This is a genomic window from Nostoc sp. (genome assembly GCF_036919675.1).
Classification (GTDB): Bacteria; Cyanobacteriota; Cyanobacteriia; order Cyanobacteriales; family Nostocaceae; genus Nostoc.
This window is the reverse complement of sequence record NZ_JBALCP010000030.1, coordinates 57672-115342: the sequence shown is the minus strand read 5'-3', so window position 1 is coordinate 115342 and position 57671 is coordinate 57672. Positions and strand designations below refer to the sequence as shown.

General features: G+C 42.3%; 47 protein-coding genes, 1 other RNA gene and 3 pseudogenes. 27 read left to right on the top strand and 24 right to left on the bottom strand.

Annotation, left to right across the window (positions count from 1 at the left end; all coding sequences use genetic code 11):
* Positions 1–394: 394 nt before the first annotated feature.
* Both V7K49_RS04915 and V7K49_RS04910 read left to right on the top strand, forming a co-directional pair.
* On the top strand, positions 395–1303 hold the full coding sequence (locus V7K49_RS04915) for a polysaccharide deacetylase family protein (protein WP_334864774.1): 909 nt from the start codon (positions 395–397) through the stop codon (positions 1301–1303).
* Positions 1304–1436: 133 nt separating this feature from the next.
* Positions 1437–1643, top strand: a complete 207-nt coding sequence (locus tag V7K49_RS04910) for a hypothetical protein (RefSeq protein WP_335204728.1) — start codon at positions 1437–1439, stop codon at positions 1641–1643.
* An 820-nt stretch (positions 1644–2463) separates the two neighbouring features.
* Here the strand turns inward: V7K49_RS04910 and V7K49_RS04905 are convergent.
* On the bottom strand, positions 2464–3321 hold the full coding sequence (locus V7K49_RS04905) for a fasciclin domain-containing protein (RefSeq protein ID WP_335204727.1): 858 nt from the start codon (positions 3319–3321) through the stop codon (positions 2464–2466).
* Between the two features lie 998 nt (positions 3322–4319).
* Here V7K49_RS04905 and V7K49_RS04900 point away from each other — a divergent pair.
* From V7K49_RS04900 to V7K49_RS04885, 4 genes are all read left to right on the top strand, one after another.
* On the top strand, positions 4320–5114 hold the full coding sequence (locus tag V7K49_RS04900; RefSeq protein ID WP_273769465.1) for a glutathione S-transferase family protein: 795 nt from the start codon (positions 4320–4322) through the stop codon (positions 5112–5114).
* Between the two features lie 276 nt (positions 5115–5390).
* Positions 5391–7121, top strand: a complete 1731-nt coding sequence (locus tag V7K49_RS04895) for an ATP-binding protein (protein WP_335204726.1) — start codon at positions 5391–5393, stop codon at positions 7119–7121.
* Between the two features lie 630 nt (positions 7122–7751).
* Positions 7752–8735 carry an RNA polymerase sigma factor, RpoD/SigA family gene (locus V7K49_RS04890; RefSeq protein ID WP_334864783.1) on the top strand — a complete coding sequence of 328 codons (984 nt, stop codon included), beginning with the start codon at positions 7752–7754 and terminating at the stop codon, positions 8733–8735.
* A 279-nt stretch (positions 8736–9014) separates the two neighbouring features.
* The gene (locus tag V7K49_RS04885) at positions 9015–9716 is read left to right on the top strand and encodes a hypothetical protein (protein ID WP_335204725.1); all 702 of its coding nucleotides are present in this window, start codon (positions 9015–9017) and stop codon (positions 9714–9716) included.
* An 8-nt stretch (positions 9717–9724) separates the two neighbouring features.
* On the opposite strand, the gene cobO is transcribed toward V7K49_RS04885, so the two are convergent.
* Both cobO and V7K49_RS04875 read right to left on the bottom strand, forming a co-directional pair.
* Positions 9725–10402 (bottom strand): cob(I)yrinic acid a,c-diamide adenosyltransferase, encoded by a 678-nt coding sequence (gene cobO / locus V7K49_RS04880; RefSeq protein WP_335204724.1) that lies wholly within the window; start codon positions 10400–10402, stop codon positions 9725–9727.
* 360 nt (positions 10403–10762) lie between these two features.
* Positions 10763–11218, bottom strand: coding sequence for a GFA family protein (locus V7K49_RS04875; protein WP_334864788.1), 456 nt, complete (start codon positions 11216–11218; stop codon positions 10763–10765).
* A 322-nt stretch (positions 11219–11540) separates the two neighbouring features.
* Here V7K49_RS04875 and V7K49_RS04870 point away from each other — a divergent pair, with 322 nt between their 5' ends.
* Positions 11541–12077: a nucleotidyltransferase family protein gene (locus V7K49_RS04870; protein WP_335204723.1), complete on the top strand. Its 537-nt coding sequence runs from the start codon at positions 11541–11543 to the stop codon at positions 12075–12077.
* A gap of 100 nt (positions 12078–12177) precedes the next feature.
* On the opposite strand, the gene V7K49_RS04865 is transcribed toward V7K49_RS04870, so the two are convergent.
* The 3 genes from V7K49_RS04865 to V7K49_RS04855 all read right to left on the bottom strand — a co-directional run bounded on the left by V7K49_RS04865 (position 12178) and on the right by V7K49_RS04855 (position 15163).
* Positions 12178–12597: a (2Fe-2S) ferredoxin domain-containing protein gene (locus V7K49_RS04865; RefSeq protein WP_335204722.1), complete on the bottom strand. Its 420-nt coding sequence runs from the start codon at positions 12595–12597 to the stop codon at positions 12178–12180.
* A gap of 347 nt (positions 12598–12944) precedes the next feature.
* Positions 12945–14423 carry an alpha-amylase gene (locus V7K49_RS04860; protein ID WP_335204721.1) on the bottom strand — a complete coding sequence of 493 codons (1479 nt, stop codon included), beginning with the start codon at positions 14421–14423 and terminating at the stop codon, positions 12945–12947.
* Between the two features lie 113 nt (positions 14424–14536).
* Positions 14537–15163: a DUF1003 domain-containing protein gene (locus V7K49_RS04855; RefSeq protein WP_335204720.1), complete on the bottom strand. Its 627-nt coding sequence runs from the start codon at positions 15161–15163 to the stop codon at positions 14537–14539.
* On the opposite strand from V7K49_RS04855, the gene V7K49_RS04850 reads away from it, so the two are divergent.
* Positions 15155–15391, top strand: coding sequence for a hypothetical protein (locus V7K49_RS04850; protein WP_335204719.1), 237 nt, complete (start codon positions 15155–15157; stop codon positions 15389–15391). The two genes, V7K49_RS04855 and V7K49_RS04850, sit on opposite strands and share 9 nt — an antisense overlap.
* 90 nt (positions 15392–15481) lie before the next feature.
* Here V7K49_RS04850 and V7K49_RS04845 read toward each other — a convergent pair whose 3' ends face one another.
* Positions 15482–15835: a cupin domain-containing protein gene (locus V7K49_RS04845; protein ID WP_335204718.1), complete on the bottom strand. Its 354-nt coding sequence runs from the start codon at positions 15833–15835 to the stop codon at positions 15482–15484.
* A gap of 81 nt (positions 15836–15916) precedes the next feature.
* Between V7K49_RS04845 and V7K49_RS04840 the strand changes: the two genes are divergently transcribed.
* Positions 15917–16753: a class I SAM-dependent methyltransferase gene (locus tag V7K49_RS04840; protein ID WP_335204717.1), complete on the top strand. Its 837-nt coding sequence runs from the start codon at positions 15917–15919 to the stop codon at positions 16751–16753.
* Positions 16754–17378: 625 nt separating this feature from the next.
* Here V7K49_RS04840 and V7K49_RS04835 read toward each other — a convergent pair.
* A complete protein-coding gene (locus V7K49_RS04835) occupies positions 17379–17657 on the bottom strand; it encodes a hypothetical protein (RefSeq protein WP_335204716.1) in 279 nt (92 codons plus the stop codon).
* A 309-nt stretch (positions 17658–17966) separates the two neighbouring features.
* Positions 17967–18137, bottom strand: coding sequence for a hypothetical protein (locus tag V7K49_RS04830; RefSeq protein ID WP_334864803.1), 171 nt, complete (start codon positions 18135–18137; stop codon positions 17967–17969).
* A gap of 250 nt (positions 18138–18387) precedes the next feature.
* On the opposite strand from V7K49_RS04830, the gene V7K49_RS04825 reads away from it, so the two are divergent.
* Together V7K49_RS04825 and V7K49_RS04820 are read left to right on the top strand one after the other, a co-directional pair.
* Positions 18388–18816 carry a KTSC domain-containing protein gene (locus tag V7K49_RS04825; protein ID WP_334972211.1) on the top strand — a complete coding sequence of 143 codons (429 nt, stop codon included), beginning with the start codon at positions 18388–18390 and terminating at the stop codon, positions 18814–18816.
* A gap of 262 nt (positions 18817–19078) precedes the next feature.
* Complete coding sequence (locus V7K49_RS04820) at positions 19079–19564, top strand: molybdenum cofactor biosynthesis protein MoaE (RefSeq protein WP_334864807.1); 486 nt, start codon at positions 19079–19081, stop codon at positions 19562–19564.
* A 1125-nt stretch (positions 19565–20689) separates the two neighbouring features.
* On the opposite strand, the gene V7K49_RS04815 is transcribed toward V7K49_RS04820, so the two are convergent.
* Entirely contained in the window at positions 20690–21967 is a 1278-nt protein-coding gene (locus V7K49_RS04815) for a sensor histidine kinase (RefSeq protein WP_335204715.1), read from the bottom strand.
* Positions 21968–22006: 39 nt separating this feature from the next.
* Positions 22007–22687 (bottom strand): response regulator transcription factor, encoded by a 681-nt coding sequence (locus V7K49_RS04810; RefSeq protein WP_335204714.1) that lies wholly within the window; start codon positions 22685–22687, stop codon positions 22007–22009.
* A 118-nt stretch (positions 22688–22805) separates the two neighbouring features.
* Between V7K49_RS04810 and V7K49_RS04805 the strand changes: the two genes are divergently transcribed.
* Positions 22806–23192 (top strand): hypothetical protein, encoded by a 387-nt coding sequence (locus V7K49_RS04805; RefSeq protein ID WP_334972205.1) that lies wholly within the window; start codon positions 22806–22808, stop codon positions 23190–23192.
* 414 nt (positions 23193–23606) lie between these two features.
* Here the strand turns inward: V7K49_RS04805 and V7K49_RS04800 are convergent.
* Positions 23607–24407 (bottom strand): annotated as a pseudogene (locus V7K49_RS04800) (FAD-binding oxidoreductase); the annotation flags it as partial.
* Between the two features lie 34 nt (positions 24408–24441).
* Here V7K49_RS04800 and V7K49_RS04795 point away from each other — a divergent pair.
* The 3 genes and pseudogenes from V7K49_RS04795 to V7K49_RS04785 all read left to right on the top strand — a co-directional run bounded on the left by V7K49_RS04795 (position 24442) and on the right by V7K49_RS04785 (position 28391).
* The gene (locus V7K49_RS04795; protein ID WP_335204713.1) at positions 24442–24759 is read left to right on the top strand and encodes a hypothetical protein; all 318 of its coding nucleotides are present in this window, start codon (positions 24442–24444) and stop codon (positions 24757–24759) included.
* Between the two features lie 43 nt (positions 24760–24802).
* Positions 24803–27561, top strand: a pseudogene (locus V7K49_RS04790) (cation-translocating P-type ATPase).
* 509 nt (positions 27562–28070) lie between these two features.
* Positions 28071–28391 carry a hypothetical protein gene (locus V7K49_RS04785; protein WP_334796549.1) on the top strand — a complete coding sequence of 107 codons (321 nt, stop codon included), beginning with the start codon at positions 28071–28073 and terminating at the stop codon, positions 28389–28391.
* A 257-nt stretch (positions 28392–28648) separates the two neighbouring features.
* Here V7K49_RS04785 and V7K49_RS04780 read toward each other — a convergent pair whose 3' ends face one another.
* The 5 genes from V7K49_RS04780 to V7K49_RS04760 all read right to left on the bottom strand — a co-directional run bounded on the left by V7K49_RS04780 (position 28649) and on the right by V7K49_RS04760 (position 32931).
* The gene (locus V7K49_RS04780; protein ID WP_298907535.1) at positions 28649–28972 is read right to left on the bottom strand and encodes a DUF2103 domain-containing protein; all 324 of its coding nucleotides are present in this window, start codon (positions 28970–28972) and stop codon (positions 28649–28651) included.
* A 6-nt stretch (positions 28973–28978) separates the two neighbouring features.
* Entirely contained in the window at positions 28979–29305 is a 327-nt protein-coding gene (gene clpS, locus V7K49_RS04775) for an ATP-dependent Clp protease adapter ClpS (protein WP_335204712.1), read from the bottom strand.
* A gap of 350 nt (positions 29306–29655) precedes the next feature.
* Positions 29656–31686, bottom strand: coding sequence for an FAD-dependent oxidoreductase (locus V7K49_RS04770; protein ID WP_335204711.1), 2031 nt, complete (start codon positions 31684–31686; stop codon positions 29656–29658).
* Between the two features lie 212 nt (positions 31687–31898).
* Positions 31899–32558: an RNaseH domain-containing protein gene (locus V7K49_RS04765; RefSeq protein ID WP_335204710.1), complete on the bottom strand. Its 660-nt coding sequence runs from the start codon at positions 32556–32558 to the stop codon at positions 31899–31901.
* Positions 32509–32931, bottom strand: coding sequence for a hypothetical protein (locus tag V7K49_RS04760; protein ID WP_335204709.1), 423 nt, complete (start codon positions 32929–32931; stop codon positions 32509–32511). Before V7K49_RS04760 ends, V7K49_RS04765 begins: the two co-directional genes overlap by 50 nt.
* Positions 32932–33301: 370 nt before the next feature.
* On the opposite strand from V7K49_RS04760, the gene V7K49_RS04755 reads away from it, so the two are divergent.
* On the top strand, positions 33302–33583 hold the full coding sequence (locus V7K49_RS04755; protein WP_335204708.1) for a hypothetical protein: 282 nt from the start codon (positions 33302–33304) through the stop codon (positions 33581–33583).
* A 214-nt stretch (positions 33584–33797) separates the two neighbouring features.
* Complete coding sequence (locus tag V7K49_RS04750) at positions 33798–34343, top strand: ImmA/IrrE family metallo-endopeptidase (protein ID WP_334864840.1); 546 nt, start codon at positions 33798–33800, stop codon at positions 34341–34343.
* A 321-nt stretch (positions 34344–34664) separates the two neighbouring features.
* Here V7K49_RS04750 and V7K49_RS04745 read toward each other — a convergent pair whose 3' ends face one another.
* On the bottom strand, positions 34665–34988 hold the full coding sequence (locus V7K49_RS04745) for a hypothetical protein (protein WP_335204707.1): 324 nt from the start codon (positions 34986–34988) through the stop codon (positions 34665–34667).
* 742 nt (positions 34989–35730) lie between these two features.
* On the opposite strand from V7K49_RS04745, the gene V7K49_RS04740 reads away from it, so the two are divergent.
* The 8 genes and pseudogenes from V7K49_RS04740 (at position 35731) to V7K49_RS04700 (ending at position 48407) form a co-directional block, all read left to right on the top strand.
* Positions 35731–36222 carry a pentapeptide repeat-containing protein gene (locus V7K49_RS04740; protein ID WP_334865044.1) on the top strand — a complete coding sequence of 164 codons (492 nt, stop codon included), beginning with the start codon at positions 35731–35733 and terminating at the stop codon, positions 36220–36222.
* Complete coding sequence (locus V7K49_RS04735; RefSeq protein WP_335204733.1) at positions 36219–37385, top strand: 5-(carboxyamino)imidazole ribonucleotide synthase; 1167 nt, start codon at positions 36219–36221, stop codon at positions 37383–37385. The genes V7K49_RS04740 and V7K49_RS04735 overlap by 4 nt, the downstream gene beginning before the upstream one ends.
* A 59-nt stretch (positions 37386–37444) precedes the next feature.
* Positions 37445–37628: non-coding RNA, 6S RNA (ssrS, locus tag V7K49_RS04730), on the top strand.
* 148 nt (positions 37629–37776) lie between these two features.
* Positions 37777–43201 (top strand): annotated as a pseudogene (locus V7K49_RS04720) (trifunctional serine/threonine-protein kinase/ATP-binding protein/sensor histidine kinase).
* 372 nt (positions 43202–43573) lie between these two features.
* Positions 43574–44839 (top strand): M16 family metallopeptidase, encoded by a 1266-nt coding sequence (locus V7K49_RS04715; RefSeq protein WP_335204704.1) that lies wholly within the window; start codon positions 43574–43576, stop codon positions 44837–44839.
* Between the two features lie 80 nt (positions 44840–44919).
* A complete protein-coding gene (locus tag V7K49_RS04710) occupies positions 44920–46191 on the top strand; it encodes a M16 family metallopeptidase (RefSeq protein WP_335204703.1) in 1272 nt (423 codons plus the stop codon).
* 100 nt (positions 46192–46291) lie between these two features.
* A complete protein-coding gene (locus tag V7K49_RS04705; protein ID WP_442948635.1) occupies positions 46292–47272 on the top strand; it encodes a peptidoglycan-binding protein in 981 nt (326 codons plus the stop codon).
* 781 nt (positions 47273–48053) lie between these two features.
* Positions 48054–48407, top strand: coding sequence for a phage holin family protein (locus V7K49_RS04700; protein ID WP_163927521.1), 354 nt, complete (start codon positions 48054–48056; stop codon positions 48405–48407).
* A 167-nt stretch (positions 48408–48574) separates the two neighbouring features.
* Here V7K49_RS04700 and V7K49_RS04695 read toward each other — a convergent pair whose 3' ends face one another.
* The 3 genes from V7K49_RS04695 to argS all read right to left on the bottom strand — a co-directional run bounded on the left by V7K49_RS04695 (position 48575) and on the right by argS (position 51612).
* Positions 48575–49081 (bottom strand): cobalamin biosynthesis protein, encoded by a 507-nt coding sequence (locus V7K49_RS04695; RefSeq protein WP_335204701.1) that lies wholly within the window; start codon positions 49079–49081, stop codon positions 48575–48577.
* Between the two features lie 8 nt (positions 49082–49089).
* The gene (locus V7K49_RS04690; protein WP_335204700.1) at positions 49090–49653 is read right to left on the bottom strand and encodes a Uma2 family endonuclease; all 564 of its coding nucleotides are present in this window, start codon (positions 49651–49653) and stop codon (positions 49090–49092) included.
* Between the two features lie 147 nt (positions 49654–49800).
* Complete coding sequence (gene argS, locus V7K49_RS04685; RefSeq protein WP_335204699.1) at positions 49801–51612, bottom strand: arginine--tRNA ligase; 1812 nt, start codon at positions 51610–51612, stop codon at positions 49801–49803.
* Positions 51613–52080: 468 nt separating this feature from the next.
* On the opposite strand from argS, the gene V7K49_RS04680 reads away from it, so the two are divergent.
* Complete coding sequence (locus V7K49_RS04680) at positions 52081–52260, top strand: type II toxin-antitoxin system HicA family toxin (RefSeq protein ID WP_335204732.1); 180 nt, start codon at positions 52081–52083, stop codon at positions 52258–52260.
* A gap of 26 nt (positions 52261–52286) precedes the next feature.
* Complete coding sequence (locus tag V7K49_RS04675) at positions 52287–52511, top strand: type II toxin-antitoxin system HicB family antitoxin (RefSeq protein WP_335204698.1); 225 nt, start codon at positions 52287–52289, stop codon at positions 52509–52511.
* 76 nt (positions 52512–52587) lie between these two features.
* On the opposite strand, the gene V7K49_RS04670 is transcribed toward V7K49_RS04675, so the two are convergent.
* From V7K49_RS04670 to glyS, 3 genes are all read right to left on the bottom strand, one after another.
* Complete coding sequence (locus tag V7K49_RS04670; protein WP_335204697.1) at positions 52588–53001, bottom strand: PAN domain-containing protein; 414 nt, start codon at positions 52999–53001, stop codon at positions 52588–52590.
* 329 nt (positions 53002–53330) lie between these two features.
* Positions 53331–54854 carry a UDP-N-acetylmuramoyl-L-alanine--D-glutamate ligase gene (gene murD, locus V7K49_RS04665; protein WP_335204695.1) on the bottom strand — a complete coding sequence of 508 codons (1524 nt, stop codon included), beginning with the start codon at positions 54852–54854 and terminating at the stop codon, positions 53331–53333.
* Positions 54855–54936: 82 nt separating this feature from the next.
* Complete coding sequence (gene glyS, locus V7K49_RS04660; RefSeq protein WP_335204694.1) at positions 54937–57090, bottom strand: glycine--tRNA ligase subunit beta; 2154 nt, start codon at positions 57088–57090, stop codon at positions 54937–54939.
* Between the last annotated feature and the right edge of the window lie 581 nt (positions 57091–57671).

The following is a 57671-nucleotide window of genomic DNA, read 5'->3' as shown; positions in this document are numbered from 1 at the left end:
TGCCCTGTGCCGTCATCACTCAAGTAAGGTCATATCTTCGTCATAATTTCGCAATGGCTTTGTCAATACGGTATGCAATATTAAACCTACATAAGTATATTCATGTTAACAAGGCAGGATTAATTGCCTTTTACAGTTCTTGAAATTCCCCTCATACCCCATAGTCTACAAAAATTAACGCGTAAGAAGGCTCTTACTTTTATGGTAAGGGTTTTGCTTATAAATACTTAGATTATCCGTAGAGTAAGGCATTTTTTCAGAGTCAGGGTTGAAGCTAACTTTAAAAAATATACCAATTATGCTGTAGCTTGCATGGCAAGGCTTACCAGAGGATAAAAAACTGCCAGAAGTATTGTAAAAAAAAAGATGGTTCGACCCTTGAAGGAGCTATGAAGTGGAGGAAAATAAGTCATTTTTTGGTCTGCAAAAAATCTTAATTACGTTGCTTGTCTTGAGTGCTGGTTTGAGTGCTGGCACGATGATGCTTATCAAATCAAGCTCCTCTGAGGCTGAAAGTACAAAGAATATAAATGTAAACAATCTACCAGTCAAGGTTGGAACTCAGCAGCAGATTGAAGAACTAAAAGCGACGATGCTTAACAGTTGGCAGCAATTAGTACAAATAAAGGGTTTCTCCTATGCTGTGCCACAACGCTTTCAAGGAGCAATAGTTGACTCGGCAAAACTTACTCCCGAACAGAAAGTAATTGCTCTCACCTTTGATGATGGGCCATGGCCTGAGAGTACCGCGCAAGTACTGGATATTCTCAAAAAAAATCAGATCAAAGGGACATTTTTCCTCATTGGGCAAAACGTGAAGAATTATCCAGGCTTAGTAAAGCAGGAGATTGCTGAAGGTCACGTAATTGGCAACCATACTTGGCATCATTGGTATCAATTCTTGAATCCACAAGCAGCTGCATATGAAATTGTCCACACAGCAGACCTGATTTATCAAGTGACAGGGATTAAAACAAATTTGTTTCGACCACCAGGGGGAATCATGCACAATGGGGTGGCTGATTACGCTAGAAATAGCAAATATGCCATCATTCTCTGGTCATCTGACTCTGTAGACTACTCACGTCCTGCTGTACCAAAATTAATTAATAATGTATTCAGGAAGGCCAAACCAGGTGGGATTGTGCTGATGCATGATGGTGGTGGTAATCGCTCTAAAACTGTGCAAGCTTTACCAGAAATTATTGCAAACTTTCGGAAACAGGGCTATAGGTTTGTTACTATCCCTGAACTTTTAGAAATGCAAGATAAAGATCAAAGGCTGATTGCAAACAAAAAGTAATTGTTATTTCGATAGAAATCAGTGGCTCTATCAATCGCCACTTGGCAACTAAAAACAAGTTTAATTTTTCTGGCGATTTGTAGGTTTTTTGTCTAAACTCAACTAATAATAAGGTCTACCACTCAGGGAAATCATGAATAAAATTGTCATGTCTTTGCTTTGCGGCTCAAGCTTTTTGGCTTTAACATTACTAACTGTCAATCCAGCTTTTGCTAAGAAGCTTTCTCCTCAAGATTTAGCCAATCCTACCTTAACGCCCACTGACACACAGACTGTTGCTGCACCTATTTCACAAGAATATCCCCAATACCCATCAATACGTGTTAATGAAAGAGTATAAACAGCTTGCCATGCAGATGTTTGGCTGTGCCTGCGCCAGCTGTCAAGCTAGGGCAAGTCAGATGATACTACAAGGTAGTCTGCCTATACCTCAGTGATTTAGATTCGGGACTCAGCCAATTGTAGTCACTTGCTGCTTTGAGGTTTTAACTGGCTAAGAACCTAGCTGAACGATAAACTATTATCTGGTTTCGTTAAAATTCCTTGTGTGGGACTAAAAAACTTACCTTTGAAAGCCTTTTTTAAGGGAAAAGTAGGGGGTATCAAATCTTATCCGAACTATATTCTATATTGCACGAACTTGTAGGCGGGGCTGACTTTTCACGGCATGGAGAAAAACCAACGATAAACCTAACCCCCTAAGCCCTTTCCCTACAAGCAGGGCTGTTTCATTCCCCAAAAACTCTGATTTACAAGCGTCTAAGTCAAAAAATCAGGTGATTAAAAAATCTGATTGGACAATAGAATGGCGATGCCAACGATATAAGATGCTTCTCTACCACAGGCTACGCCAACGCCAACGCACTTAAATTTGCTTGTTGAGACGGTAATTTATCTTTTTGCTACTTCCCTAAATTTCTCGCCGATGCTGTTGACAAAATCCCTACCTTCTCAAATGAAACAGCCCTGCTTCTCTACAAGGTGAGAGGAATGGAAGTGAGGTTTTCTATATCCCGTGAAAAGTTAGGTAGGCGGGGTTATTAATTTAACTCACCTTTCTTACAAAAAAACCGTTCAAAATTAACATCTGAACGGAATTTTTACGTATTAATACTTGATGCTAGCCTAGTTCTGTTACTGGCTGTACTTGTACTTAAAAATTACAAGTCAGGAGGCAAAATCACCTGATCAATTGCGTGGATTACACCGTTAGTGCCTGTGATATCTGCCTGTGTCACTTTAGCATCATTGACAGTTACACCGGTAGCAGGATCAACCTTAACGTTGATTATGCCGCCTTCAAGGCTTTTAACTTCGCCAGACTTTAAATCAGCGGACAATATCTTACCAGGTACTACATGGTAAGTTAAAATCTTCATCAATACTTCTTTGTTACCTGGCTTTAACAATTCTTGCAAGGCATCTGGTGGCAACTTAGCAAAAGCTGCATCAGTGGGTGCAAAAATAGTTAAGTTATCTTTGCCTTGCAAAGCTCCGGTCAATCCTGCTGCTTTCAAAGCCTTGGTTAAGGTCGTAAAAGAAGCGTTTGACTCTGCCAACGCTAACAAGTTTTTGCCTTGATTGTCACTTGCCCCTGGTCCTGGTGGAGTTGGAGTAGGTGTCTCAGTAGATGGTACTTGTGTTGGTGGTGTGGTAGGTTGAGTTTCTGGGATAGTGCGCGGGGTGCGGGGTGTAGGTTCACTAGGTGTAGCGTTACCACCACGGTTATAGGGAGGCTCGTTGAAAATACTTGGTTTGGGATTTGTTACACCACTTGTCTGCGCTACTTGTTTGCGTTTGGTATTGCCTTTCTCTGTTTCGGAAGCAGCCTCAGCAGGTGTGTATTGAGCGTTTACTTGAAGGCGTTGACCCTGGTTATATTGGGCTTCGTTGAAAATACTAGGGTTAGGATTTAGCGCCAATTTCGCATCAGATGGTAAAGTAATAAGAAGGCTGAAACTAGTGAATCCTGCTATGCCTGTCAACGCGGTCAGCAATTTGCTGTAATTCGTCTTCATAAATTTTGTTTGTCTTTTTTGTCTATACATTACATAAAGATTTATAACATTTTGCTATGCACAAAATCTAACTTGAGAGGGAAGTAAGATTTTTCTGCAGGAGAGGTTGTGTTGATTAGGTTAAATATCCAACCTCGACTCACGCTTGACAAGTACTAAATATACTTACCATATATTTCATGTAGATTGAGCAGATTTTCTGCATTACACCAAAAGGAGTTAAAAAGCCTTACTTGGTGTAGCGTAAACTCTAAGAACGTGGAAAAATATCATATTTACAAGTTATGAGTTACAACATCCTCTGAGAAATAGTCTCCTTAAAAGCAAATTTATATACAAAGTTGTACGCAATTTAATAGTTGATTCAAAAATCCGGAACTCTTTATCGGATAAGGCTATAATGTCGAAATTAATCATTGATTACTCAGCAAAAGTAGAGAAATTAAGTACCTAGTACAGCTTGGCTCAAATTCAGTTACCATCTCAATTAACAAGACTTGGGGCAAAATCCCTTGTTAAAGCTAGGCAAACTGACGCCATAGCCATAGTGTACTAGATATTTTAACGTAGGCTAAAAGTGACGGAAATTAAAGTAACTGCTGAAGACTCATACTAATTCTTTGTGAGCTTGTACAGAATATCAAACTATAAAATCTTTGTAGAGCAGGAGTTGTGAGTATGGATCTCCTATGCATCTTCACATGAAATTGGGATCACGACTGAGCGGTTAGGTTGATTTATGTATGCCGAATTAAATTATTTAATTATTTGATGTTTTAATCATTCAGAAAATAATATTTTTTAAATCGATAATCTTGCCAAAAATCAGGTAAATAGTAGTACAAAATTAAATATACATTTAATTTCACCCGCAATCACATAAATAATTTTGCGTAACCACTTATAAGTTCAATCCTAATGTCAAGAAAAATTACTTTAACTAAAGATACAATTACAATTGTAAAGTTAAAAAGTTGACCAGTTACAAGGTATACAATATGCTTGAATTATACCAATGGGAACTCTCTCAATACTCAGAGAAAGTGCGCCTAATTCTAGATTTTAAAGGACTAGATTACCGCAAAATAGAGGTTACACCTGGAATTGGACAAGTAGAACTGTTCCGGCTGACTGGTCAGAAACAAGTCCCAGTATTAAAGGATCGCAATAAATATATTGCGGATTCTACAAAAATAGCTAAGTATTTAGACTTAGAATATCCCGATCGCCCAATAATACCGCAAGATCCCAAAAAACGGGGTTTAACTTTATTAATAGAAGAATGGGCTGATGAGTCCATAGGTATCAAAGGTCGCAAAGCACTATTTGCTGCATTAAGTCAAGATCAAAATTTCCGCAAGTCTTTATTACCAACCTCAACACCAGATATATTTAAAAGTCTGGTTCAAGGAGTACCTAGTGACTTCCTGACACTGTTGGGTGTTGGGGTAGGTTATAGCCCAGATGTAATCCAGTCAGCGATCGCATCCTTAAAACAAGACTTGGAAGCGGTAACGTTATTATTGGCAGATAGTCCTTATTTAACAGGAGATGAGCCGACTTTAGCTGACTTGGCAGTAGCTAGCTTATCAATATTGCTCAAGTTCCCCTCTGGACCCTATCTGGATTTACCAGCTTCTATTAGAGGTAAAGGATTGCCAATCTTTGCAGAGAATATAGATTATCAACCATTCTTCACCTGGCGCGATCGCCTTTATGCCCAATTCCGCAAACCATTAATCATTACCACTCCACCAACGGGAAGCGCGCCAACTTCGATTCAGATTGATTAAGTAATTGGGCATTGGGCATTAGTTATTCCCTCACACTCAGCACTCCAAACTCTGCCAATTTTAGATTTTAGGTCGCACCTTTGGTGCGCTAGAAGCGCAACTTGGATTTTGGTGAAGCAGCGCAGTCTTCCCCCATGAGTGACTGCACCAAGCCGAAGGGATTGAAGAAAAAATCTAAAATCTAAAATTGAATGAGTCCTAATTTATTCGCAACTTTTGCCCTATGCAATTAAAATTCAACATAAGATAGCGCACCACAATCATGTAATTAACTAGATGAATTCGGTACAGCCATTAGGTTCGGTTATTCAAGGTTCTCTAACTGAAGGTTTAGAAGTACGATTGCATCCTGACATTTCTGTGGAAGATATGCGGGTGGGTAAGTTTCTTGTTGTGCAAGGGATGCGATCGCGCTTTTTTTGTATGCTGACAGATGTAGCGTTGGGAGCTGCTAATGCACGAATTATTGCTAATCCGCCCAATTGGGAAGACACTTTTTTACGAGATGTTTTAGCCGGAAGTGGTACATACGGTACTATTAACCTGGCGCCGATGTTGATGTTCACTCCCGAAACTGAAGAATCTTTCTCCCCCACAAATGGCAAATCAGTAAATCCCTTTCTTCCATCGGTGACGGGTTTGGCTTCATTTGTGCCACAAACCAGTACTACTATGGAATTGTTGCCTGTTAAAACTATTCCTAGCCACTTTAGTCAAGTTTACGAAGCAAGTATTGACGATTTTCGCCGGGTATTTGGTTGGGAAGATGACCCCCAAAGGCGCAATTTTTCCATCGGGAAACCTTTGGATATGGATGTGCCAGTTTGCATCGATTTGAATCGCTTTGTGGAACGCAGTAATGGGGTTTTTGGGAAATCTGGTACTGGTAAATCCTTTTTAACACGGCTACTTTTAGCTGGTGTTATCCGTAAAAGTGCGGCAGTAAACTTGATTTTTGATATGCACTCTGAGTATGGCTGGGAAGCCGTTGCAGAAGGTAAGAACGTAAATACTGTTAAGGGTCTAAAGCAACTTTTTCCCAGTCAGGTGGAAGTTTACACCCTCGATCCGGAATCGACAAAGCGTCGGGGTGTGCGTGATGCTCAAGAACTTTATTTGAGCTATGAGCAAATAGAAGTTGAAGATATTAAGTTATGTAGTCGAGATTTAGGACTCTCTGATGCAGCCCTGGATAACGCCAATATTCTATATAGCGAGTTTGGCAAGTCCTGGATTGTCCAGTTGCTGAATATGACTAACGAAGAAATTGAGATGTTCTGCGACGAGAAGCGCGGACACAAAGGCTCGATTATGGCATTGCAGCGCAAACTCTTGCGGATGGATAGTTTGAAGTATATGCGAGCGGTTTGCCCTCAGAATTATATTAGTAAAATTGTGCAATGCCTGGAATCTGGGAAGAATGTTGTGATAGAATTTGGTTCCCAGTCAAATATGCTCTCTTATATGTTGGTGACGAATATGATCACCAGACGGATTCACGAGCATTACGTCAAAAAAGCAGATAAATTCCTGCAAAGCAAAAATCCTTGCGATCGCCCGACGCCATTGATGATTACCATTGAAGAGGCGCATCGTTTCCTTGACCCAGGAGTGGTACAAAGCACGATTTTTGGAACCATCGCCCGTGAACTACGGAAGTATTTTGTCACACTTTTGGTAGTTGATCAACGCCCATCAGGAATAGATAATGAAGTTATGTCCCAGATTGGGACTCGCATTACTGCTTTGCTTAATGATGAAAAAGACATTGACGCAATTTTTACAGGTGTGTCTGGTGGTAGTGGGCTGCGATCGGTGTTGGCAAAGTTAGACTCTAAGCAACAAGCCTTAATTTTGGGTCATGCCGTTCCGATGCCGGTAGTAGTGCGTACCCGTCCTTACGACGCAACTTTTTACGAAGAAATTGGTGAGCCAGCCTGGGAAGAAAAACCTGACGCAGAAGTCTTTGCCGCTGCTGAACTAGCCAAAGCTGACCTGGGATTCTAGATAGTTATTTGCCATTGCTCATTGGTCATTAGTCTTGAGTTATTCTCTTCCAATGCCCAATACTTCTCTACGAGAGGCTGCGCCAACGACGCCGGCTCCATCGAGCGAAGTCGAGATGCTCAGTACAAGTGCTCCAATTCGTAACATCCCTCCATCCTCACAGCCAATTAAGTTCGGTTATCCGGCTACTGTTTGGCAACAGAAGAGGGGTTTTTGGCGTCACTATAGATATAGTAAGTAATTTCAAGGAACTTTAAAATTTATTTTCGCAAACGACTGCTTTTGAATTATAATTAGACGCTTTATCTTAAGATACTTTACTATTCGCCTGATTTATCGTATTATAAAGGTAAGTAAAACTCATACCGACTTCGGATTTTCCAGTTCCTGTCAGTAACTGCCCAAAAGAAGAATTCTCAAAAACGACTAGCGTGCTTATTATAAGAGATTGAAAATTTAGGGGAGGTAGGGGAACCTATCATTGGGGGCTTGCCGTCTTAACAACGGCTGTATCGATTGATAATTGCTTTTGGTAGCTCCCGATATTTCGTGATAGATGTACTACCTTTCTCCAGTCAATTTTAGTAAAAAAACATACATTGTGTTTACGGAGTAGAGGATAACACACGAATGCCTACTGTCAACACCCAAACGGAAAATCTTAACACCAAATTCACGGCTGATATGGTGCGAACCTATCTGCGGGAAATTGGGCGTGTACCACTGCTAACCCGTGAACAAGAAATTGTCTATGGGAAGCAGGTGCAACAAATGATGAAGTTGATCGACGCCAAGGAAGCTTTGGCGAAGAAGCTGCACCGGGAACCGAATATGTCAGAGTGGGCTGACCAGGTTCAAGAATCGGAAACTGAGGTACAACAAACGGTGGCGCAAGGTAAGCGGGCAAAGCAAAAAATGATCGAAGCGAATTTGCGCTTGGTCGTTGCTATTGCCAAGAAGTACCAAAAGCGGAATATGGAGTTTCTGGATTTAATTCAGGAAGGAACACTAGGATTAGAGAGGGGTGTAGAGAAATTTGACCCAATGAGGGGTTATAAGTTCTCGACTTACGCTTACTGGTGGATTCGCCAAGCGATTACCCGGGCGATCGCTCAACAAGGTCGCACCATTCGGTTACCGATCCACATTACCGAGAAACTGAATAAAATCAAGAAAGTACAGCGTGAGTTGGCTCAAACCTTGGGGCGATCGCCTACTCCAGCCGAAATTGCCAAAGAATTGGAACTAGAACCTGCTCAGATCCGTGAGTATCTGAACATGGCCCGTCAACCAGTGTCTTTGGATGTTAAAGTTGGCGATAACCAGGATACTGAGTTGCAAGAAATGCTCGAAGATGGCGGCCCATCGCCAGAGTATTACACCAACCAGGAATTCTTACGCCAAGACTTGAACAACCTGCTAGCAGAACTAACCCCGCAACAGCGAGAAGTTTTAGCCCTACGCTTTGGTTTAGAAGATGGTAATGAAATGTCATTGGCGAAAGTGGGTGAGAGATTGAATCTCAGCCGTGAACGTGTCCGCCAGTTAGAGCATCAGGCTTTGGCTCATCTGCGTCGCCGTCGGGCCAATGTCCAAGAATACGTTGCTAGCTAGAACTAGAGACGCGGGATTTCGCGTCTCTACACCACCTTGGTGACGCGCCTCTTGAATTCAGGGGGCGATTTTTTTATGCTGACAACCAGGAAAATATTTGGATTTGACGCGGTAGGGGCACAGTTAATTAAATAAAAACTTTCGTTTTTGACAGTTTTATTTTTTGGACAATAGACAATAGTAATATAAGTCGTTAACAAAGTCTTTGACAATTAAAACTTGGTTATGATTTAAGTAAGTTATAGAGAACTTAGTTAGTTTTTTAACAGGAGAAGTAGGGTGCTTAACAACCTTTATCAGTTCTTATCTCCCCGTCAGTGGGGAATTTCCCTAGCAGGCTTAGGCTTACTTCTCGGTTTGGGCTTTATAGGCAAGCAGACTCAACTAGTACCGATTAGAGATTCGCCATTATCATCGGCTCAGATTCAGAAAAGCTCCCAAACCTCTCTATTGTCGCAACTAAGAATAGTTAGAGAGCAGAGAAGTCAACTAAAAGGGGCTGCTGGAGAGAGAGATTTTTTTATGCATAAGAGCGGAAAAACCTTCCCCACAACCACAGCATTGGTTCCAGGTTCTCAGGAAGCGACAAAAGGCGCAGAAGTTTTACCAAAAGCGAATTTTCCTGTAAAAGATGGGATTTATCTCTATGGCCAATCCCCAAAACCAAACCAGCTTGGTCAAGGTTACATCATATTTGAAAAGCAGCAGGGCAAGGTAACTGGTGCATTGTATATGCCCGACTCAGAGTTTAATTGTTTTCAGGGTACACTCAACCAGTCAGGAGAGTTGGCGATGACGGTTAATGGTTCGTCAAATGAAGCCAGTTCTACTCAGTCGAATCAGGTAGCTGCAAGCAGTAAACTGCCTCAAGTCAGTGAAGATGAGTTCAGCAATTATCCTTACTCGGTGGCTCTGCAAGACTTTTATCAGTTAAATTCCATCACAGCTAGCGATCGCCGCACATTACAAATGTGTAAATAATCTCCAACTTAATACTCAATTCCTGGTTGCGCCTTAACGCCTTGATCGCGGAAAGGGTGCTTAACTAGGGTCATTTCGGTTACCAGGTCAGCACGCTCAATTAAACCAGCTGGTGCGCCTCTACCTGTGAGAATAACGTGCTTGTTAGCTGGTTTTTCTGCCAAACCCGCTAAAACGTCCTCTAATGGTAAATAAGCCATTTTGAGGGCAATATTAATTTCATCTAACAACACCAAATGGAAGTCTGGGCTGCGAATATATTCTAATGATTTTTGCCAAGCGGCGCTAGCTTTATCGAGGTCGCGATCGCGGTCTTGAGTTTCCCAGGTAAAGCCTTCGCCCATTGCATGAAATTCTAACTGGTCTTCCCAATAACTGAAAACCCTTTTTTCAGAAGGTTCCCAGCTTCCCTTAAGAAATTGGACGATCGCTACTTTATACCCGTGACCAAGCGATCGTAACACCATCCCCAAAGCCGCAGTAGTTTTACCCTTACCGTTACCAGTATTTACAATAATTAACCCTTTTTCTGGTACAGCTTGTGCTATCCGCTGATCCTGCACTTCCTTACGCCGCTGCATCTTTTTGCGGTACTGTTCATCAGTCAGAGATGAAGACATTACCTGATCAATCAAGCGCCCAATTTCTGGGTCTTGGTTTAATTCTTGTGGTGTATCGTTTTTCATCAACCTTGTTTAGAAATAACTGTTAAAACTTTTGACAATGATCCGAAATTCTGTTTAAAATTTGATTCTAAGTAAATCACATAATTGAATATGTCCAGTAAGATTTTATAGAAAAATATTGAGCCTGTGTTAGCTTTTCAATATTATTTGCCGACAAGTATGTAAAACTAATGATATACAAACTGAACTTATAATTCGAGTTAAATATTACTGTTTTAAATAATTTCATATGTTCATTAAAGCACTTTCTCAGTAGAATTTTGTTATTCTCTCCTTTGATACAGTCATCAGTTAGACTACGAACTGAGCGCGTTAGCTTAACTATCAGGGGTATGATGTCTGATGTCGGGAATTGTGCGTTTATGGATGCTGTTGTGTCCATTTTTCCCATAAAGGGCGCACATCCTCTGGTTGTCCATCATAGTTGAGCAATTGGTCTGAAATTATCACCCATGATTGGGCACTCCGTGTCCAGATGTTACCCACTGGGCGTAACCAACTTGTATCATCTAACGTTCCAGCTTTGACGTTGATAGTATTTGAGTTGTAAGTCCGTTCATGGAACAATCGCGTTCCGCAGTCGCCACAGAACAAGTTATTTACTTCACGTCCGCTATCATTTTTCCGAGTCCAAGCTTTCGGTTTTCCCTGAACAATCACAACAGCATCTCGTGAAACAGTAAGAGACATTCCAAAGGCACTAGAGGATTGTTTCTGACACTCCTTACAGTGGCATAGATAAAGGGTTAACGGTTGGGCATGAATTTCGTAACGAATCTGCCCACATTGACAACCTCCAGTATATGGAAGACTCATAGGTTTTATCTCCTTACAATTGATATTGCTTGATTGTAGCGAAAACTATCTCAATCTTGAAACTGGTTGTAGGAAATACAATCAACTCATAAGTTTATCCAATGTCGTTTGCCGAATGAGTCTTGATGCTCACCCAAAATTTCGTTATTTCCCCAAATCAACCAGGCTTCTAATAAGTTGAAATAGCGTTCTGTTAGGTTGAGATTTCACCATGATTCTAAGGTGGCTGCGTCTAATATTAAAACCTGCTTCTTACCTTGGGATCTAATTTTGGCTATCCCAGAACTGCGTAATAACAGATGTAGTCCATTAATATAGGGGTATGAATAGTAACACTCGTCTACAGATGATTTTAGCTGATACACCTATTGATACAGTATTAAGAGCGATCGCTCAACTAAATCTACCTAACTGGTGGTTAGCCGGAGGTGCAGTCAGAAACACTGTTTGGGCTTCAATTTTTGGCAATGGCTGTGGGTTAGGTATTAAAGATTTTGATATTGCATTCTTTGATATAGAAGGGAATCGTTCCCAAGAACTAGCAGCAAAGGCGACTCTTACAGAACAATTTCCTAATCGCGAGTTTGATGTCAAAAATCAAGCTAGTTTTGCTCGTTGGCGTCTTGGTAGCAGACCCTACACTAGTACAGAGGATGGCATCACAAATTGGCTGCACACTGCTACTGCTGTGGGAGTTCGACTAGATGCACAAGGTCAATGGCAATTTTTCACTCCTTACGGCTTAGATGACCTGTTTGACGGCATTATTCGACCGACGCCAGCACATACGCATAACCTAGAGGCTGATAACAAGGCATCTGGGTTTTTACAAAAGTGTCCTTATCTGCGGTTGGCGTAAAAGTTACAGTTGGGTTATAGCCAAATACACCTCGCTTAAAGTAGTAATCGCTCAGACATGAATTTTCAAACAACCTCTAAGCGTTAGCAAAGCTGTAAAATCATTCTTTATTCTGTTTGATGCGTGAGTAAAGAAGTTCGCGATCGCTCTGAGGATTTACAATTAAGCATGGACTATTACCGACACTTCCATTACTAACAATAACGACAGTAATACCCATCCGGGGACAAACACCTAAACAACTGGTGCTAACAACCCGAAATTCACCCCATAATCCCTCAAACTTTAAACGAGATTTTAACCAATTCTCTAATTCTTCGGAAGCCGTTGAGCCTGACTGCTCGTTTGCACATTGTGAACACACAAGCACCAAACCAAACTCCCATCGCGGAGAAACACTCTTGATAGATGTGTCTAACGGGCGAGAATTTATTAGGCGCGATGGTTGCTCAGAATTGGATGAAAACCTCTTGAGAATACGTTGGAGTAATGCTTTAATCCGCTGGATCAGTTTGTTCATGGATGACCCTACCTATTTATCTGAATAACGTGAACTGAATCAAAAAACCTCTAAGAGGTTTTACTACGCAAATCCGTTCCTCTGTGAGTCCTAAAGGGAGAGACTTGAAATAAAGTTCCAGGCAGGGAGGAGTTCGTCGAACTCACGTTGAACAGGATAGTGTAAATTTCCCCTTTAGTCTGTTCTGGTAGATCATCTAGTTTCAGCAAGAATCAGCGCTTCTGAGCAATTTGCTGCAAGTATGCAATTAGCTGTTTTCCGGCGGTGTCAAAGCCAAGCACCATTCATCCCACGCTCCCCTTGCGGGTGAGGCGTGGGATGAATGTCGGATTAAGCTAAAACCCCGACTACGACTGTGGAACCCACACAGAAACGGAACCAGCAGTGCATCGAAAATCAGCCCAGCCCTCATCATTCGTTGTCACGGATTCGCTGATATGTTCAGTGATGTCAATGTAAGTGCTGTTGGGTTGCCCAACTTCCATCCACTTAGTCCCCTCTTCCCCATTACTCAGAACAACCGCCATACCGCCTGGATGTTCTTCATCTCCTAAGCGTGTCCAGCCAATTGTATTAGGGTGATCGAAATAATCGTATTGGTCGCCATAGGCATAGGTTTGACGAGCGTGCAAAAATTTATCAATTATCCATTGATGACTATCGAGCCAAATCTCATACTCATTCCCATCTGGGCCCTTATCCTTGTAATTAGCACCATAGTAATCCGCATAGAAGATACAGGGATAACCCTCACTTCGCAGTAGGATCAACGCATAAGCCAACGGTTTAAACCAGCTTTCTACTACAGACTCCAACGACTGCAAGGGTTGAGAATCATGATTTTCTACTAAGGTGACTGCTAAAGTAGGTTGCTGTTGCACCAAGGTATTATCAAATATCTGCCGCATGTCGTAGTCATTGCCTTGTGTGCTGGCAGCGCTAAAGTTATAGTGCAATGGCGCATCAAACAACATGACATTACCATTGGTAATGTTAAGGAAATGGTGGAGCGCTTCAACTTCATAAGACCAATATTCACCAACGGCAAACAGATCGCGACCTGCCTTTTGGCGACAGTGAATCAGCCATTCTGGGAAAAAGCCAGCTCTAACGTGTTTAACGGCATCAAAACGAAAACCATCTATATTAGTGGTTTCCACAAACCACTCACCCCAGCGATTCAACTCTTCACGAACTTCTGGACTTTCCATATCCAGATCGCATCCCATGAGATAGTCGAAAGCGCCTTTTTCCAGGTCAACGTTGTCGTCAAAGTGTTTATCTTTGAACAGATAAACTGCATTCTCACCTTCGTTGTAAACGTTGTAATCAACTGCGTCGAAGTGCCACCAGTGCCATTCCATATCGGAGTATTTGCCCTGGCGACCTGGGAAGGTAAAGTGAGTCCACACTTTAATCTTTTGCATTTCACCGATCGCCTGGTTGCGATCGTCTGGACTATAGGGCGTTGCTTCCACCTCTTCTTCTTGGTCTGCACCTAACTTGTGGTTGAGGACAACATCAGCATATACTCGAATACCAGCATCTTTTGCAGCCTTGACAGCAGCGATATACTCGTCTTTTGTGCCATACTTTGTCCGAACCGAGCCTTTCTGGTCAAACTCGCCTAGATCATACATATCGTAGACCCCGTAGCCGACATCGTAGCCACCCCCTGTTCCTTTGTAAGCTGGGGGTAACCAAACAGATGTAACACCTGCATCAGCTAACTCTTTGACTTTCTCTTTAAACTCATTCCAAAGATTGCCATCTGGAGGGATATACCAATGGAAGTACTGCATCATTACACCATTCAATTGAGCCATTTGTATCCCTCTAGTCAAATATACGATGGATCTTGATTGTAGCCAAAAAAACTATACTTTAAGTTGTGTTTGATGTTTCTAAAGAGAAACAAAAGTCTACTAAAAAACTGCGATCAACTTATATTGTTTTCTTCTGTGGATGATAGCTCTTCAGCTAGGTTTTTCTGGAGTGCTTCCAATACTGCGATCGGGTCAGCAGCTTGCCGCATCAATTCAGCTTCCGAATCATGGCGATTGATCACATTAGGCAAATCGCTACGGAGTTCTTCTAATAGAGCAATAATCTTGGCAATTTTTTGCTCAGAGAGCAGGTTAAGCTGTAGCATCAGTTGCGCCCGCTGTTCGGCAAAGTTTTCTTGGCGAGTTTGTCGGACCAGCACTCCGGTTGAAATCACCAATGCAGCTGCGTCTAAGCCTTGATCTGACCAGCTAAACGCGGGCAGGTTGAATGGCAAAAAGCCATCAAAAAAACTGCCAAAAATCCAGAGAGCCAGCATGACTAGCAAACTATACATAAATATCGCTCGCCCAAAGAATGTAGCGATCGCTTCTAGTATCCGCTGGTGGGCGGGAATATCTCGAACTTCCTGGCTATGAAGTAAACTAATCGCTTCAATATTTTTTGCAATGGCGTCTGGTAATGGAGCCGTGATCACTTGATTTCGAGAAGCTTTCTCTTTGAGTTCCTTAGCACCTAAAGATAAGTGTTTGTTGGCTGTGTCGTATGCCTTGTGCGTCATGCTGCAACTCCTGAATCTGGATGTTATTCGATTATTACTTATCTTCTGATGCTGTTAGCAAATGGTAAATTGTTTTACAACCAAAATAGTGTTGCTACTGCTTTGGGCAGTGGATCACAATTCACAACAATAAATTTAGCATCATCTCTAGATGCCAATGTGTCGGCCGCATTGTTAATGCGTCGGCTTGCATTAAAAACGCTACGCTTTGACGCAAAACTGTACTAAGCGCAAAGTCCACTGAGGGGATACTCTCCTCGGTGAACTTTGTAAGAATAATTTTCAGACATCAAATCAGCAACGCCTCGCTTTTTACAACTAAAGCGGATCTGCGACTGATGATTCAAACACGCCCATTGGCCCAAGCCGAACCGTGAGTATTTCCACATCAGTGATGGCTATGTGGGGCCCTTGTTGGATGTGGGCTGGCGTGAACCAAAAAATTCCAGCCGAACAACTCTTTCCCCCAGTTTCTACAACTCCTTTCATTACATAAACATACTCATCACAAGGATGAGTATGAATAGGAATCATTGTACCCGCCTTCATTGTTAGCAGGTGTATTGAACCCTGCGATCCAGGCTCGGCTAGGGAGAAAAACTTAGCACCAGGAAATTGCTCAATATCTAGCGATCGCTCAAGGTCAGCTTGAATAAAGGTCTGTTGTGACATGTTATTTACCTCTTTGAATACTAAATTAGTTTTCTAGCATTATGTAAATGTAAGACAAAAAACACTGTGTGGAAGATAATTATGAATCAACAACTTGATCTAAATGAATACAAGCAACAAATTGCGGATTTATACAGTTGCAGAGGTCAAACTTATGATCAGGGCGATTGGCATCCTCGAATTGCTCATCGTCTGGTTGAACATGCACAGATTTGCCAAGGACAGCATGTTTTAGACATTGCAACAGGGACAGGGATGGTGGCGATTAAAGCAGCACAGCTTATCGGTTTTGCAGGTCGAGTTGTTGGAGTGGACATTTCAACTGGGATGCTTGAACAGGCAAAACGCAAGATTGAGGCGTTGGGGCTGAATAATATTGAGCTTGTACTCGCGGATGCTGAGAAACTGAACTTTCCAGCCAACAGTTTTGATGTTATCCTATGTTCCTCAGCCCTGATTTGGATGGTTGACGTTCCTGCGGCATTATGCCTTTGGCATCAATTGCTCAAACCTGGTGGGCTAATTGGCTTTCATGCATTTGCAGACACCGCTTTTGTGGGAGGGGTAACTATGCAAAAAGTCGCCCAAAAGTATGGCGTTTCACTCGCATTCAGTAAACCGACAGGCACCATTGAAAAGTGCCATGACCTACTAAAAACAGCAGGTTTTGAGGCGATTGAAATTAAGTCTGAGCAAGACGGTAGTTATATTAGCCTACAACAGGCAAAGCAGATGTGGTCTGGAGGTTCTCATCCAGCACCTGGACAATTTCCACATCCCATGAAGCAACTCTCATCTGGGCAGTTGGAGAAACTTGAGGCGGAATTTGAAGCAGAATTGGCAGTATTAGTGACGCAAGAAGGCATTTGGAACGATATCACAACTTTTTATACCTTTGGTCGCAAGCCAATAGACTAATACAACGTGAGTTCGATAAACCTCTCCCTGATTTGCACTAAACAGGACTTACGCAAAAAGGTAGTGAAAGCCTTGATTTCCCGTAGGGGCAATTCATGTAGACGCAAAGCGGTGAAGCAGCGCGGTCTTCTCCCAAAGGGAGAGGCTAGCGCCTGCCGTAGGATGCCCGTTCGCGTAGCGTCTCCTTTAGGAGATAGGGCTGTAGGGGGTTTCCCCCATGAGCGACTGCTGTTAGCGCAGCGGTAGCGTTAGCGAAGCGGTAGCGTTCGCGCAGCGTCTCGTAGAGAGGAACGAGCGTCCGTAGGAGCTTCACCCGCAGGGCTTCCCGCAGGGTATTGCCTCTACATTTCGTACTTGATGCCTAAGTCCTACTAACTGGAGTTTAGACTAATTGGATAACGAATTCTACGAGTGCGAGTTTGACTTTCTGGGCATCTAGGGGACTTTCCACGGGGTTTGGGAAGAACAGTCGATGTCCCAATTGCGGCGAAAACTTCTCCCATCCCTTGAGCGCTTTTGAGTAGGGGTACGCTATCGGTGTCGCAGATGTATTTTGCAATGTAGCATTTATGGACTCACACTTAAAAAACCAAGGTGTAGCCTTCTAAGTAAAAGTGATTGCTATCTACGCACTCGTCGAAGTATTTTTACTCAAAGCTTCTACCTTCATCTTTGCATTTACTTTGGAATATTTGCTGAGGGTAGGAGTGGCTAAATCTATGTTTTCCGAAGAAGATGTTGAAATAGACTCATTAGAGCTAATCTCCTCTGGTTGTGAATTTAAGGGTGTTTTTCCTGACCATGAGTAATTGCATATTTGAGTATGAAGTAGTGTACCAAAGGTGACATTAATTACAAAGGCAAAAGAATCTACGAAGATGAAGTCTATAACCCGATTAATCATGAGTTCCTCTTGAACTGATAAAAGTATCAAGTGATGTTTTCATTTGAATTTAACTACACAAGGCATAATGCTTATTCCAAAAATGTTCCGAAATATTTGTAACTTAGGTTTGGTAGCCTGATTACATATATAAAAGGTATTGTGATGATTAGGGATTAGCTTCTGCTAATGTCTAGCACTTTGGGTTTAAAATTTCAATATCACTTTGATTTTATACAACTATTGTATAAATCTCTTACACAATAACTTATGAAAAAAGTCATGAACCTGACCATGACTTTAGCCACAAATTATCGGTTTAGCCAGTTACTAAGGATTGATAAACTCTGGACAATTCTCATCATCCCACCCCAAGGGATATATACCACAAACTATCAAATTGCTGCTTGTACCAACCCTGTGATAGTTAGAGCAACCGATGCAAGCGACTGGTGCAGGTTCTTTGTCATCTAACTCATATTCATCTTCATCAAAATCCACAATTAACGCGCAGTTACAATTTGGATAGTGGTCTATTTCCCTTGAATTGTATTTACTGATAAACCTAGTAGAGGCGCAAAATTCCACTTTGTACCGCAATCTTTCGCGTCTCTACACACCTAAAATTCTCGCTTGGTGAAAAAAACTTGACAGTGAAGTGCTTCAATAGTATATTTGTACTATTAAAGCACTTAAGTGTTGCATAAAACTTTAACACTCCCGACTACGCCAACAGGACAACACAAAATAAATGAAGCTATCTAAGGTAGACTTGAGCAGTTTAATAGCGATCGCTCACTCTGATGGATATTTGCAGTTGTTGCTTGATCGAGGCGACGAACTGGAGTTTTTAGAAATTCCGGCACCGATACAAGCTTATGAAGGATTGCAAGAACTGAACGAAGCTATCACTGAAACGACTGCACTACCCTTTGAAGAAGAACCAATTGTCATGCTACCAGTTGTCTCCTCAATGGCTATGGCTGTAGGCTACGATCGCAACGAACACATTTTGCAAGTTGAGTTTCAAAGTGGATCTGTTTATCAGTACTTAGGCGTAGACGAGGATACTTGGGAAGATTTACATTCCTCTGACTCAGTTGGTAGCTTTTTCAATCAAGAGATTAAAGGTAGATATGACTGCGATCGTCTAGATAATGCAGATTATACTATTGACTAATAATTGGATATAGGGTTTTCAATAATTCTTGTGTTGTCTAGGCTTTAGGTAAAAAGGCTTGGAATTCATTAAGTAGAGCAATTGGCGTTGGGCATTGCCACCAATATCTCAAATGTGCATCACATAGGCTTTTGTGGGTAATACCTACCTGACGATTTGTGGTCTAATCTATTTGAAAAGCATTAGCAAGAGCAACTAAATATACACCAGTAGCGTTTCGTTCAGAGACAATAGAAAAAGCCTACATAGTATCAACGCAGTTATGACGACTACACTTGCCTCTGCTGTTAAACCAAGAGCCGAAGATAGTTTTGCCATTAGCTTTGCACCATTGTCTCTTGAAGAAATCTATGCCAAGTCTGACGATCCAGCCAACGGTGCTGTGGTTATGATGAGTGGCGTGGTTCGCAATCAAACCGATGGTAAACCTGTGGTTGCTCTAGAGTATCAAGCTTACGAACCGATGGCATTGCGGGTATTTTATCAAATTGCTGCTGATATTCGCTTATCTACGTCTGATGTGAATCGCGTAGTGATTCATCATCGCACCGGACGTTTGCAAGTTGGAGAAATTAGCGTTTTAGTAGCAGTGGGTTGTCCTCATCGGAGGGAGGCCTTTGAAGCTTGCCAGTATGCTATTGATACTCTTAAACACAATGCACCCATTTGGAAAAAAGAGCATTGGGAAGATGGTTCTAGCAGCTGGGTGAGTATTGGTGCTTGTGAAACATCAGCAGAAAATTGTTAAGATTTCTGAGCTATTGTCTTCAAACAAGTGCAATCTCTTGAACACGCAGCAATTCATCCAGCAATTAGCGAAGCATGATCTGTGCTGCGCTAGTTGCTGGATGACCTTCTTTAACCTACGTTTATAGGAGATGCCCCATTCGTAGATCCATTTGCAGATAAAAGCTGGGCAGAATCGCTTGGCTTAGGATTGGTGAGTGTTAAATTGTCCGTTAAGCGTCGCCTATTGTTGTTCTTGCGCCGCGCACCACCCGCCATCTCGTATTAAATGCATTTATAAGCTTAATGCAATGATTGCTGCACTGATTTAAGCAATACTTATAGATGGCAGAGCATTTGTTGGAAAGTATGAAGCATCTGGAGCAATTACTTATACAATTGCTGCAAACGCTTAAATATTTATTATGAATGATCTTGCATTAGCTGCAAACTATGAAGCATTCATTATGAATGATCTTGCATTAGCTGCAAAGTATGAAGCATTTGGAGCAATTACTTATACAATTGCTGCAAACGCTTAAACATTCATTATGAATGATCTCGCATTAGCTGCAAATGTTCAAATTTTGACAACCAGCGTTTGAATTTTAGCAATAACTGTTTGGTTTTAGCAATCCTAAATGAGTCGTGAAAATCTCCGATTCCTCTCTCTGCGTCTCTTTAGCCTCTGCGGTTAATTTATTTTTACAAATGATTTAGGACTACTATAGTAGTTAGTGCTCATAGGTTGAAAAAATTAAATGTGAAGCAATTTTGTGCAGCATTCTGGCAGAGATGACATTGCGATCGCCACTACTATTCAATGTGAGAATCTTGTCAGCGATCGGAGATTCTCTTTTAGAGATAGTACTCTTGAGGATTACCCATAGTTACAGCTATTTTCAGGTAAATAGACCACCCGGTAGGGGCGCAAGGCCTTGCGCCCCTACGACAGATGTGGTTCAAATAGATGAAAACTGCTGTAAGTGGCGGCAAATGATCGCCTCGCTGATCTCACCCCTTAAGTTATATCTTGCACCTGCCCCATATCCCGCCGGGAGCAACGCGAAAAAGTGAGATCATCGTGAAATGAGTAGGGAAAAGTAGTGGAAGAAAAAAATATGATAATCGTCGGTGAAAAGGTGATTTAAGAATGGCTCCTAAGCGGTAATTTTATCTGGAACGTCGAGCCTTTACCTTGATTGCTCATTACATAGATGTGACCGCCATGAGCCTGGACAATTTGTTGAGCGATCGCTAATCCTAACCCAAATCCGCCGTTTTCTCGTGCCCGTTCTGTATCAACTCGGTAGAAGCGATCAAAAATGTAAGGTAAATCTGCCTCTGGAATACCAATTCCGGTATCGATGACCTGAATCACGACTCGATCTGAGTGAGGTTCTAAGCGTAACCAAACTGTTCCCCCAGACGGAGTATATTTGCAGGCGTTGTTGAGCAAGTTTTCGACTGCTTGGCGCAGCAAATCGGGGTCAGCCCACAACTCAATTTGTTGTTCTGGTAAATGGCTGATCAACTTAAGCGACTCTTTTGCAGCAACAGTAGTGTAATGAACAGCTAAATTCTCCAGTAAGCTATTCAGATTTACCTTTTTGAGAGATTCTGGAGTTAATTGTCCTTGATGCCGAGCCAACAGCAGTAGGTTATTAACTAAGGTACTCATCAACTTTGCGCTATCGATGATATTTTCCAGTGAGGGATGGATCTGGGGACGGTCTACCGCCATTAGTAGCCCAACTTGGGCATTGGTTAAAATCGCAGACAGGGGCGATCGCAACTCATGAGAAGCATCTGATGTAAAGCGTTGCAGTTGTTTATAGGCTTGCTGAACAGGCTGCATGGCTATGCCACCTAGTACCCAACCTGTAAGCCCAATTAACCCCAGCGCTACAGGTACAGCTAGCGTCAACATTAACTGAAATTGTCTGAGATCGTTTTGAGTTTCTGTCAGCGGGATAGCAACTTGCAGATAACCGATGACTGAATTCCCTCCTTGAACAGGCAGCGTGACTTGACGCAGCCAAAGCAGTTTGTCTGTTGGATCAACGGACTTAATCGTGAGAAACCCAGATGCCGTTTGTAACTGTTCTGGAGGTGGACTACCAAAAAAGCGCTTGAGTTTGCCATTTGGGTCATACCAGCGAATATAAACTAGTTCAATATCAGCGGGATGAGAACCACTACCCAATAGTGGTATATTGCTCAGATCGACTTGTTTGTGTCCTTGGTATAGTCGATACTGTGAACTGGCTGCCATTAACTCTGCTCTTTTATAAAGCAGTTGATCTAATGCTTTGAGCTTGTCTTTTACCTCAACGTGATAAATTACCCCAGCAAAGAGAATCAGAATGCACCCCATTGAAAGGGTAAACCAACGAGCTAAGTTACGACGACTGCGGTTAAACACAACTCAAAGAAGAATTCTCCAAGCCAGAATTGTTAAATCTCAAGATGGTTCTGAAGGGTTGAGGCGATAGCCCATACCATAAACAGTTTCAATCCAATCGGCTGCTGCTAATATTTGCAAACGTTGGGGAAGCTTACGAACTAAAACGGTGATTGCATTGCTCTCTGGCTCTGTACCCCACTCCCATACAGCTTGCTCAATCTGGTTACGAGTCAGGATTTGGCGGGGATGACGCATGAAGTATTCTAGCAACTGAAATTCCTGGCTAGAAAGGGAGACAATTGTCCCAAGTCGCTCTAAAATCAGCGTGTCGAGATGAAGTTCGAGGTCTGCCAAGCGGAGGGTGTCTCCTTGCCAGAGGGGCGATCGCCTCCCCAATGCCCGCACCCATGCCATGAACTCCATAATATCAATTGGTTTGACTAGGTAATCATCTGCTCCTGCATCTAATCCAGTTATTTTATCAGGTGTGGTATCTTTGGCCGTAATCATTAAGACGGGAGCGGTTTTCCCGGCAGCCCGATATTGTTGACACAGACTTACCCCACTAATCCGAGGTAACATCCAATCCAAAATCAACAAGTCATATTCTTTTTCAGCCAAAAGCCATTGAGCGGTTTCACCATCCTTGACACCATCAACGTTGTGTCCAGCCTGGGAGAGAACTGTTTGCAGCGGCATTAATTGCTTTGGATCATCCTCGACCAGTAAGATTCTCATCACCTTTGTGCAATTGAGCTTATTAATAATAATGCATTGAAGCAATGTGAACTTCTTTCATCAGTCAGAATGAATGTGTGATTAAGTATAACCTGGCAAAATCAGAGGCAAGTGTAGTGTGTGGCGGATTAGCAAAAGTTGGCTGCGAGGACTAGGATTAGAGTTTTGGTTGCCTCTGCCACTGGTAGCAGTTGTGTTTTGGCTGAGTTGTAGTTTCCTGGCTGCTCAACAGTTAAGCCAATCCTACTCTACAAAGACAAAACTTCAGTCAGATACCCAACTGGAAGCACGGCTATCAGTCAACGTATTGCTGATTAACGCTGCTGTCAACCGAACTCAGAAAATTACTCAAGTTGAAGTGGAAACAGCAGACCCCATCCTGAAGCGATTGGAATTAGAACTTCCAACGATAGAATTCAGCCAGATAGAAGCGACAATTGCCGAAGAACTAGGGCTACCTCGTCAGGATGTGAGGAAGTTAGTGCGCTATGAGATTGTGGATTAACATTAATAAATGTGTTCCGCCTTGGTTTTCAATGTTTGATTCATGGCTTCAAACCCTTGGCGAACGTCGATAAGCGATAGAAGGGAATACAAGGCAACTGAAATTACGGCTAAAAATACGAACTAGTCAGTCTCACGACAAACGCATCTTAATTGATCTTGACAAAAAGGTTGGTTAGTGGGTTAACGGAAGAATAAGAATTTGTCGTTTGATTGATTTTTCAAGGGTTAAAGTGATCGCTTAAAACTTTGTTAATAAGAAAGGGTTAATGCAATTATTTTGAACTTTATTGATATTGAAATGTTCTTATTGACAAGATGCGTTTGCTCTGGGAAAAGTTATATTTACACTCACCTAAAGTTGCAATGTCTCTCCTTTTAAACTAAGAGAGATGCTCTAGATTTATAAACCCAGTCAGTACGTTTCTAGATGCCAACGACCAGCTTTTCTCAAAGTTCTCCGATATTCCTGCCAGTCAATACCTGCTGAAGCAGCTTCAGCAGCAAAGGTAGCCTTAATCCCAACCTCCATCGTCCTCAAACCGCAAATATAGATATGGGTATTCTCTTGCTGCATTAGCTTCCAGAGTTCTGCTGCATTTTCACTCACCCGATCTTGAACGTACATTGGTTCATCAGCTGCATTTTTCTGTTCGCGGCTAATAGCGTAGGTTAAACGAAATTGCTTAGGGTATTGCTGTTGAATTGCTTCTAACTCTTGCCTGTACAAGATGTTGGCAGTTGTTGGAATGCCAAAGAATAACCAGGCGAAACCATTAAATTGGTAATCTGGATTGACTGCCCTTTGTTCCTGCTTGAACATCCGCCAAAGACAAGCCCGGAAGGGTGCAAGTCCAGTCCCGGTTGCCAGCATAATGATCTTGGCGTTTGGATCGGCGGGGAGCAGAAGCTCTTTCCCAGTCGGTCCGGTAACTTTTACTTCTTCACCAACCTCCAGACTACAGAGATAACTGGAGCAAACACCATAAACCTTTTCATTGTTTTTGGGATCATTGTACTCTACCCGCTTAACACAGAGGGTCAGGGTTTTGTCGTCAACCAAGTCGCCATGTTGGGTAGAAGCCACAGAATATAGCCTTATCCTTTCTGGTCTACCTTTCTTGTCTAATCCAGGTGGAACAATACCGATACTTTGTCCTTCCAGAAAGCGTAAATGACCACCAGAAATATCGAAGACAAGATGGCGAACCGTACCAGGTGCAATCACAGGAGGAGCAGCCGGAGGATTCTTGGCACTCACAGCCGGACTTGGCGTATTAGTTATTCCCGGTTTTGGACCGGCGTTAGCGGTTGAATCTGTGCTAGCTACGCTGCTGGCGGGTGGAGGGAGTGCAATGTTTGGCAGTGTATATGGAATGGATGGTGCGTTTCAAGGTTGGTTTGCTCCCGAAAGGCAAGTTAGACTTTATCACCCATCCACCTCCCCAGAAGAATTTTTGGTGAAGGTAGAGGGAACAGTGGATGAAATCCGGAAAGTAGAATCAATTCTCCGTTACTGGGGTGTGCAAGAGTGGCGTGTTTATGAACTTAGCAAAAGATTTTCATAAATAACGCTTTCAAGAAAACGGTTATTTTAATTTGGAGACGGAGATGGCAACAAATACGATCGCAAAAAATTCTTTTCCCCAGACGACAAAAGATTTACTCAACTATGAATGGCATACTCTGGCTGAACAACAGATTGTAAAAACGTTAGCCAGCCATCCAGAAGCAGGTTTGACCCATGAAGAAGCTGTCATGCGGCATCAACAGATGGGTGCAAATCAACTGACTGGTAAAGATGGAAAAAGTCCTTGGCTACGATTTCTAGAGCAATTTAATCAACCACTGCTGTATATTTTGCTAACGGCGGGAGTGGTGACGCTGCTGCTGCGAGATTGGATAGATGCAGGCGTAATTTTTGCTGTCACACTGATTAATGTCATAATTGGCTACATTCAAGAATCGAAAGCAGAAGGGGCGATCGCTGCTCTATCCAAAGCTGTCACTACCGAAGCAACTGTGATTCGTAATGGTCAAAAAACTCGTCTGGCTTCGACTGAGCTTGTTCCGGGTGACCTGGTACTGCTAGGATCTGGGGATAAAGTGCCTGCGGATCTGCGGTTGTTAAGTATGCGTGGGTTGCAAGTTGACGAGTCTGCCTTAACAGGCGAATCCGTTCCGGTGGAGAAAGCAACCCAATTATTGGATGTCGAGACACCGTTAGCCGAACGAAGCAATATGGCGTATACAGGAAGTTTCGTCACTTTTGGACAAGGAGAAGGAATTGTCGTAGCGATCGCAGATGCCACCGAAACGGGTAGAATTTCGCAGTTAATTCAAGACAGCACTGGGTTAAAAACGCCACTGACGCGAAAAATCGACAAGTTCAGCAAAACCTTACTTTACGTCATCTTAGGGTTGGCTGCCCTGACATTTGCAGTCGGATTAGGACAGGGTGGATCTTTAATTAATGTTTTCAAAGCGAGTGTGGCTCTGGTTGTCAGCGCGATTCCAGAAGGATTCCCTGCGATCGTCACAGTCACTTTGGCGATCGGCGTCTCCCGAATGGCACGGCGTCACGCCATTATTCGCAAGCTACCTGCTGTTGAAGCTTTGGGAAGTACAACTGTTATCTGTTCTGACAAAACGGGGACGTTGACGGAGAATCAGATGACGGTTCAGGCGATTTATGCGGGTAAGCAAAAATATAGTGTCAATGGGATTGGTTACGCTCCAGACGGGGAAATTTTGATGGATCAAAAATCTGTTGATCCCAATGGAGATAGACATGTTGCTCTCCGAGAATGCCTAGAAGCGGGACTACTCTACTCTGCAATGATTCTCACATTGAATGGCGAGACGGACAGTCGAGCGTGGTAGGAACCCCAACCGAGGGAGCATTGATTGCAGTTGCTGAAAAAGCGGGGTTAACCCAAGCTATCCTTGAGCAGGAGATGCCCAGGATAGACACCATTCCCTTTGAGTCCCAATATCAGTACATGGCAACTCTGCATGAATTGGATGCAAAACAAAGGATGAATGTTATTTATATCAAAGGTTCTGTGGAGGCGGTTCTCAAGCGGGCAGAGCAAATGCTCGATACCCAAGGACAGCTTACTCCTGTCAATCCTGCCGCAGTCGAACAAGAAGTTGAACGCATGGCAGAGCAGGGGTTACGGGTACTCGCATTTGCTAGAAAAGAAGTGGCAGCAAATCGCCAATCTTTGGATCACACTGATATTGAGGATTCGCTGGTGTTGCTGGGACTCCAAGGGATGATTGATCCACCGCGCCAAGAAGCGATCGCCGCCATCCGTGCTTGCCAAGAGGCAGGAATTAAGGTGAAGATGATCACTGGTGACCATGCACTGACAGCATTTGCGATCGCCCGCCAGATCGGAATTTGCTCGGCACAAGAACAGGTATTCACTGGAGGGCAATTAGCTCAGATGGATGAGCAGGAACTAGCGCAAGCAGCTGAACAAAGCATGGTATTTGCGCGAGTTGCTCCAGAACAAAAGTTGCGTTTGGTGAAAGCCTTACAGTTAAAGGGTAAAATTGTCGCAATGACTGCAGATGGAGTAAACGATGCTCCGGCTCTCAAGCAGGCAGATATTGGTGTAGCGATGGGCATAGCAGGATCAGACGTTGCCAAAGAATCAGCTGATATGCTCCTAACTGATGATAATTTTGCCTCAATTGAAGCCGCTGTGGAAGAAGGGCGTGCCGTTTACCGAAACTTGCGGAAGGCGATCGCTTTCATGCTGCCGATCAATGTTGGAGAATCCATGACAATTTTGATTGGCATCCTCCTAGCAACTGTTCTTCCCATCTTGCCGATCCAAATTCTCGGGCTGAACATGGTCAGTTCAGTAGCGTTGATTGCTCCCCTCGCTTTTGAGCCAAAATCTGGACAGGTGATGCAACAACCACCACGTAACCCTAACGAAAAGCTCTTATCAGGTAGTTTAGTTCAGCGGATCGTGGCGATTTCTGTCTTTAATTGGCTGGTGATTTTTGGGATGTTCCAATGGGTACTTCAAACTACAGGCAATGAAGCGTTGGCTCGAACGATGGCAATTAATGGACTGGTAGCAGCAGAAGTTTTTTACCTCCTAAGTATCACCCAGTTTCTCCCCTCTGTGTTTGCCAGAATTAAAGGAAAAAGCACATCAGTCACCTATGCTCCGGCGATCGGAATTGTGGGTGTGGTGATTTTACAATGTTTGTTTAGTCAGTGGGGCATGATGAATCAAGTGTTTGACACAACACCTTTGACCTTTACCCAAGCACTCATTTGTATCGGTGTAGGTTTCCCAGTGGTGCTGATAGCTCTCATCTTGCAACGCTTCGATCCGCTTAATTAGGGGTAGTGTTAGAGAAGACACTGTTGGCGAAATATTTCTTCACATTGGACAGCGATAAAACCAAGCATTCTGGAAAAAAGTAAATCTCAATGTCACAGTTTTGTTTGTTGTCAATGATAAACTGTCAACAATTTGTTTTATTTCTTCAATAAATCGATTCAGGGCTTTTGGTGCTGTTTTATAACCAGAAGCCTGCCGGCCTATTTTAGTTAAAATAAGATGCAATTCTCAGGGACAATGGTTACTAGAACCGGATTAGAAGCTCTGGAATTGTTAGCAGCGCGATCACTTGTTGAACCGCAGAATTGATATTTTCTGCTTCAATCTGCGATCGCCTGCTTAACAAAAATATTTAATTTTCATTAAAAATTAAGATTTGCAAAACAGCAATTTTTGTTGCATTTATTTACAGATGCATGACTCTATTGAGGTTTGTAAATAATTTGTATTTCTGCAAGGAATATTCATTTAGACTGAATTTCAACTGAAAAATGTGGGGATAAACACAAATGCATTCGTTAAATATATTTTGTCACGAATTTGTAGTTGCTGTTTCCTTTGTAGCTTGCATTATTGGACTGATATTACTGTGGGACGGCAAGCAGCAAAAAAATGATATAGAAGAAACAGAGCAGATTCTGTTTAGAATGAGCTTTACTTATTGGCTAGTTTACTGTGTAGCCTTTGGCATAGAGAAGATAGTTTTACCCGACTGGGAATCTATACTCATGACTTTGAGAATAACTACGGCTCTGTCATATTTCTTAACATTTTCTTGCATTGTTAGTCTGCCACTACACAAATTTGCCGTCCACCGGGTTGAGGAATAGTTATTGGGGATTGGGGACTTGTCCTGAGCTTGCCCTGACTTGTACTGACTTGTACTAAGCGTAGTCGAAGTAGCGTAGTCGAAGTAGCGGCGTTGTTGGCGCAGCCTCTGGTAGAGTTGGGCGGCTTGCCTTGAGCGTACCCCTACGGGGATCTTGCTAGCAAGAGCGTCTCTAAGAGTTGCCGAAAGGAGCCGTTGGCGCAGCCTCTGGTAGAGTTGTATTGATCATTAGCTTTGCACAAATAACAAATGACATGATTAGCATTTCATCGCGATCGCTAATGCCGTTTCCAGTTCTGACTGCGCCAAAGGGGTCAAAATAAACACTTCTTGTACCGTCTTCCCCTGCCGGGCGATTACTTTATAGCCCCCACGGATCGGTACTGAGATCCGCAGTTGCATTTTTGGACAATGACCTTTTGACCGCCCAATTACTCCCGGCGTCACCGTTTGGATGCCATCCATCTGACAAAGACGTTCTAAAATTGGGATCAGACCAGAAAGGTGTGTCGAGTGATTCCAAACCAGTCTGCCAGCTTTTTGCGAAGCCGTCTGAAGGGGATCTACGGTGGGTTTGCCCATGATGATTTAAGCTGCTTCTAGAGGTGCCATTGTCAAACCTGCTCGGCGCAGCTGCTGGTGATAAAGTTCCGCAGGTTCTTGGGGACCGACCCAGACGATCGCTTGACCTTCATAGTGTACCTGATTAGTCAGATCCCACGCGCGATCGCCACTCATCCCCGGAATATATTTCATCAAACATTCACTCACATGTTGGAATGTATTAAAATCATCATTTAATACAATCACTTTGTAATTCGGATAAGTCTTACGGGTAACTTGATTAGACCGTTCAGGAGCTATAGTTGGTGCTGTGGCCATCCCGTAAACATTTGCTGAAAGCGTCGTAACCATAGAACAATTGGTCAAGAGGATTATTACAAAACTACACTACAAACAACTAGTTTAGTCCATTGTTTGGGGACTGGGGAGTTAGGAGTTGGGAGTAAGAATTTTAGATTTTAGACTTCGGCTTACTTCGACTTCGCTCAGTACAAGTCGCTCAGTCGAACGATTTTGGATTAAAGAATTGAAATTTAATCCAAAAGACGCTCTCTATGAGACGCTCTTGCTAGCTTGCTTCCCCGAAGGGATACGCAGACTCGCTCTAAGCGTTGGCGCAGCCTTTGGTAGAGAAGCCATGCCGCAGGCTTTACGCTGTGCTATCGTCAATTCCATTATCCAAAATTGAATTGCTCAATGCCCTACCGCCAATTATCCCAGTTTTCGTTAAAAATAGATGTATCGGGGAAGGCTGTGGGGTTACCATTTTGTTGCAAAAGCCGTTTGAGTGCTTCCAGTTGTAGCTCTTGTTTGGGTAAATCATCGACTAGTTGGTAAGGTGCGATCGCATTTTTGATGGCAAAACTAGCAACAGTTCCCGCAGCTGCGCCAGCTGACCATTCAAAGGAATGGACTCGATAGGCAGCAGCGGCAATATGACTAGTAGCAATACTTTTGCCTCCTACCAGCAAATTGTCAATTTTCTGGGGAATCATTGCCCTCAAAGCAATTTGGAAGGGATAAGCTTGGCCAGCACCACGTCTTTCACCTGGATGTTCTGTATTACCAGGGGCTTCCGGAGGACTATTCACCATACAAGGATGGAAATCTATAGCGTAGTGACCAATACCCACAGCATCGGGAAAGACGGTAGAACGAGTCCGCCGCATTGCTTTGTCTGGTGAGACTTTACCATCAATTACTGATACTGCTTCTAAACCTGCAAGTGCTGCTCGTAGTCTACGATACATATCTGCTGGCAGAGTCTTGGGGTAATACTGATCACTGTAATCTCGGCGAGAAATATCAATTTCCCAAATACCAAAGCCTTCGGGTTGCCCCCAACTGGGCCGGCCAATGATGCGCCGTCCTTCGCGCATATAGGGATATTTCGATAAGCCATGCACTGTCCCCATCGGGGAATTTAGCCCTGACAACAAGCGGTTATTGGCTTGCTGCTGCTTTATACCCTCCCCCAGTTGAGAATCTGTAGTCCCAGCTACCAACCAGTAATAGAAAGATAGGGCATTTTCCTCAGCTTTGCGGAGGGTTTCTGTTCGCAGTCCTCCCATCCAGCCCCCTGGTTTTAACTGCCCAGTAGCTTCTAACTGTTGGCGACTGTAAATCAGGTTATCAGCAGCAGTTCCTGGGCGGTAGTCGTTACCCCAAGTCCAGTTTTGCATGGCGATATCCCCTGGTCTAGGAGCAGTAAAATTTATACCGCCAAATTTTTCTGGTTTCCCTTTGTTTGGACTCCAAATGCGCCGATAGGTGAAAACCAAATCAAAGTTAGCCAGTCGCGTTAATTCATAGCTGAAATATGGGGCATATTGTGAATAAAATGGGGGCATCGGCTGCGGTTGCGGTTCCTTGGTTGCCTCCATTGCAAAGGTGTAGGTAAAGCCTTGAGGGCAATATGGGTCGTTGTTGGTACTGGAAGCAGAAGGTTCCAGATAGGAACGGGCATCAATGCCTAATCGATAGGGGACATCAGCAAGGGCGATAATTTCTCCAGTTTCGCTGGTGTCTACGACGTACCACTTAGGAGCATCCCCATTACCTGCCTTGGGGATAAAACGGAGAATAGTTTTGGTAAACCGAGATGAGTTTTCGTAGCTATAAGAATCTTCAATACTTTGAGATAAAGTAAAAGTATTGAGAGGTGGTGCGCCTTTTGGTGGTTGATGTTGAATAGCGATCGCACTATTAATTATTTTGCCATCAGCAGCGATTTCCAAATCCTTAATTACTGTGTTGGGAAACCATTGCAACTTCCCTTTGCCCCGCTTTTCGGCATCTTTAAGCATCTGGGTCAAAATAGTGTGAGCATCGCGGGGAAGAAAGCAGGATTCACTTACCCAGCAGTTACCGGGGTTAAGTTTACCGTATTTGCGCTCAATCCGGTTTCGCAAATCTAGGTAGCCGCGAGAATAGAATTTGAGAGATCGCTGAGTTGGGCGTTCGTCTAACGCAGATGTCCCTTGAGCAGAAATTTGTCCTCCTAGCCAGTCAGTAATTTCCGTGAGGCAAACCGTTCGTCCTGCTAGCAACCCCTCGTAAGCTGTGGCGACACCAGATAGTCCACCACCCACAACTAAAATCTCGCAATTGATACTTTTGTCTGGGGTTCTTGGTGGTGTGGCGATCGCAAAATCAAAAGCAACTAAGGTGGATATTAAATTGAGACTGATCAGCGATGTTAAGCTATAAGCTACTTTGTGTCTGCGCTTCATGGTTAAAAAAACACTCCAAATCCTGTGTCACCTTGTAGAAGGTAGCATTCAGCAAATGATCATCACAAGTTTATAAAAGTAAATATATTTAAATACAATTGTTACACTTAAGATACTGAGTATGTCGCCTAAATTTACCCTGAAGTTATTAAAGCTGAGTTAAAAGTGCTGATTGCTAAGTACTTTTTTCCTGATCTATGAGAAATATTGATTCAGACTTCTACACCAAGGATGCATAAATGATCTTTTATTAGTTGTTTGCCTAAATGCATTGGATATGGTGAATGAATATTACCCATAGACCACGCTGGTGAGATTCGTAAGTAGTGTGGCACTCGGCAAAGTGATTTTAGGCTTTCTTCTGTTTTTTGGAAATCCGAACGAATGAAGAAGGGAAGCATTTCTAACATCTGCTGGTGCTTGAATGCAATATTTACACCGTATTCATCATCTTGAGAATCGAGCATATAGAGTTCGCGTGCTGTTGAGGTATCTTGGGCTTTTTGTGTTTTCGGTAATCTTCCAATAGAGAAGTAATGGAGCAACTCAGGTACAGAGGTATCGTAAAAACCACTTAAGTGAATTAAATCTCGTGCTGGAGAATTCTCATTCCAAGCTTGTCGATTGGTTATGTATTGAGTTGTCTCGTCGCCAGTACGGAAGCGAATTATTCCAAGTAGGTTCCTAAGTTGGTTATGGTCACGAGGATATACACAAGCATGACCTGGAACGTGTTGGAAGTCTAAGACATCCCGGTTTGCAAAGAGATATTCATTTTTTAGTTGAAACCAAGCTTGACCTCCATTTTCCTCACCACGCTCATTACGCCATACGTCTGCTTCGATTAAGACAAGAGTAGGTTGATCGCCCACTTGCGTTAGTACATCTGCCGCAAATTTTGCAAGCTCTATTCCCTTTAACTGAACTGTTTGAAGATAATTGCGATCCCGACGCCCGACGTACCCGTGAGAAAATCTGCCCCAATTCAATCCCTGCGCGTGCGTAAGGAATCCAATTCTGGCGATCGCGATCGCTCCAGTGGTTACTTAAATCATTTTTGCCAAGATGTTTTAATTCCCTGAGTTCTTGCCCTAGATGACCTGTACCGTAACTGCCAACGAGCGATCGCGCTATTTCCTGAAACAAGCCCATTTTCATGCCGTTCAGGGCTACCAGAAATACGGAGAGGTTGGTTCTTTTGGTTGAATTGGGGAAGAAATTTGAAGTTGCTTTGAGCGATCGCATCTCTCGCCTCCTGTTCTGGCATCAAAACCCCTTGCGGATTAGCAACGTGAAAACAGGCGAATCTCAAAAGTAGAACTTTCCAGAAATAGTCTGCAAATTAGAACTACTTAAATTCGTTAATAACTGGTAAAAAGTAACATAATTAACTAAATTTAGTTCAAATGTATTATTGTTTTAGTTTTTTAACAATGCATCCAAAGTAACAATTCAATCAGGTGTACTTGATTTAGAGGCTTTAGTTGATGACAATATATCGCCATATTATCACCATACATCTAAGCTGTATAGTAACCGCGACTACGCCCGAAAGATTCGTGATGATATTATTAGTGCAAAAATTTATTCTGGGCGAACAATTTTGATTTATGTCTTGTTTAAATACGAAAATGAATACAAATGGGCTGTTTATGAACCTAAATTAAAAAGCTTGCGGAACATATCACGGAATCAATTACTTGATTGGCTTCGATGTGAAGAAAATACTGAGCGTGCCCTTGTCAATGCTGATGAAATTGAAGAACTTAGCTATGCTTGCATAAAAAAATGGTGTAAACAAAATGATGCTAGTTTAGATGATGTTGTTAGAGAATGTGCAATTTACCTCAAGCTAGCAAATGAAATTGATAATTTTGAAAGTTTAGCTAGATACTAGTTAAGTTATATCTTATGGCTACAAATGCTAGCTGCTAAGTTATCTTAAATTAGAGAAGAGGTTCAACTAAATACACCTGAAACGATCGCTATTCAACTACGCGCTGACAAAAATCTTGATCCGGCGATCGCCAATGGTTTAGCATCCTTAGTCAAAGCAGCGTACCGTGATTTGTCTCAAAATGATGGCGAATTGAAGCAAGATCCCTAAAAATATGTCATTAATTCAAAGTCTATCGCCTGAAGTTAGGCAACGCTGTGAGGCGATCGCTACTGAACAACGAAGCTTGCTTCGAGTCCGATCGTTTGAAGCGTTACCCGCAGACACTCTAGCAGCTAAGTTAGAGGCAACACTTTTTACGCCCGATCAGCTTCCAAATTTAGAGGCAGAGCAAGTAGCAGTATTACTTGCTAGCGATGGGTGGTCAGGAGCGATTATAAGCGATCGCCCGCTCTGGATTGTATACAACCCCCGTCATGCACCTGCACGGTATGAATCAAATCTGATGCATGAAATAGCTCATGTGTTGCTAGATCATAACCCTGTTGGCTTTGATTCTGTGACCGGACTACCAAAACGTAAACAAAACAACGAGGATGAAGCAACTTATTTGGGAGGATGCCTTCAAATTCCCAAACGTGGTTTATTATGGGCGACACAACGAAAGATGCTGTTACCTCAGATTGCAGAACATTTTGGCGCTAGTGAAGCGATGGTGAAGTTTCGCAGCAATGTGACTGACGTGTCTGTCAAATGCTAATACTACGTGATCAGCCAACGAACAAAATTCCTTTAATGCTTGTCGATGGGGTTTTCTGTTGCGATGCCTAACAGCAAGCCTTTAGGGTAATGCTCGTACTCGCTAACGCTACTGCTACGGGTCTGTGCGCTAACAAAGAATCAGAATTTTAGAAGCTGCATTGGTCAAGTATGTACTGAAATGCCTTGGTCAATCGATAAATATTAACTAATAATCTTTAGCTGAAACTGTGGTGATTTCCTATGTTTTTCTGAAATTAAAAACTGCTCTTGCTGAAAGTAGACAAGAGCAGTTTTTAATAGCAAAGCCCAAAATAAGAATTTAGGCATCTTCAAGTTCAAATTGAGCCACCGTAACGGCGTTAAAAGCGAAAGCCAAAACTAATGGCATGGGCGACTGAAACCAAAAGGTGAAAAGAACAGCTAGGATTGTGCCAATTACTGCGGATATCGACCACAATCGTTCTTCAAAAGTCAGTCCTTTTTCGGCTTTAATTAATCTGAGAACATGAACTGGGATTGGTTCTGGCATTACCCCACCCGGAGGGAAAGCCCAGAAGTTGTTACGTCGCTCGACAAATAAATCTGTCCAGCCATTTTCTTGGCACCATACCTCAATCCATTGAAGTGAGTAATGATTCATCATCGGGTTTCGGAGTTCGGTTTGTGGAAGTTGTGTACTTGGTGAAGATAAACTCTTAGAGATTCCTGAATAACTAATTAATTGCTATAAAATTAACGTTAATTATCCAACTTTTAAGCTTTGTTAAGCAGTTGAGACACATATGAACACATATGATTAGGCTCAAACCTTGCTTTCATTAATTAAAAGATTAGCAGTCGATAGAGTTTGTTTACTTTAAAAGACAATAAACTTTACTTGAAATGTTGAAAGTCAAGAATTATCAACAAGTCGGTGAGTATTACTGCTTAATAAAACTCTTTATATCCTAAAATTAAAATCTAAAAATGAAGAACTGTGAACAAATCAACGAGTGTAGGCATAGTCCGTCCTAGACATCGCTTTCTACAGCTAAACCATTCCTTTAGAATTAGGAATTTCAATTTTTACCTTGATCAACAGAGATAGGTTCTACTGCCACTTACTTAGTGTTATAAATAACTCACATTTAGTCATTTGCTTCAGTATTTAGTAATAACTTGCTTGATATATTGAGTGCCAGGGATAATTTTGCTCAAGGTAAACAGCAATATCTACGACGGGCTACGCCTATGCCCTTTTTGCGTTACAAAATATTAAGCAAGGGAAATACACATCCCTAAGTTCAGTAGCAAGGCTGTGAGTCTCAATTAGGATGACTCATATCTTGCTAATATTCAAATGCGGTAATTAAATGCAGCAATTAGACACCAAATTGGCTCTCGATATGTTTTGGCGGCAAGGGTTGGCGTTCCTTCTAGGAATTATTATATGGTGCGTAGCTGATCCCGCATTGGCGGTAGATTGGACTCATCCACTGTCATTTAGCAATGCAGAGTTATCAAGACGTGATTTTTCTGGTGACAGTTTGCAAGCTGCGGAGTTTTCTAACGCCAATATGGAACTGGCTAACTTTGCAAACGCTGACTTGCGGGGAGCAGTCATGAGCGCTTCGGTGATGACAAAAGCAAATCTCCACGGAGCGGATTTAACTAATGCAATGGTTGATCAGGTAAACTTGACTAAGGCAGATTTGAGCGATGCAGTTTTCAAAGAAGCTCTTTTGCTGCGTGCCATCTTTGATGATGTGAATATAGACGGTGCAGATTTTACTGATGCAATTTTGGACAGAGTGCAAATCAAAGAATTGTGTACAAAAGCCAGTGGTGTAAATTCCAAAACAGGCGTGCAAACTCGTGATTCTCTAGGATGTCAATGAAGCGTGTTGGTGTAATTGGTGGCGGACAACTTGCCTGGATGATGGCGGATGCAGCGCAGAAGCTAGGAGTAGAATTAGTAATACAAACTCCTAGTGAACACGACCCGGCCGTGTCCATTGCCCAGGAAACTGTTTTCGCCCCAGTAGATGACGCAAGTGCGACAGAGATATTAGCTCAAAAATGCGATGTCATCACCTTTGAAAACGAATTTGTTAACCTGCAAGCTTTATCTCTTTTAGCACAGCAAGGTATTTGTTTCCGTCCCAAATTAGAAGCTTTGGCTCCTCTTTTAGATAAATATCATCAACGCTGCTATTTAAGCGATTTAGGATTGCCAGTTCCTCAATTTTTTGCCCTTAACGAGGTGAAAAATCTCAAATCAAAAATAGAATATCTGGGTTTTCCAGCAGTTCTCAAATCCCGACGCCACGGTTATGATGGTCAGGGTACTTTCATAATTCCGGATTTTGCTACTTTAGAACAAAAGTTAAGTTATGAAAATACAACAAAAACTTTAAATCAATCACTTTTCTTATTAGAAGAATTTATCCCTTTTGAAAGAGAACTAGCAGTAATTGCAGCTCGTTCTACGGAGGGAGAAATTGTCACTTATCCAGTGGTAGAAACCCAACAAGAACAACAAGTGTGTCGGCGGGTGATTGCGCCAGCCGAGATTATGCCCAATCAAGTAGTAGAAATCCAAGCGATCGCACATACTCTATTAAATAGTCTAGAAGTAGTGGGAATTTTTGGAATTGAGCTATTTCTCACCGCTGATAGCAAAATCCTGGTAAATGAAATTGCGCCCCGTACCCACAATTCTGGGCATTTTTCTATTGACGCCTGCGAAACTTCTCAGTTTGAGCAGCAGCTTCGAGCCGTTTGTGGTTTACCTTTGGGAAATCCAGCTTTGCAGTGTGCTGGCGCTGTGATGGTGAATTTACTGGGGTATGAAAATTCTCACAGCGACTACCAAAGCCAGCGTCAACAAATAGCGGAGATTCCCCAGGCGCATGTTCATTGGTATGGGAAGACAGAATCACGTCCTGGGCGAAAGTTAGGACATGTCACCGTTTTGCTAGATAACCAAAATAGAGAATCGGCAACTGCGCTCGCCAACGGCGTCGCCCACACCATAGAATCTATCTGGTATCCCAAGTAAATTGACCAGAAAATTTCGATGTTGACACACAACATCTTTTTGAAAGCTATAATGAGTGAGTTGCACTACGACGTTGGTGACTGCCATCAAGTTTTTTGATCTATGCCTTTAATGACAAGGGAGTCAACTGTTCTCGTGGCAGTAAACCGGGCATGTACCCGGAAACTTTAAACGAGGAATTTAGGTTCCCACCTGGATAAACCCAGGTCATAAACTTAGGTAAAACGGCGTCGCGGTGAACTTAAAATTATTAGCTCCCAAAATCAATTAGAATTTGGGAGCTTTAATTATTTAAATTAGTATTACTTTTGTCATTTCGTGAGCAAACTGACAGTAAATATTGCCATATTTTTGGGAAACCTAGATACTGAGGTCTCAAGGATTAAGCCGTATGGTCAGTATTCCCGGATATCACATTAGCAAAGAACTCTACAACGGTTCTCGAACCTTAGTTTATCGCGCTGATCGAGAAACTGACCAAAAATCTGTGGTGATTAAGCTGATGAAAACTGTTTATCCCAGCTTCAGTGAATTGGTACAGTTTCGTAATCAGTTCACCATCGCCAAAAATTTGAATCTACCTGGAATCATCCAAACCTACAGCCTGGAACCCTATCAGAATGGCTATGCGTTAGTGATGGAAGACTTTGGGGGATATTTCTCTCAACCAGTGGCAAGCCAGAGGAGAGAATGGGGGGATGGGGGGAACATCACAAGCTCTGATTGAGTTTTTGCTTTTAGCGATCGCTCTGTGTAATGCATTAGATATTCTAATTCGTAATCGGATCATTCACAAAGATATTAAACCCGCCAATGTTTTAATTAATCCAGAAACTAAAGAAGTTAAGTTAATTGACTTTAGTATTGCATCTCTATTGCCGCGGGAAACTCAAATCTTGATGAGTCCTAATGTGCTAGAAGGGACACTCGGTTATTTGTCTCCAGAACAAACTGGACGAATGAATCGGGGAATTGACTACCGGACTGATTTTTATTCTCTAGGTGTAACTTTTTACGAGTTACTAACAGGGCAATTACCATTTCAATCGCACGATCCGATGGAATTGGTACATTGTCATATTGCAAAACAACCAGAACAATTAGGAGGCAGGAGGGAAGAAGAAATTCCGCAAGTGATTTCAGATATTGTGATGAAAATGATGGCGAAAAATGCCGAAGACCGCTATCAGAGTGCATTCGGGCTGAAATATGATTTAGAAAATTCTTTGGCTCAACTTAAGGAAACAGGAAAAATTGCAAATTTCCCAATTGCCCAACGGGATGTGTGCGATCGCTTCATTATCCCAGAAAAACTCTATGGTCGTGAGCATGAAGTTGCAACTCTGCTAAAAGCTTTTGATCGCGTTACCAACAATCAGACGGAACTAATGTTAATAGCTGGTTTTTCTGGTATTGGTAAAACTGTTTTGGTTAACGAAGTTCACAAACCCATTGTCCGGCAGCGGGGCTACTTCATCAAAGGCAAATTTGACCAATTTAATCGTAATATTCCCTTCTCAGCTTTTGTGCAGGCGTTTCGAGACTTCATGGGGCAATTGCTGAGTGAAAGTGATGTCCAATTGTCAAGTTGGAAAAATAAAATTTTAAAAGTGCTGGGTGATCAGGGGCAAGTTATTCTTGAGGTAATTCCCGAACTAGAAGAAATTATTGGTCAACAACTACCTGCAACAGAACTTTCACCAAGTGCAGCCCAGAATCGCTTCAATTTACTCTTCCAAAACTTTATTCAGGTATTCACCACAAAAGAACATCCATTAGTAATTTTCCTCGATGATTTGCAGTGGGCTGATTCTGCATCACTCAAATTGATGCAGTTGTTGATGAATGAGTCAGGAAGTGGATCTTTACTTTTAATTGGAGCTTATCGAGATAATGAAGTCTCTACCGCGCATCCATTGATGTTAACTTTAGCGGATATTCGCAAAGCCAATGCCACAATTCACAGCATTACTTTAGCTCCGTTAACTCAAGCTAGTTTAAATCAATTGGTAGTTGATACCTTGAGTTGTTCAGGCAAAATTGCCCAACCCTTAACGCAACTCGTCTATCAAAAAACTCAGGGTAATCCATTCTTTGCAACGCAATTCCTTAAAGCATTGTATGAAGATAGATTGATTACTTTTAATTTTGAGCAAAGGTATTGGCAATGTGATATTGCTGCTGTAAAGGCACTTGCTCTCACTGATGATGTGGTAGAGTTCGTAGCGCTACAGTTGCAGAAGTTGCCAGCAGCAACGCAAAATGTGTTGAAATTAGCTGCGTGCATTGGCAACCAGTTTGATTTGCTAACCTTAGCAATTGTTTCTGAACAATCTGAAACCGAAACCGCTACATCTTTATGGAAAGCTTTACAAGAAGGGTTAGTTTTACCTACTAGTGAAGTTTATAAATTCTTTCAAGATAGTGGGCATAATTCTGACTCAAACCCCTTCAATTCCAATTTCCAAGTCCCTATCTACAAATTTTTACACGATCGCGTCCAACAAGCTGCCTATTCGCTGATTCCAGATGAGCAGAAACAATTTACCCATTTTCAAATTGGTCAATTACTTTTGCAAAATACCTCTGAGTCTCAGCAAGAGGAGCGACTTTTTGCGATTGTCAGTCAGTTAAATTGTGGAATAGCGCTAATCACCCAGCCGACTGAACGTCAACAATTAGCTCAGTTAAATTTGAATGCCGGTCGAAAAGCGAAAGAAGCTACTGCTTATGGTGCAGCAATTCATTACCTCAATTATGGAATGCAGTTGTTGACAATTAATAGTTGGGAAATTGCCTACGAACTGACTCTAAATTTACACGAAGAAGCCGCCGAAGCTGCCTTTCTCAACAATGAATTTGAGCAGATGGAATCTCTTATCCAGGTTGTCATCCAACAAACAACCACCTTACTAGATAGAATAAAAGTTTATGAAGTTCAACTCCAAGCTGATCAGGTGCGGCATCAACCATTCAAAGTGATCGCAACTGGGCGTGAACTTCTTGATCAACTTGGGGTAACATTACCTGAATCAGTAACACCTTCAGACATTCAGCAATATGTATTAAACACGCTTTCCACATTGGCAGGCAGAAGTATTAAGAGTTTAGTTGATTTGCCATTGATGGATGATACCAAAGCTTTGGTTGCTTTGCGGATTATGGCTAACATTGCTCCCGCCATCCACCAAGATTGCTCGTATCTGTTTCCAATTCTTGCCTGCCAAGAAGTTAATTTATCTCTTAAATACGGGAATGCACCACTTTCTGCACCAGGTTATGCAGATTTTGGAATTGTACTTAATACTTGTAACCAACTGGAGTCAGGCTACGAATTTGGTAAGCTAGCTTTAATGCTTGTAGATAGGTTTAAAGCAAAATCTGTTCAAAGCATGACGATATTTAAAATAGCTGCATTAAATCAATATAATAAACAACATGTTCGCACCTCAATAAGTTTATTACAGGAATCCCATAATATTGGATTAGAGACAGGCGATTTTTTTCATGTGCTTACATCGATGATTTTCAAGTTATTCTATGTCTATTTAAGTGGCACAGAAGTTTTGGAAATATTGCTAGCAGATATCAAAACCTATGAGTCTAATTTTGCCAAAAATCAGCGTTTATTAAATTGGTCGAGTATAGTCTGTCAAAGCATTAAAAATCTAACAGAATATAGCAATAATCCAGAGTGCCTCATTGGTGAAGATTGTCAAGAGAAACAACTATTATCTGCGCTCATCAAAGAAAACGACGAATTTACACTTCATATAATTTTTCTAAGTAAGTTAACACTCAGTTATCTGTTTGAAAAATTTCCGGCGGCAGTTGAAAATGCAAATCAGGGAGAGCAATACCTCAATGGTGCGGTAGGAATGCTCTCTGTACCGGTCTTTTATTACTACGATTCTTTGTCGCGGCTTGCTGTCTATCTAACGGCTGAACCGTCTCAACAGGAGCAATTACTCTTAAAGGTTGGCGAAAACCAGGAAAAATTGCAGTTTCGAGCCAAATTTGCACCGATGAATTTCCAGCACAAATTTGATTTGGTGGAAGCAGAACGCCATCGGGTTTTAAGCGAAAAAATGGCAGCAATAGAACTATACGATCGCGCCATTTCTCTTGCTAAAGAAAACGAATACATCCAAGAAGAAGCCCTAAGCAATGAACTAGCTGCCAAATTCTACCTCGACTGGGGCAAAGAAAAAATCGCCCAAGTTTATATGCAAGAAGCTTATTACTGCTATGCCCGTTGGGGCGCTAAAGCCAAAACTGACAATTTAGAAAAACGCTATCCCCAACTCTTGGCTCCCATCTTACAAGGGCAGTATCATCGCTTTCAACTGAGTTCAACCATAGATGGCTCATCATTCCTACATCAAACCATCCACACAAACCTTTCTAGCAGCAGTATTTCTCAAGCCCTCGATTTTGCCACCATCTTTAAAGCCTCACAATCTCTCTCCAGTGAAATTCAATTAGAGGAATTACTCACTACCCTTTTGCAAGTGGTGATGGAAAATGCTGGGGCACAAAAAGCTGCATTACTTGTACTCCAACAGGGCGACTTAGTGATTGAAGCTGTAGCTACTATCAATGAAGGAGTCACTCTGGTATCTGTACCATTGTCAACCAGCGAAGGCATTCCCATTACATTGGTAAACTATGTCAAACGCAGCTTAAAAACTGTTGTGCTGGATGATGCAACAGCACAAACTGATTTTATCGCCGACTCATATTTTATGCAGCAACAACCTAAGAGCGTGTTGTGTACGCCGATGTTAAATCAGAGTAAACTTATCGGGCTGCTATATCTAGAAAATCCGCTGACAATTGGTGCATTTACGAGCGATCACACTGAAGTTATTCAACTGCTATGCACCCAAGCCGCCATCTCTCTAGAAAATGCTCGTCTTTATCAAGAATCCCAGAATTATGGACAACAGTTAGAGCGATCGCTACAAGAACTGGAGCAAGCTCAACTACAAATGGTGCAAAATGAAAAAATGGCAACCTTGGGCAATTTGGTTGCAGGTGTGGCACATGAAATTAATAATCCCATTGGATTTCTCCAAGGCAGCCTCAACAATACCGAAGAGTATATTCAAGACTTACTTGCCCACATCCAAAACTATCAACAACATCATCCTACTCCTGCGATCGCAGTCATTGAGCATGGCAAAAAAATTGACCTAGAATTCTTGACTGAGGACTTACCAAAGCTCGTAGGCTCGATGAAGGTGGCAAGCGATCGGATTAAAGACATTAGCATCAGTCTCCGCACCTTCTCTAGAGCCGATACAGCCGAAAAAGTCGCTTGCAACCTCCATGAAGGGATTGAGAGTACCCTGTTGATTTTGAAGTATCGCCTCAAAGCTTACGAAAAACGTCCAGCGATCGAAGTGATCACTGAATACGGAAAATTACCGCCTGTCAAGTGCTTTTTGGGACAGCTAAATCAAGTATTTATGAACATCCTCGCTAATGCAATTGATGCCTTAGATACATCCATTCAGGGGCATTCTTTCGCCGAAGTGCAAGCCGATCATCAGCAAATACTGATTCACACCGAAGTATCCAGTGACCAACGCCTGGTGGCAATTCGGATCAGAGATAACGGTCAAGGAATGCCAGAGGAGATTAGAGCAAGAATCTTTGACCACCTGTTTACAACTAAAGAGGTTGGGAAAGGAACAGGATTGGGATTAGCGATCGCTCGTCAAATTGTCGAGGAAACCCATGATGGGCGGTTGAGTTGCAATTCTGTGCTTGGCAAAGGAACAGAATTTGTCATTGAGATTCCAGTCTCTTAATGGCTAGTACCGCAAGGCGGAAGTCAAAAATCAAAAGTCAAAAGTCAAAAGTATTATGGAATAAGCTCTTTAAAGATTTTAAATGGTTGCTCTATTTACGCCGTAGCGTACTAATACTCCGATTTAAAGAAGTAGAAACCTGTAGCTGTATGTTCGCTTATTTTGAGATGGCAAAAAGAATTAATCCTTTCTTGGGACAGGAGTAGAGTAGAACGATTTTCCTCTCAATGGATAACGCTTCCAATTTCTCGGTAGTATGGAGAACAGCGATCGCACAATTCTACAAAATCTGTATAACTTGATTCTAAATCAGGTATCGTTCAGAGTTAAGATGACACAATTGCATTAAATTGTGGTTAAAGCTACAAAAAATTGTTAAAACAACTAACTAATACCTTATTTCCTGCCTCGGTCTTCCGACTAGACAGTGGTTTAACGTTTATTCATCAAGAGATTCTCACTACCCCTGTAGTAGTAGCGGATGTTTGGGTGCGGGCTGGAGCCAGCCTAGAGCCAGAACCGTGGTTCGGCATGGCGCACTTTTTAGAACACATGATTTTTAAAGGTACGGCGACGCTACCCCCTGGAATGTTCGATTCCAAAGTTGAAAACCGGGGTGGTGTGAGTAATGCGGCGACAAGCTATGATTATGCTCATTATTCACTCACTACAGCTGCCCCTTATTTAAAAGATACTCTGCCCTACTTGGGAGAACTACTACTCAATGCGGCAATTCCAGAAGATGAATTTAGCCGCGAACGGGACGTGGTGCTAGAGGAAATTCGCTCTTGTCATGACGATTCCGACTGGATAGGATTCCAAACTCTGATTCAAAGCATCTACCCGGATCACCCTTATGGACGTTCGATACTGGGTACTGAGCAAGAACTGATGCAGCAGTCACCAGAAGCAATGCGCTGTTTTCACCGCGCCCACTATCAGCCGGAAAACATGACAGTGGTAATTGCCGGGGGTATAGCCCAGCAACCAGCTTGGGAAATGGTAAATCGTTCATTTGCTGATTTTGCCGAACGCTCTAATTGTCCGCAGTTTGAGAAAGTGGCAAAGCCAGTGATCACAGGAATTCACCGTCAAGAACTGTGTTTACCACGCATAGAGCAAGCGCGATTGTTAATGGCGTGGCTGGTACCCGGAGTAGAGGAAATCCGCACTAGCTACGGTTTAGATTTGTTGTCAGTGTTATTGGCAGAAGGACGGACTTCGCGTTTAGTGCGCGATTTGCGAGAAGATTTACAATTGGTACAAGGAATTTGCAGTAGTTTTTCTCTACAACGGGAATCAAGTCTATTTACAATTACTGCCTGGTTAGAACCAGAAAATCTGGAGGAAGTTGAGTCTTTAATTTGCGCTCATTTGGATGATTTGCAGACTAGAGGAATTAGTGAACAGGAACTTGCCCGCACACGCAGGCTGCTGTGTAATGAGTATGCGTTTTCTACCGAAACGCCAAATCAGCTTACGGGGCTTTATGGGTATTACAATACCATCGCCCAAGCTGAATTAGCTGTGACATATCCCCAGCAGATTCAGTCTTTTGATGCCCAAGAATTGCAAAAATTAGCTAAACAGTATCTCTCGCCGCAGAATTATGCGGTTACTGTACTTAAACCCTGTTAGTTAATATTTATTTATTAGTCATTTGCGAATGAGTAATAAATATTAACTATTGACAAAAAAGGACAAAGGACAAAGGACAAATGACAACCTTGCTGCAAAAATCGCCTATCCATCGCACCGTATTGAACAATGGCATTGTCGTGCTGGTGGCAGAAAACCCTGCTGCGGACATCATTGCGGCGCGAATCTTTGTGCGGGCCGGTAGTTGTCACGAAAATCGAGAGCAAGCAGGGTTAGCACATTTACTGTCAGCAGTGATGACAAAGGGATGCGATGGTCTTTCTAGTTTGGAAATTGCCGAAATTGTCGAGTCTGTAGGGGCGAGTCTGAGTGCAGATGCCAGCACTGATTATTTTTTGCTATCTTTCAAAACGGTAACATCCGATTTTGGGGAAATTTTAACATTGGCAGGGCGGATTTTGCGATCGCCTACTTTTCCCGAAACTCAAGTGGAACTAGAACGGCGTTTAGCACTCCAGGATATTCGTTCGCAAAAAGAGCAACCGTTCAATGTCGCCTTTGAACAAATGCGGCAGGTAATGTACCAAAATCATCCCTATGCTATGTCAGTGCTGGGAGATGAAACCACCATGAGCCGCTTAACTCGTGCGGATTTAGTGGAGTATCACCAGACTTATTTCCGTCCAGAGAATCTAGTAATTAGTATTGCTGGTAGAGTCACACCCACAGATGCAGTGGCATTGGTGGAAGAAGTCTTTGGTGATTGGCAAGCGCCAGCCCAAGCACTGCCAATACTGAATTTACCTGAGATTAAGGTGGAACCACAGGTAAGGCTGAAGCCAGTACAGACACAACAATCAATCGTGATGCTTGGTTATTTGGGAACATCAGTGAGTTCTGTTGACTACGCCCCACTGAAGTTGCTGTGTACCTACCTGGGAAATGGGCTTTCTAGTCGCTTGTTTGTCGAATTGCGGGAAAAACGCGGTTTAGCTTACGAAGTATCCGCCTTTTACTCCACAAGGCTATTTCCAGCCTCGTTTGTGGTTTACATGGGTACAGCACCGGAAAATACCAGCATTGCCTTAGAGGGACTGCGGACAGAAGTAGATTTATTGTCTAGCGATGAAGTATCCGAAAGCGCACTCCAAGCTGCTAAAAATAAGATCCTGGGGCAGTACGCCTTGGGTAAACAAACGAACGGACAAATTGCTCAGATATACGGCTGGTATGAAATTTTGGGCTTAGGAATTGATTTTGACACAAAGTTCCAAGAATTGATTGCGGCTGTGAGTGCCAAGGATGCGATCGCCGCAGCTTCTAAGTATTTAAAATCACCTTACTTATCTTTAGTTGGTCAAGAAGAAGCAGTTAATCGAGCGATCGCCTAACTGAAAATGTGCGATCATAAATGCAGCAGCTGTTTTTTAGACCAAGCGGCTGTACTATTAGCATGAGAATATTCTGGGAGTAAATTCCATGCAAAGCAGCCTGACAGCAAGTATTTTGAGTTACTTAAAATTACTAGACCCAACTGTAAATCGCTGTAGAATGGAAAAAGGGCAAAAGGGTTGGTGGCCAAAGAGGTCTAAATCTTTATCAGCCATTGAAATACTCTTGTTCTCCACTACGCCTCTGCTTATTGCCTCAACGGCTGTAGTATCAATAGCCGCACCACAAAAAATTGCCCAAGTAAATCCTGGAGATAGCATCAACCGCCCTACCCTTAAAGTTGGTAGCCAAGGCGAACGTGTATCTGAACTTCAGGCAGCTCTAAAACTTTTGGGTTTTTATTCTGGTGCAGTAGATGGTACATATAGTCAGAATACCGCCAGTGCTGTTTCCCGGTTTAAACAAGCAGCTGGCTTGAATCCAGATGGTGTTGTTGATGCCAGCACTTGGCAACGACTTTTCCCTAAGGAACCGGTAGTAGCATCAACCGTCCCTTCATCCCAGCCAAAATTTAACTCAGCTACAAATTTTCCTGTTCCAACCCAGGCTAGCAACCTCACCAACGTTGCAAATCCTACCCCCAATCCCCCAAGACCAGCTGTAACACAAGTTCCGACTAGCCCTACAAGACCTACTACCCCAAAAAAAGCTGCAACACAAGCTGTGACAAACCCTGAGCCAAGACCTGCTACCCCAAAAAAAACTACAACTTCAAGCACACAGAAAAGGCAGAATCCTACTACATCAACTACTCGAACTCAGTCAAACACAACTACTAACCGAACCCCTGGTATTCAATACACCTCAGAAGGTTTGCCAATTTTGCGTATAGGATTACGTGGTTCTGAAGTTGTTAAGTTACAACAACAACTGAAAAAGCTTGGTTTCTTGAAAGGCGATGCCGATGGAGACTTTGGCGTTACAACCGAAGTAGCTGTGAAAGCAGCACAAAAGCGCTATGGATTAGAAGCTGACGGTATAGTTGGTGGCTCTACGTGGGAGGTTCTTTTGCGGCGTTAACCGTATTAAGGAGCATAGCCAGTGTCTCCTTTGCCTGTAACCAAAGGCGCGGGCAAGATGCTTTGAAGTTCTGATAACTTCTTTCTTGGAAATCCCCAAGGTAGAGAGGTTTTCAACTTCGAGAAACCTCTGTAAGGGTTTTGCGCTTGACAGCATTTATGATGAATTTTAGGACTTACGCATTGACAAGAAAGACCAAACATGAATTATTTGTAAAACCATATCTGTTGTAGGGGTAGAGCGCATTGCTCATTGATCTCAACTTAAGGTAAAAGCCTGCCGAGAAGAAGCTTTTAGAGATTATCTCCTCAAGAGTCTCCAACTGGGAATGCTTAATGGGGGGCTGCCGCCTCAAGACTTGTGGCTCTGCCGCAATTGAAGAGCATTTCCAGCCTCTGGCTGGAAATGAGATTTTAAAGGAGTTTTGGCTTAAGTGGACACAGATGAGGAATGCCCTTTACCCCTACAGCGCAGGTCTATTTACCATCAAAGAATGATTAATAAAAGCCTGAAACGACCTATTTTGGTAAATTCATACCATGATTAATTTGTACAGTGCCTAAGTCCTAAATTTCATGCGGTACATCCTGCAATACGATAAAGATATACCGATTAGAAGTATCTCTCTATGCCAGCACTGAAAAATTACATTGCTTTTTGGCTAACAAAAGATGATGGCAACTTTAGGATTCAAGCACAACGACACCTGATAGTGTTAGAAATCACAACTGGCAACAGTTAAACTAATTAAACTTACTGGCTAATTCTTCTAAAAAAACTTATGCAACACTTTTTATTAACTTGGCTCGGTACTGCGGTGGCGTTATTTCTTACTGCTAATATCGTTCCGGGATTCTTTATCAAGAATTTTGTGGTTGCCTTGGTTGCTGCTCTTGTTATTGGTCTGGTTAATGCATTTATTAGACCAATTTTGCAGATTTTGACGTTTCCGATTACCTTACTCACCTTTGGTTTATTTACATTGGTGATCAACGCTTTAACCCTTTGGTTGGCAAGTGCCTTAACTCCTGGTTCTGGTTTTGAGATTCAGGGCTTTTTACCTGCTTTGTTAGGTTCAATTGTGCTAGCTATTGTTTCTAGCATAATTAACTATTTGTTAAGAGTTGTTGACTAACGTGAGTTCAACGAACCTCTCCCTGATTTTACTATGCAAAACCTGTCTCTCTCGCCCGTCGGAAAGGGACAGACTTGAACTTTAGTTAAAGGTAGGGAGAGGTCTTTTTATTCGACTAATTAGGCGAACATTATTATGATCCGTCGAACTCACGTTAACTAGAAAAATTAGTGAAGTTTTTTAATACTCATATTTGAGGCTTGGGCAACGGCTATCGTTACCGCTCCTGGTTGCCCTTGTAGCTGCAAAATTCGTTTAGGAACTAAGAACCTCACTCCCAATGATTCTGTGCTGGTAAAAGGGCAAGCAGTCAACAACGGCGTTTGAGTAGCTGCAAGAATAGCAGCTGCCTCTGCTACGCTAGGTGTACCTACTTTGTGGTCGGTAATTGTGGCAGGGTTGGGGACACAGACAGAGCGAAGGATTTGGGCAGAAAAGGTTTTTAGGGGCAAATTGCGTAGGCGACAAAGTTGTACTAAACCAACTTCCAAGGCTTTAGTGTCAATAGTACCAATTCCTGCGATCGCACTTTGAAAAAGTTGATTTTCTTGAAAGACTTGCTCAATTGCCCTATCAATCAATTGCCATGAGGTTCCCCGTTTACAACCGATTCCTACCCAGAAAATCTGTTGCACTTGGTGTATTTCCTTATTCGGTTCGTCAGGGTTCGACATGCTTGGATTTACTCTAACAGCCAACCAAATAAATCTCCTACTGTCAGCCTCAACTCACTTGCAAAATCTGGCACAGGCAGTAAAGCTTCTAATTCATCCAACATAATTGGCTGTTGATTGCGGATGTACACAAATACCGTTTGTTCTTCTGGATCAATCAGCCAACCCATTTGTGTTTCATAATTCAGGCAATGTAAAATATTTTTTGTAACTTTCGTTTGTCTTTGGTCAGGCGATAGAATCTCAATTGTCCAATCAGGAGCTGCTTGGAATATATTGGCAACTTGACCATTCTCATCACGGGGAATTCTTTGCCAAGTAAACACAGAAACATCTGGCACTATTGACCTTCCACCAAAAGTACACCGCAGTTCTGGAAAAGCACGAGCAATTCGCTTGGGCTTCACCGTTAAGTTGATAGTGCTAACCATTTCACCTTGAATTGTACTGTGCTTTCCCTGTGGCATAGGTTTCTCAATAATTTTTCCATCAATGTATTCACTAGCAGGCTTTGTTTCTGGTAACATTAGAAACTCTGCCAAAGTTATGTTTTTTGATGGTGTCCGTACCATTTGCGATCGCCTCCAAGTCCAGCAATTCTAATTAATCAACCGCAAAGTACATAAAGAAGAAATCAGCTTTAGCTTAACTCTTACTCTGCCGACCTTTGCGTTACCTCAGCGTACCTTTGCGTTAAAAAAATCTCATCTAGATGATTTTTACATCCTCTCCAATACCTGAATTCCCAACAAAGATAGTCCCAACTTCAGGGTTCTAGCAGTCAAATCACATAAAACCAAGCGAGATGTTCGCTGCGGTTCCTGTGCATCCAACACCTGAACTCCCTGATTGCGGTCATAAAACTGATTAAACTTCTTACTCAGTTCGTACAAATACTCACATAAACGATTGGGTAGCAAGTCTTGCTCTACACTACTAATAACCTCATCCAGTTGAAGTAAATATTTTGCCAGCGCTAATTCTGTTTCATGCTGCAACAAGACAGCATTGTTTCCCAACTCCTCAAAGTTAATATCACCCTTGCGGCTAATCCCCTGAATCCGCGCATAAGCATACAGCATATAGGGCGCAGTATTACCTTTGAAATCCAGCATTTTGTCGTAACTGAAAATGTAGTTACTGGTGCGGTTTTGGCTTAAGTCTGCATATTTAACTGCACTGATCCCTACGATCCTAGAAACTTCATTAATGAATTCTTCTGTTTCTTGGCGTTCTTCTTCTTGTAATCTCGCTTTTAGATCAGCATGGGCACGAGAAACAGCTTCATCTAATAAATCCCGCAACCGTACAGTATCCCCAGAACGAGTTTTGAATTTCTTCCCATCTTCTCCTAACACCAACCCAAAGGGCACATGCACTAATTCCACATCATCAGGAATCCATCCGGCTTTGCGTGCAACTTGGAAAACTTGAGCAAAGTGGTTTGCTTGTCCAGTATCGGTTATATAAATTATCCGCTTTGCCTCATCCTGCTGAATCCGGTAGCGGAGGGATGCTAAATCTGTTGTGGCGTAGTTATAGCCGCCATCTGATTTCTGCACAATTAAAGGTAGAGGTTCACCTTCTCTATTTGTAAAGCCTTCCAGAAAAACGCATTTTGCCCCTTGATTTTCTACCAGTAACCCAGATTTTTCTAAATCTTCCACAACTTTTGGTAGGAAGCGATTGTAAAAAGATTCGCCTCGTTCAGTTAAGTTGATATTCAGTAAGTCATAAATTACTTTAAATTCTTTTCGAGAAGCTTCACAAAGAAAAAACCAAGCGTGTTTTGCTGGTAACTCATTAGATTGTAGTTCTACTACTGCTTTACGTGATTTTTCTCGAAAATCAGCATCTTCATCAAATTTTTTCTTAGCTTCTCTGTAAAACTGAACCAAGTCTCCTATATTTATAGAGGGAGAGTTAATGAAACCCGGTTGATTGTCCGCCTCATAATATAGACTATTCCAAAAGGAATTATTTTCAGAATCAAATTCACGAAGATGAGTAATTAACATCCCAAACTGCGTACCCCAATCACCCACATGATTTAACCGCAGCACATCGTGTCCTTGGAATTCTAAAATCCGGGCGATGGAATCACCAATAATTGTGGAACGCAAGTGTCCGACATGCATTTCTTTGGCAATATTCGGACTGGAAAAATCCACAATTTCTTTTCTTGGCGTTTTCGCCGCTGGAACTCCCAATCGGGGATCAGTTTGAATCGCATTGAGTTGGGCTTCTAAATATGCTGTTTTCAGTTTTAGATTGATAAATCCTGGCCCGGCGATTTCTGGCGGTTCGCAGATTTCGGATACATCTAGTTTCTCAACGATCGCTCCGGCGATCGCTCTTGGTTGCTTTCCTAACTTCTTACTCAGGGATAAAGCCACATTCGCCTGATAATCACCAAATTTAGGATTGCTAGCAGAAACCAAAATTGGATCTACTCCAGCGAAGTCAGCGCCAAAAGCTGCGACTAAAGCCTGTTCAAGCTGAACTTTTAGCTTTTCTTGTGTAGCGTTCATATATAAATTTTATCTGTGAGAGGGAATGTAGCTCTGGAAAAGCTTGATTATTCACTTTAGCAATCTGGAGATTGTGAAGAGGGATAAAAAATCAACACGCCGTTTGCAAAAGTATCTTTTTTGACAAAACTGCGTCTAGCTGACCATATTTTGCACTTTCAAGTCTTCATGCGCTACGAGGTTGCTAGACATAAATAATAACTTTGCTGTTATTACAGCAAAGTTTTAACGCTGGCGACTTACCTTGAAGCGTTTTCGAGCCAATTTATTTCTAAACTATCACAGGTATTGCTAAAAACTCAACTGTCTCAACGGTTTGATTGGGCTGCGTTTCCAGTAGAAAGGTGCGTTACACTTCGTTAACGCACCCGATAAAATATTCCCCAAATGAGGAAATTTCCCGAAAATAGGAAATTTGATTGACTTTGGACTTCTCAATTAACGATATCTGTAACAGAAATATAGACTATACAGATAAGTATTAGCATACGCGAAGTCATTAAACGACTACAAGCTGATGGTTGGTATCTTGCTAGAACCAAAAGTAGTCATCGACAGTTCAAATATTCAGATAAACCCAGAACGACTGTAACAGTGTCTGGTAAGCCAAATGTGGATGTGCCAATTGGTACTCTTAAAAATATCTAGAGACAAGCTTAATTGGAGAAAGACTGATGCATTATACAGTTGTGATTGAAAAGGGAGAAACTAGCTACGGCGCTTATGTCCCTGATTTACCAGGTTGTATAGCTGTGGGTGAAACTTTAGAAGAAGTCAAGCAGATGATTGCAGAAGCTATTGAATTTCATCTAGAAGGAATGCTAGAAGATGGTTTACCTATTCCTAAACCTACAAGCATCGCTCATGAGGTTGAAGTTGTAAACTACATCAAAATATGATTAGAGAAAATCACTCAATTAGCACTAAACAATCCTCTTAATACACTGTGGCGGAAGTTCGCACCGCACTTTTCGCTTACAATTTCACACCGGATACACAGCAGCTATTTGGTGTTGATGCTGGTGCTACAGATTTTAAATAACAATTAGCACTAGCACCTTGTACTCCTGGTCGAACATAGGTATAAGCATTACACCTATTATCATTAATACAAAACTGCTGGCAATCTGAAGCGGATGCTGAAGTCGGAAAACCTGTGTAATCGCTACCTCCTCTATTTCTACCAAATTCAGCGGTTACGACATAACGTGGAATAGTGGTTGAGATTGGAGCAACTTGAGCTGTGGCAGGTTGAGCCAATGGTATGAAGTTTAGGGACGTACTAAAACCTAAAATTAACAAAAGTGCCAACCCAAAAAATATAATACTTCTTGGGAAAACAAAAATTTTCTTTGCATATTGCCAAGCTGCAACTATTTTTAATTTCATAAATCTCTCCTTGCTACACAGTAGACATCTCCAGAAATTAAATATGCGTCAGGCAGAATCTTTGTAGAGGCGTTACATGGAACGTCTCTACATTCTTTTTCACCAAATGTCTAGTATTAAACGAATCCGCAATGACGCTCTTACGTCGCTAACGCAATTACGTTTTATAACGGTGATTTGAATTGGGGATCAAAAAGTGCTGCCTATAGAGCCAGGGGAATTAACCCCCCCAACTTTGTTAATATCTGCTAGTTAGAATATAGTTATTTACTACCAAATACAAAAATTGTTAATGATTTTACATAATTCATTCAGTGTCTAGCTGCAAGCTAAACACTGAATGAATTAGGCAGGGGAGATGAAAAAATCGAGTTGTATTGAAGCTTCCCTCCTCCCGCCCAAGCAAGGCACAACTGACGGAAACGATCGCCCCGCACCTCAAAATTCGGGTACTGATCGAAACTCGCGCAAGCCGGAGATAGCAACACCACAGGCGCTTGATATTCCTTAGCTAATTCTGCTGCTCTCGGAACTGCCCTTTCCATAGTTTCCACAATATGGTAAGAATAATAACCCACCTCTTGGAGGCGTTGGGCAAATGCGGGTGCAGCAGAGCCAATCAATAACACAGCAGCAGCTTGGGAGTGAATTTTTGCTAGCCAGCCAGTATCATCACCTGCTTTGGCTTCTCCACCAGCAATTAAAATCACTGGACTTTTCACGGATGCTAAACCAACTTCCGCAGCATCGTAGTTAGTGGCTTTGCTATCGTTAATGAAATCAATACCTTCCCAAGTGCAGATATGCTCCAAACGATGAGCAACGCCAGGAAATTCTCGAATTGCAAGTGCGATCGCATCACGATTAATTCCCGCTAATCTTGCCGTTGCTACTGCCATCAAGAGATTTTGTTGGTTATGTTCTCCTACCATCCGCAAAGTGGATACTTTCACAATCGGTTCTGGTGCAGAGGTTGCACTCAACTTTTCCACAACCCAGTCGTCTTCGATGTAAAAGCCTTTTTCGCTAATCAGGAAATCTTTTCCTCTCACACTTGTCCAATAGGCATTAGGCCAAGCACTTAAACCTTGCTTGCTCAAGTAAGTATCATCACCATTGAACACTTGCAACTCGGACTGATGCAATAACTTTGCTTTGATGTTGTAATAGTTCTCTAAAGTCTGATGGCGACTAAGATGATCCGGCGTGAAAGTCGTCCAAACACCGATACGGGGTGCAAGAGAACTGGAAGATTCTACTTGATAGCTACTAATTTCCGCAATCACCCAATCAATACAATTTTGGATTTTAGATTTTGGACTTCGGCTCTTTTCGGCTTCGCTCAAGGCAAGTCGTTCAGTCGAACGATTTTGGATTGGAGTTTCTGTCCCTGTGCTGCAAGATAGGGCAACTTCACAGGCGGCGTAGCCAATGTTACCGCAGGCGGGTGCATCTAATTCTGCTGCTTGGAAAATGGTAGCAATTAAAGCTGTGGTAGTAGTTTTGCCGTTAGTACCAGTAATTCCTACCCAAGGTAGCGCTCGCAAATTCCGCCAAGCGAGTTCCATTTCCCCAATGGTTTCAATACCTAATTGGCGTGCCTTAATTAATACGGGAATATCCCAAGGCACGCCAGGACTAACGACTATTAATTGGGGTAAATTAGCACCATTCAATTCTAGGGATTGGCCTAGTTTAACGGTTATTTGCTCGGCAGCGAGTTGTTGTTGTTGTTGTAGGAGGGTTTCGGAGGTGTTGCCATCACTTAGCTCTACCTCCCAACCTTCCCGTTTCAACAATCTTGCCGCAGCAACACCGGACTTTCCTAATCCAATTACAGTAGCTCTAGGCATAGATTGCAGCAGAGTCCCTGGTTAAGCACTCCCTATAGTAGCGTCTATTGGCAAAAATTACACAACTTTTTGTTGACCTACGCTACAGATTTTTGACGATCGCACCAAAATCAGCTAAAACACGGGCATGATTGCGAACTAATCCCAGCAGATGTAATCGATTCCGCTTAACTTCTGGATCGGAGTCCATAACTAGAACGCTATCCGGGCCATCAAAGAAGTTACTAACTGTCGGAGCAATTTTTGCTAATGCTGCTATTAACAGTTGATAATTTCGTGTCTGCTGTGCTGCTTGAGTTTGCGGTACTGATTCGATTAAGGCATTATACAAAGCTATCTCAGAGGGCTTTTGGAATAGTTCTTGACGAACTACGGCTGTCGGATCTAGCTGTTTTGTATCCAAATCACCTTGGGCGGCTAATCGTGTAGAACGGTTAACGGTTTCGTAGATGTTATCTAAGGTACTGTCGTTGCGGATTTGTTGTAGATATAAGGCGCGATCGCGTACATCCAATAAATCCTTTAATGTCCGTTCTGTGTATTCTGGGTCATTGTCACCCAAAACAGCATTTACGAAGTCGTAATCAATTTGCTTTTCTTCTTGTAGTAAAGTGCGGATGCGTTGTAAGAAAAACTCTTGTAATGCTGCGGTTAATGCTGCCTGATCTTTATGATATTTTGCTGCAAAATCTTTCGCTATTTGCTCCAATAAATTCTCTAAATTTATCGGCAAATTATAAAACCAAGTAATTTTTACTATAGCATTGCCAGCCCGGCGCAAGGCGAAGGGATCAGACGAGCCAGAAGGAATTAAACCTAAACCAAAGATACTCACTAAGGTATCTAATCTATCTGCCAAACCGACAATTTGACCTGTGAGTGTTGCTGGTAAAATATCACCGGACCCCGTTGGCAAATAATGTTGAAAAATTGCCTTTGCTACTTCGGCATCTTCACCACTGGCTAAGGCATATTTTTCTCCCATTATCCCTTGTAATTCCGGGAATTCATACACCATTTGGGTAACCAAATCGGCTTTACATAATAAAGCAGCACGTTGGATTCTTTGGCTTTGGTCTTCTTCTAATTTTAATTGGCTGGTTATTCGCTCGGCAATCTTGACTACTCTATCTACCTTTGCACGCAACGAACCCAATTCTTCTTGAAAAGTGACTTTTTCTAACTGGGGTAGAAAGCTTTCTAAAGGCTTAGTTAAATCAGCTTCATAGAAAAATCTCCCATCAGCTAATCTGGCACGAATTACCCTTTCATTCCCTACAGCAACAATATCTGATTTCTTAGGATCACCGTTAGAAATGGTGATGAAATTGGGCAATAATTCTTCCTGAAAACTACCTGGTTTGAATACAGGGAAGTAACGCTGATGAGTAACCATAACTTCAGTAATTACTTCAGTTGGTAATTCTAAAAATTCTGGTTCAAATTTACCGACAACTGTGGAAGGATATTCTACAAGGTTGGTTACTTCTTCTAACAAATCGGGGTAAATTACTGTATACCCGCCTAAATTCTGTACTACTGCATTTACTTGCTCTTTGATTAAATTTGCCCGTTCTTCTGGGTCAACGGTGACATAGGCAGATTTGAGGGTGATAACATAATCAGTCGCTTGGGCAATTGTCACAGGTTCAGGATGCAAGACCCGATGACCTTGAGAAATGCGATCGCTCTGAATCGTTTTAGAACCATTCACTAATTTTAGAGGCAGCACTGTTGCATCTAACAAAGCTACCAGCCAGCGAATTGGTCGGGAAAATCTCGCATCCCCATTCCCCCAACGCATCAACCGCTTACCTTCTAAACCCCAAATCCACTGAGGTACAAGTTCTGTCAAAATTTCTGCCACAGGACGGCCGGGAATTCTTTTTTGCACAAAGACAAATTCCCCTTTGTCAGTGGGGCGAACAAACAGCGCATCCAGTTCCACACCTTGCTTTTTGGCAAAGCCTGCTGCTGCTGCTGTCGGCTGACCATCTTTAAAGGCGGCTTGGGCGGGGGGCCCTTTAATTTCTTCTTCTCGGTCTGGTTGCTGAGATGGTAGACCTTTAATCAATACCGCCAGACGGCGGGGAGTACCGTACACCTGGACACTTTCGCCCTTGAGGCTGTTTGCTTGCAGGCTTTGGGGAATGCGCTCCCGCCATTGCACTAAAGCATCACTGACAAAACTTGCAGGTAGTTCTTCTGTACCAACTTCTAATAGAAACCCAGGCATAAGACACTGTTTTCAACTTTGCGTAGCTCAACTTTATCAGTTATTATCAAGCGATCGCTCGTGATTTTTACGGTAACTAAAGTTTGGATGCTTCTTGTGAATTTATAACTATGTATCATCTTTGCTCAACATCCAGAAATAACCGTAAACAGTTGACCAAGTTGGAAAATCACTTAGTAAACCTTGCCACATACATCCCTAAAATGGATAAAGTCGAGCTTAGGTTTGTTACATGACTTGGCATTTTCTCCAAAACTTCACAAAAAAAGTATTTCTCTTCATTGATTTATTACATTTGCTACCGTAATTTCATCCAGTATTTACTTATACATATTTCTTTCGTAAAGTTAGTGTTGTTTATAAATTGATATCTGCATGATGTCAATCAACTTTGGAGTTCTGACAATGAAAAAGATTTTCGCCTATGAAGCTACGCAGGACGCTAGTGTTGAAAAGTTAGTGTTTTTGAACTACTCAAAAAAGTGAGATACTGACTAATGAATCCAATACTGATGACTTGGTTAAAAATACTTCATGTGCCACTTTACAAGCTGGAATGTGTGTTTCATGCACGAGATTAA

What these genes read in the sequence shown, in the direction of transcription:
- V7K49_RS04910 (WP_335204728.1), top strand. Translation starts at nt 1,437, where the DNA reads ATGAATAAAATTGTCATGTCTTTGCTTTGCGGCTCAAGCTTTTTGGCT.
- V7K49_RS04905 (WP_335204727.1), bottom strand. Translation starts at nt 3,321, where the DNA reads ATGAAGACGAATTACAGCAAATTGCTGACCGCGTTGACAGGCATAGCA.
- V7K49_RS04900 (WP_273769465.1), top strand. Translation starts at nt 4,320, where the DNA reads ATGCTTGAATTATACCAATGGGAACTCTCTCAATACTCAGAGAAAGTG.
- V7K49_RS04895 (WP_335204726.1), top strand. Translation starts at nt 5,391, where the DNA reads ATGAATTCGGTACAGCCATTAGGTTCGGTTATTCAAGGTTCTCTAACT.
- V7K49_RS04890 (WP_334864783.1), top strand. Translation starts at nt 7,752, where the DNA reads ATGCCTACTGTCAACACCCAAACGGAAAATCTTAACACCAAATTCACG.
- cobO (WP_335204724.1), bottom strand. Translation starts at nt 10,402, where the DNA reads ATGAAAAACGATACACCACAAGAATTAAACCAAGACCCAGAAATTGGG.
- V7K49_RS04875 (WP_334864788.1), bottom strand. Translation starts at nt 11,218, where the DNA reads ATGAGTCTTCCATATACTGGAGGTTGTCAATGTGGGCAGATTCGTTAC.
- V7K49_RS04870 (WP_335204723.1), top strand. Translation starts at nt 11,541, where the DNA reads ATGAATAGTAACACTCGTCTACAGATGATTTTAGCTGATACACCTATT.
- V7K49_RS04865 (WP_335204722.1), bottom strand. Translation starts at nt 12,597, where the DNA reads ATGAACAAACTGATCCAGCGGATTAAAGCATTACTCCAACGTATTCTC.
- V7K49_RS04860 (WP_335204721.1), bottom strand. Translation starts at nt 14,423, where the DNA reads ATGGCTCAATTGAATGGTGTAATGATGCAGTACTTCCATTGGTATATC.
- V7K49_RS04855 (WP_335204720.1), bottom strand. Translation starts at nt 15,163, where the DNA reads ATGACGCACAAGGCATACGACACAGCCAACAAACACTTATCTTTAGGT.
- V7K49_RS04845 (WP_335204718.1), bottom strand. Translation starts at nt 15,835, where the DNA reads ATGTCACAACAGACCTTTATTCAAGCTGACCTTGAGCGATCGCTAGAT.
- V7K49_RS04840 (WP_335204717.1), top strand. Translation starts at nt 15,917, where the DNA reads ATGAATCAACAACTTGATCTAAATGAATACAAGCAACAAATTGCGGAT.
- V7K49_RS04835 (WP_335204716.1), bottom strand. Translation starts at nt 17,657, where the DNA reads ATGATTAATCGGGTTATAGACTTCATCTTCGTAGATTCTTTTGCCTTT.
- V7K49_RS04825 (WP_334972211.1), top strand. Translation starts at nt 18,388, where the DNA reads ATGAAGCTATCTAAGGTAGACTTGAGCAGTTTAATAGCGATCGCTCAC.
- V7K49_RS04820 (WP_334864807.1), top strand. Translation starts at nt 19,079, where the DNA reads ATGACGACTACACTTGCCTCTGCTGTTAAACCAAGAGCCGAAGATAGT.
- V7K49_RS04810 (WP_335204714.1), bottom strand. Translation starts at nt 22,687, where the DNA reads ATGAGAATCTTACTGGTCGAGGATGATCCAAAGCAATTAATGCCGCTG.
- V7K49_RS04785 (WP_334796549.1), top strand. Translation starts at nt 28,071, where the DNA reads ATGCATTCGTTAAATATATTTTGTCACGAATTTGTAGTTGCTGTTTCC.
- V7K49_RS04780 (WP_298907535.1), bottom strand. Translation starts at nt 28,972, where the DNA reads ATGGGCAAACCCACCGTAGATCCCCTTCAGACGGCTTCGCAAAAAGCT.
- clpS (WP_335204712.1), bottom strand. Translation starts at nt 29,305, where the DNA reads ATGGTTACGACGCTTTCAGCAAATGTTTACGGGATGGCCACAGCACCA.
- V7K49_RS04770 (WP_335204711.1), bottom strand. Translation starts at nt 31,686, where the DNA reads ATGAAGCGCAGACACAAAGTAGCTTATAGCTTAACATCGCTGATCAGT.
- V7K49_RS04760 (WP_335204709.1), bottom strand. Translation starts at nt 32,931, where the DNA reads ATGCGATCGCTCAAAGCAACTTCAAATTTCTTCCCCAATTCAACCAAA.
- V7K49_RS04750 (WP_334864840.1), top strand. Translation starts at nt 33,798, where the DNA reads ATGTCATTAATTCAAAGTCTATCGCCTGAAGTTAGGCAACGCTGTGAG.
- V7K49_RS04745 (WP_335204707.1), bottom strand. Translation starts at nt 34,988, where the DNA reads ATGATGAATCATTACTCACTTCAATGGATTGAGGTATGGTGCCAAGAA.
- V7K49_RS04740 (WP_334865044.1), top strand. Translation starts at nt 35,731, where the DNA reads ATGTTTTGGCGGCAAGGGTTGGCGTTCCTTCTAGGAATTATTATATGG.
- V7K49_RS04735 (WP_335204733.1), top strand. Translation starts at nt 36,219, where the DNA reads ATGAAGCGTGTTGGTGTAATTGGTGGCGGACAACTTGCCTGGATGATG.
- V7K49_RS04710 (WP_335204703.1), top strand. Translation starts at nt 44,920, where the DNA reads ATGACAACCTTGCTGCAAAAATCGCCTATCCATCGCACCGTATTGAAC.
- V7K49_RS04700 (WP_163927521.1), top strand. Translation starts at nt 48,054, where the DNA reads ATGCAACACTTTTTATTAACTTGGCTCGGTACTGCGGTGGCGTTATTT.
- V7K49_RS04695 (WP_335204701.1), bottom strand. Translation starts at nt 49,081, where the DNA reads ATGTCGAACCCTGACGAACCGAATAAGGAAATACACCAAGTGCAACAG.
- V7K49_RS04690 (WP_335204700.1), bottom strand. Translation starts at nt 49,653, where the DNA reads ATGGTACGGACACCATCAAAAAACATAACTTTGGCAGAGTTTCTAATG.
- argS (WP_335204699.1), bottom strand. Translation starts at nt 51,612, where the DNA reads ATGAACGCTACACAAGAAAAGCTAAAAGTTCAGCTTGAACAGGCTTTA.
- V7K49_RS04675 (WP_335204698.1), top strand. Translation starts at nt 52,287, where the DNA reads ATGCATTATACAGTTGTGATTGAAAAGGGAGAAACTAGCTACGGCGCT.
- V7K49_RS04670 (WP_335204697.1), bottom strand. Translation starts at nt 53,001, where the DNA reads ATGAAATTAAAAATAGTTGCAGCTTGGCAATATGCAAAGAAAATTTTT.
- murD (WP_335204695.1), bottom strand. Translation starts at nt 54,854, where the DNA reads ATGCCTAGAGCTACTGTAATTGGATTAGGAAAGTCCGGTGTTGCTGCG.
- glyS (WP_335204694.1), bottom strand. Translation starts at nt 57,090, where the DNA reads ATGCCTGGGTTTCTATTAGAAGTTGGTACAGAAGAACTACCTGCAAGT.